At 61.1% G+C, this 57,671-nt stretch carries 39 protein-coding genes and 1 pseudogene (1 of these 40 running past the window's edge); 7 read left to right on the top strand and 33 right to left on the bottom strand.

Going from position 1 to position 57,671, the window contains the following annotated elements; genetic code table 11:
* The 19 genes and pseudogenes from AC07W7_RS19855 to AC07W7_RS19765 all read right to left on the bottom strand — a co-directional run.
* Positions 1–101, bottom strand: partial view of a hypothetical protein gene (locus AC07W7_RS19855; protein WP_495039965.1) — the 5' end (the start) only. 298 nt of this gene lie to the left of the window's left edge; the window shows 101 of its 399 coding nt (coding positions 1–101); the start codon lies at positions 99–101; the stop codon falls past the left edge of the window.
* A 147-nt stretch (positions 102–248) separates the two neighbouring features.
* A pseudogene (locus AC07W7_RS19850) lies at positions 249–479 on the bottom strand (transposase); the annotation flags it as partial.
* 242 nt (positions 480–721) lie between these two features.
* Positions 722–856 carry a hypothetical protein gene (locus tag AC07W7_RS19845; protein ID WP_495039980.1) on the bottom strand — a complete coding sequence of 45 codons (135 nt, stop codon included), beginning with the start codon at positions 854–856 and terminating at the stop codon, positions 722–724.
* A 158-nt stretch (positions 857–1,014) separates the two neighbouring features.
* Positions 1,015–1,308: a hypothetical protein gene (locus AC07W7_RS19840; protein ID WP_128591914.1), complete on the bottom strand. Its 294-nt coding sequence runs from the start codon at positions 1,306–1,308 to the stop codon at positions 1,015–1,017.
* Between the two features lie 306 nt (positions 1,309–1,614).
* On the bottom strand, positions 1,615–1,962 hold the full coding sequence (locus AC07W7_RS19835) for a hypothetical protein (protein WP_495039964.1): 348 nt from the start codon (positions 1,960–1,962) through the stop codon (positions 1,615–1,617).
* A 49-nt stretch (positions 1,963–2,011) separates the two neighbouring features.
* The gene (locus AC07W7_RS19830) at positions 2,012–11,869 is read right to left on the bottom strand and encodes a two-partner secretion domain-containing protein (protein WP_495039963.1); all 9,858 of its coding nucleotides are present in this window, start codon (positions 11,867–11,869) and stop codon (positions 2,012–2,014) included.
* 30 nt (positions 11,870–11,899) lie between these two features.
* The gene (locus AC07W7_RS19825) at positions 11,900–13,621 is read right to left on the bottom strand and encodes a ShlB/FhaC/HecB family hemolysin secretion/activation protein (RefSeq protein WP_495039962.1); all 1,722 of its coding nucleotides are present in this window, start codon (positions 13,619–13,621) and stop codon (positions 11,900–11,902) included.
* 179 nt (positions 13,622–13,800) lie between these two features.
* Positions 13,801–14,268, bottom strand: coding sequence for a poly-beta-1,6-N-acetyl-D-glucosamine biosynthesis protein PgaD (gene pgaD, locus AC07W7_RS19820; protein ID WP_495039961.1), 468 nt, complete (start codon positions 14,266–14,268; stop codon positions 13,801–13,803).
* Positions 14,265–15,611: a poly-beta-1,6-N-acetyl-D-glucosamine synthase gene (gene pgaC, locus AC07W7_RS19815; protein ID WP_076961995.1), complete on the bottom strand. Its 1,347-nt coding sequence runs from the start codon at positions 15,609–15,611 to the stop codon at positions 14,265–14,267. The genes pgaD and pgaC overlap by 4 nt, the downstream gene beginning before the upstream one ends.
* Before the next feature lie 3 nt (positions 15,612–15,614).
* On the bottom strand, positions 15,615–17,615 hold the full coding sequence (gene pgaB, locus AC07W7_RS19810; protein ID WP_495039960.1) for a poly-beta-1,6-N-acetyl-D-glucosamine N-deacetylase PgaB: 2,001 nt from the start codon (positions 17,613–17,615) through the stop codon (positions 15,615–15,617).
* 12 nt (positions 17,616–17,627) lie between these two features.
* A complete protein-coding gene (gene pgaA / locus AC07W7_RS19805; RefSeq protein WP_495039959.1) occupies positions 17,628–20,078 on the bottom strand; it encodes a poly-beta-1,6 N-acetyl-D-glucosamine export porin PgaA in 2,451 nt (816 codons plus the stop codon).
* Positions 20,079–20,315: 237 nt separating this feature from the next.
* Positions 20,316–21,812 (bottom strand): YdgA family protein, encoded by a 1,497-nt coding sequence (locus AC07W7_RS19800; RefSeq protein ID WP_099169846.1) that lies wholly within the window; start codon positions 21,810–21,812, stop codon positions 20,316–20,318.
* 152 nt (positions 21,813–21,964) lie between these two features.
* Positions 21,965–22,597 carry an NADH:ubiquinone oxidoreductase subunit N gene (locus tag AC07W7_RS19795; RefSeq protein ID WP_076961991.1) on the bottom strand — a complete coding sequence of 211 codons (633 nt, stop codon included), beginning with the start codon at positions 22,595–22,597 and terminating at the stop codon, positions 21,965–21,967.
* Positions 22,598–22,678: 81 nt separating this feature from the next.
* Positions 22,679–24,121, bottom strand: a complete 1,443-nt coding sequence (locus tag AC07W7_RS19790; RefSeq protein ID WP_169902032.1) for an efflux transporter outer membrane subunit — start codon at positions 24,119–24,121, stop codon at positions 22,679–22,681.
* Positions 24,118–25,008, bottom strand: a complete 891-nt coding sequence (locus AC07W7_RS19785; protein WP_495039958.1) for an efflux RND transporter periplasmic adaptor subunit — start codon at positions 25,006–25,008, stop codon at positions 24,118–24,120. Before AC07W7_RS19785 ends, AC07W7_RS19790 begins: the two co-directional genes overlap by 4 nt.
* Positions 25,005–25,214: a DUF1656 domain-containing protein gene (locus AC07W7_RS19780; RefSeq protein WP_057438946.1), complete on the bottom strand. Its 210-nt coding sequence runs from the start codon at positions 25,212–25,214 to the stop codon at positions 25,005–25,007. The genes AC07W7_RS19785 and AC07W7_RS19780 overlap by 4 nt, the downstream gene beginning before the upstream one ends.
* A complete protein-coding gene (locus AC07W7_RS19775; RefSeq protein ID WP_495039957.1) occupies positions 25,211–27,289 on the bottom strand; it encodes an FUSC family protein in 2,079 nt (692 codons plus the stop codon). Before AC07W7_RS19775 ends, AC07W7_RS19780 begins: the two co-directional genes overlap by 4 nt.
* Positions 27,286–27,717, bottom strand: a complete 432-nt coding sequence (locus AC07W7_RS19770) for a MarR family winged helix-turn-helix transcriptional regulator (RefSeq protein ID WP_076961987.1) — start codon at positions 27,715–27,717, stop codon at positions 27,286–27,288. Before AC07W7_RS19770 ends, AC07W7_RS19775 begins: the two co-directional genes overlap by 4 nt.
* 290 nt (positions 27,718–28,007) lie before the next feature.
* The gene (locus AC07W7_RS19765; protein ID WP_495039979.1) at positions 28,008–28,250 is read right to left on the bottom strand and encodes a DUF2789 domain-containing protein; all 243 of its coding nucleotides are present in this window, start codon (positions 28,248–28,250) and stop codon (positions 28,008–28,010) included.
* 149 nt (positions 28,251–28,399) lie between these two features.
* Between AC07W7_RS19765 and AC07W7_RS19760 the strand changes: the two genes are divergently transcribed.
* The 6 genes from AC07W7_RS19760 (at position 28,400) to AC07W7_RS19735 (ending at position 33,171) form a co-directional block, all read left to right on the top strand.
* A complete protein-coding gene (locus AC07W7_RS19760) occupies positions 28,400–30,556 on the top strand; it encodes a PA5441 family protein (protein WP_495039956.1) in 2,157 nt (718 codons plus the stop codon).
* Positions 30,553–31,266: a DUF3142 domain-containing protein gene (locus tag AC07W7_RS19755; protein WP_076961984.1), complete on the top strand. Its 714-nt coding sequence runs from the start codon at positions 30,553–30,555 to the stop codon at positions 31,264–31,266. Before AC07W7_RS19760 ends, AC07W7_RS19755 begins: the two co-directional genes overlap by 4 nt.
* A 70-nt stretch (positions 31,267–31,336) precedes the next feature.
* Entirely contained in the window at positions 31,337–32,062 is a 726-nt protein-coding gene (locus AC07W7_RS19750; RefSeq protein WP_495039955.1) for a hypothetical protein, read from the top strand.
* Entirely contained in the window at positions 32,059–32,286 is a 228-nt protein-coding gene (locus AC07W7_RS19745) for a hypothetical protein (RefSeq protein WP_262383309.1), read from the top strand. The genes AC07W7_RS19750 and AC07W7_RS19745 overlap by 4 nt, the downstream gene beginning before the upstream one ends.
* Positions 32,270–32,503, top strand: coding sequence for a hypothetical protein (locus tag AC07W7_RS19740; RefSeq protein ID WP_232243928.1), 234 nt, complete (start codon positions 32,270–32,272; stop codon positions 32,501–32,503). Before AC07W7_RS19745 ends, AC07W7_RS19740 begins: the two co-directional genes overlap by 17 nt.
* Positions 32,500–33,171, top strand: a complete 672-nt coding sequence (locus AC07W7_RS19735) for a protein phosphatase 2C domain-containing protein (protein ID WP_076961981.1) — start codon at positions 32,500–32,502, stop codon at positions 33,169–33,171. Before AC07W7_RS19740 ends, AC07W7_RS19735 begins: the two co-directional genes overlap by 4 nt.
* 50 nt (positions 33,172–33,221) lie before the next feature.
* Here AC07W7_RS19735 and AC07W7_RS19730 read toward each other — a convergent pair whose 3' ends face one another.
* The 14 genes from AC07W7_RS19730 to AC07W7_RS19665 all read right to left on the bottom strand — a co-directional run bounded on the left by AC07W7_RS19730 (position 33,222) and on the right by AC07W7_RS19665 (position 51,482).
* Positions 33,222–35,675 (bottom strand): TonB-dependent siderophore receptor, encoded by a 2,454-nt coding sequence (locus tag AC07W7_RS19730; RefSeq protein WP_495039954.1) that lies wholly within the window; start codon positions 35,673–35,675, stop codon positions 33,222–33,224.
* 227 nt (positions 35,676–35,902) lie between these two features.
* Positions 35,903–36,859, bottom strand: a complete 957-nt coding sequence (locus tag AC07W7_RS19725) for a FecR domain-containing protein (protein ID WP_495039953.1) — start codon at positions 36,857–36,859, stop codon at positions 35,903–35,905.
* On the bottom strand, positions 36,856–37,365 hold the full coding sequence (locus AC07W7_RS19720) for a sigma-70 family RNA polymerase sigma factor (RefSeq protein WP_076961978.1): 510 nt from the start codon (positions 37,363–37,365) through the stop codon (positions 36,856–36,858). Before AC07W7_RS19720 ends, AC07W7_RS19725 begins: the two co-directional genes overlap by 4 nt.
* 73 nt (positions 37,366–37,438) lie before the next feature.
* On the bottom strand, positions 37,439–38,884 hold the full coding sequence (locus tag AC07W7_RS19715) for an efflux transporter outer membrane subunit (RefSeq protein ID WP_076961977.1): 1,446 nt from the start codon (positions 38,882–38,884) through the stop codon (positions 37,439–37,441).
* On the bottom strand, positions 38,881–39,939 hold the full coding sequence (locus tag AC07W7_RS19710) for an HlyD family secretion protein (RefSeq protein ID WP_495039952.1): 1,059 nt from the start codon (positions 39,937–39,939) through the stop codon (positions 38,881–38,883). Before AC07W7_RS19710 ends, AC07W7_RS19715 begins: the two co-directional genes overlap by 4 nt.
* 25 nt (positions 39,940–39,964) lie before the next feature.
* Positions 39,965–41,500 carry an MFS transporter gene (locus tag AC07W7_RS19705; protein ID WP_495039951.1) on the bottom strand — a complete coding sequence of 512 codons (1,536 nt, stop codon included), beginning with the start codon at positions 41,498–41,500 and terminating at the stop codon, positions 39,965–39,967.
* Positions 41,501–41,732: 232 nt separating this feature from the next.
* Positions 41,733–42,653 (bottom strand): LysR family transcriptional regulator, encoded by a 921-nt coding sequence (locus AC07W7_RS19700; RefSeq protein ID WP_076961974.1) that lies wholly within the window; start codon positions 42,651–42,653, stop codon positions 41,733–41,735.
* A gap of 54 nt (positions 42,654–42,707) precedes the next feature.
* On the bottom strand, positions 42,708–43,556 hold the full coding sequence (locus AC07W7_RS19695; RefSeq protein ID WP_495039950.1) for an ABC transporter permease: 849 nt from the start codon (positions 43,554–43,556) through the stop codon (positions 42,708–42,710).
* A gap of 12 nt (positions 43,557–43,568) precedes the next feature.
* Complete coding sequence (locus AC07W7_RS19690; protein ID WP_495039949.1) at positions 43,569–44,420, bottom strand: ABC transporter ATP-binding protein; 852 nt, start codon at positions 44,418–44,420, stop codon at positions 43,569–43,571.
* Between the two features lies 1 nt (position 44,421).
* Positions 44,422–45,447 carry an ABC transporter substrate-binding protein gene (locus AC07W7_RS19685; protein WP_495039948.1) on the bottom strand — a complete coding sequence of 342 codons (1,026 nt, stop codon included), beginning with the start codon at positions 45,445–45,447 and terminating at the stop codon, positions 44,422–44,424.
* A 14-nt stretch (positions 45,448–45,461) separates the two neighbouring features.
* Entirely contained in the window at positions 45,462–46,346 is an 885-nt protein-coding gene (locus AC07W7_RS19680) for a TauD/TfdA dioxygenase family protein (RefSeq protein WP_495039947.1), read from the bottom strand.
* Positions 46,347–46,571: 225 nt separating this feature from the next.
* Complete coding sequence (locus AC07W7_RS19675) at positions 46,572–47,933, bottom strand: HlyD family type I secretion periplasmic adaptor subunit (RefSeq protein WP_495039946.1); 1,362 nt, start codon at positions 47,931–47,933, stop codon at positions 46,572–46,574.
* Complete coding sequence (locus AC07W7_RS19670) at positions 47,923–50,079, bottom strand: type I secretion system permease/ATPase (RefSeq protein WP_076961972.1); 2,157 nt, start codon at positions 50,077–50,079, stop codon at positions 47,923–47,925. The genes AC07W7_RS19675 and AC07W7_RS19670 overlap by 11 nt, the downstream gene beginning before the upstream one ends.
* Positions 50,080–50,120: 41 nt before the next feature.
* Positions 50,121–51,482 (bottom strand): TolC family outer membrane protein, encoded by a 1,362-nt coding sequence (locus AC07W7_RS19665; RefSeq protein ID WP_495039945.1) that lies wholly within the window; start codon positions 51,480–51,482, stop codon positions 50,121–50,123.
* A 337-nt stretch (positions 51,483–51,819) separates the two neighbouring features.
* On the opposite strand from AC07W7_RS19665, the gene AC07W7_RS19660 reads away from it, so the two are divergent.
* Positions 51,820–57,671: retention module-containing protein (locus AC07W7_RS19660; protein WP_495039944.1), on the top strand; the 5,852-nt coding region annotated here is incomplete at its 3' end.

Here is a 57,671-nt window from a genome sequence, read left to right as displayed (position 1 = left end):
AATGTAAATTCAGGGTTCCATGAACCAATCGCGCTAAAAAGAGCCGATATCCATAGGCCAAATGAATCGCGCACTATCTCATCAAAAAATCTTACAGTCATTATGGTTTCCTAATCAGGAATTTTATTTCTGGGTTGTACGTGGTACCTGTGGCCGCTTTAGGGACATCTATAGTCCACGCCGGTCCAGTCTGACCGGATGAAGACGAGAAGTTCCGTGCTAAAAATAAATCTGTCCCCTTTTCCTGTAAGTTGCCCCAAACCAGCAACCGACTCGGTTGGTGTGACTAACAAATGAATATGATTGGTCATTAAACAATAGGCATATACTTTTACGCCAAATGCCTCCTTCAGTTCCCGAAGATCCCCTATATAGCGTTGGTAATCTTCTGGCGCGGCAAACACAACCTGACGATTGTGACCACGTTGTACAATATGGTGCGGATAGTTTGGCAGAACAACACGTCCCATCCTAGGCATAATGAACCTCCTTCCTTAAGAGTTTATAGCCTAGCAAAGGGACAAAAATAAATTTTTCTTTTTCTGCTTCAGCGTATAAATATCACAATAAAAGGTCGTGTTTTAGCCGAACGATTTAGTTAAAAGGAAAACTTCCAACGACATAAAAATAAAACCAAATTATTAAAGAACAAAGTAACACAGCCTCAAAAAAACCATCCCCCCCTAAAAACCAACCCCAGAAAAATCGTAATCTGACTCTGTCACCCTCGAAGTGCTAAAAATAAATCTGTCCCCTTTTGCAAAAAACCACTCGCCCGGCCTTTCCAGTAATCCTTTTTCCATCTCTCAAACTGAGCTCGGTTAATCCCAGAAGGAATACTACTACCTGAGTTTATGTGGATTAAAAAAGGGAACAGATTTATTTGATCGATTTCGCCGCCTGTTCAAAGCAAAAAAATAAATCTGTCCCCTTTTCCTACTCGATGCAAGGTCTTCCCGCAGTCCTACCCGTGCAATTGCAGACGTAGCCGGTACTTCAGTTGCTTTTGGACCATCAGCCTTTTAAGCGTTCTAAGAACTCGACCATCGCCTGTGGATCACGCTCCACAAGCTCTTCAATCAAATCTTCCGCTGCCCAATGCAGAATCATGTCCCCTCCCCCACCATCCTTGCAGAGGATGAGATCAGCTGACAAAGAAGAGTCAACAACATTGACTTCTCTATCACTGAGTGCCATCAGACCGCCGTAACCATCATAAGGAATGACCCAGTAAAAGCGCTCGTTCTCTATCCAGTAAATCCCAAACACCTGCACAGGCTCTTCTCGCCCAATTTCTCGAATAATCATTCCACATCACTCAATAGTCCTACCGGGCTGCAGCACAGGGGGCAGCTGCTGCTGCATGGTAATTTTCATATCGTATGCTTTACCGGTTGCGGAGTTGTATTGGGGAAAAAGGGGACAGATTTATTTAACCGAGGAAAAACACCTCTAAGCAAAAAATAAATCTGTCCCCTTTTGCGCCTTTTGCGGTCCCCTTTTGCGCAAAAAACCAAAGGACCCTGCACTGTCGCTTTTGCACCGTTGATTACAGCGGAGTAAAAAACTATACCCTCGGCAGTACCGGGATATTTTAGCACTTCAAATAACCAACTAAAGCCCCATAACAAAATTTCTAATTAACTGTCTATCCGAGTCATTTTTAGCCGCCCCAGTTAAAGCTGGAATCAAATAATAAAGCAGTAATTCAACCCTTGACGCCTCTGTCGGAATAGCTTCCGACACACAATCAAGCAATAATTTTATAGACATAATAGCCGCAAATGACTCATACCCCCTCGGCCCAGAAAAAGGTAATTTTTTAAAGTAATATTTTGCTAATCGCTTCTGATCAGAACGCTTCCACGTACGATGTGAAATAAGTAGCAATGCTTCTCCCCAATCAGCAGACTCTATCGGATACTTAGTTATTAGCCAATCAGCCGCCTGATCAGAACTCATGCTAACAAGCTGTGCGCATAACAATCTCTGTCGCTCATCCATATCAAACCTACTTCGGGCTAAATAAATTTTCTGGCAGCCCGGAGTTACTACTCAACGATGCTGGCGGCTTGTAATGCCCAGAACTATTAGTCCACTGACTTATTGTTCCTCGACTTGGACCATCATTATTCCCAAAGCGTATAGAGCCTGCATATTTAACGTCCCCTCCACCGCTAAGTCCAAGGTGAGTCGAAAAAGCCTCATTAACATTTGGTCTACTGACTCGAACTGCTCCATCAGGCATTGTTACAAAATCATATGATCCTGATGGCGTTATCTTGCTGCCACCTGGAGTTTGCAACCAGTAACGACCAGATGAGTCTTGAACAAGAGTCCTTATTGGTCGCTGCGCAATAGCAGGGTCATTTGGGAAAACATTAGTTAACGTACCACGTTCAGTAAGATTCGGAACAGCGCCAGGTCCTTTTGCACCGTTTGAGAACTCAGGCAATAATTGAAGCGCCTTAGGACCTCCGCTTTGAACCGCACCTCCAGCTACCGTCAACGCCCCACCACCAAACACACCCAGCGCCGTACCACCGAGAGCAGCATCTCCGCCCGCTACTTCAGCTACGGCTAATGCAGCCTGATTGCACATTACGGGTGCAAGTGCGCACCCCATCACCAGTTCAGCCGAAGCGACTCCTAGCCCTATAGCCCCAGGTACCAAGACCCAGCCAGCAACATAATCATGTCCAGGCCCCTCATACCCATCGCCTCTGACCAGTCCTCTCAGTGCCTCGGATCTCTGCTCCGGTGTCGCACCTTGTTCAACCAACGACGTGTCAAGACTGGCAGCAGCAGCAGCCCAACCTCCCATATGCAAAAAGTCATTGTAGCGCTGAGCATTACCCGCCACCCAGCTGGCTGTCTCAGGATCACCATTACCCAAAGCCCCCGCCAAGACTCCAATAACTTGAGCGGTGGCTACTTTGAACTGGCCATTCGACGAAAGCTGATAATCTAGATATTTTCCAAGATTCTCTGTCGCAATAGACGTCAACCCTTCCGCAGCAGCTCCTGCAAGTGCGCCAGTTTTAAAATCACCACCCTTAGCGGATGAAAGCGCGCCACCCAAGACAGCATGCATCAAAATTTTTGAGGCCGAGCCAGGGCTGACTTTCAAATAGTCGGCCAAATCACCGACTTGTTTATTGCCAAAAGCAGCGGTGAGATCGAGGCCTTCCGAAATGGCAGCAGCTCCAAGGTTATCTTTTAAACTACCACCATTGATCGCAGTGTTAACGCTGCCTGCGACCAAAGCATGTGTACTGCTTCGAAGTACGTTTTCACTGACCGTATTCCAATCCAGCATACTTGCGCTATAGCCAGGGTTATTTACGCCATTGGCATTTAGAATTAACGGGCCGTCAGAATTCCACCCGGGTACAGCGGTGTCTATACCAGCCAGAATACGGCTCGTGACCATCTGTGTTGCATAGCCCTTAATCGCATTCTTACTGGTTGCAGCTTTAAGACCTGCACCAATGTCTCCTCCGCCATTTATTGTACCTACAGCGAAGTTACTCGCCATGGCTCCAGCAAGAGGCCCAAGATAAAAGCTGGCGACAATTGAAATAATGAGCGCAGGTGCAGCACCCAATCCGGAGTTTTTATAATCCCAGCTGTCATGAATTTCCTTCACAACTCGCCAATCAACTTGCCCATTGGCTTCAGCTTGCTTAATCCACGCTAACTTAGGTTCCGCTTGAACCATCGCATCAATTGTCTGGCTCACCGACTGTTGATCAATTTGTTTGATGTCGATGTTAATCTTGCCAGCAGCCCGAATCGCTAACTGCCCCTGGGCCACCATTTCCGTCTGACGCAGAGTTTCATCGGTATTACCCTTACCTTTGGCGCTGTTCCAGGCCAAGTCACTCTTGCTCTTGGTATGACTCTCCTGCCGCAAATCCTTAACCGCCTCAAACGTCACCGCCCCCCCACTGGCAATCGCAATATCCCCGCCACTGTCGAGCTTCGCCGCCTGATACAACTGATCCCCACCGCTCTCCAGCGTCAGGTCACCCCCGGTCTTGATCTCGCTGCCGATGTTTTTCACATCGGTCACTTCATCGCGTTGGGTTTTCTTGCTGCCCCAGTTGCCCTTTTTCTTCATGTCGTACAGCGAATAGTTGCTGTCCTGCGCCGCCAGCATGTTCAGCTCGTTATCGGCATGCACATAGGCTTCATTGCCCGCGCTGATTTTGCTGGCGACCAGGGTCAGGTCGGTGCCGGCGATGGCGATCAGGTCGCCGCCTGCCTTTAGTTCGGCGCTTTGTTGGGTGACGGTATCCAGTTGCTTGGTGGTTTTGGTCCCGCCTTTTTTGCCTTTGGAATAGTCGTGTTCCTCGTTGGCCGCCGCTGCCAGGGTCAGGCTTTCGCCGGCCTTGGCGCTGAGGTTTTTCTCGGCGCTGACGCTGCTGCCGATCACGGCCATGTCGCGGCGGGCATCGAGGGTCAGGTTGCCGCCGACTTCGACGCTGGAGGCGTGTTGCAGGATGGTTTGCTCAGTACTGCTGACGCGTCGGCGCTGGAACGCAGCGTCATCTTGTTCGGCCTGGCTGGCGATGATGACGTCGCGCCCGGCCGCAAGAGTGGCGTCGCCACCGGCCTTGATGGTGCCGCCGCCGCTGTATAGGTCGCGCCCGGCGCTGATTTTTACGGTGTCGGTGGCTTCAAAACGTGAGCCCGAACTCACCACGTCGTTACGCAGTTGGTAGCCCTGGCCTTCAGTTCGGAAGGTGGTCACCGTGCGCTCGTTGATAACGTCGCCAGTAACGGCGGTAGCGCTGATATCGCGCCCGTTGATCACCCCGCCCCGGGTGTTGCGGATCGAGTCGGTGGCGAGCATGTCCAGGCGGTTGCCGGCTTGCATCAGACCACTGTTGTCGATATTGACAGCGACCATGTTCAGGTTGTTGGTGGCGCGCAGGGTGCCGCCGTTATGCAGGTCGCCGCCAGTGATCAGGCTCACGTCCTGGCCCTGGATCAACGCGCCGTTGGGTGCCAGGCGGTTGTTGGCCTGGGCCAGGTAGAGCACTGGGGTCAGGACTTTTTGGCCGTTGACCTGGGCCTCCTCCATCCACACGATGTCGTGGGTCAGCGCCGCCACTTGCTCAGCGGTGAGGGCCACGCCCAGTTGCAGGTTGAGCGAGTCGCGGTAGCCGATGGCGTTGTCCATCAGGTAGCGGAACAATGCGTCGTCGCTGGTGAGGCCATCGATGTAGCGCTGGCCGGTACGGGCGATCACGGCTTCGCGGATCAGGCGTTGCTCGTACAGGCCATCGCCCAGGCGCTTCCAGCTGTCATCGGGGTTATAGCCGAGTTTCGCCAGCAGGTAGTCGGAGCTCATGAACTGCTTGAGGTCGGTGAGGGCCGGGTTGGTCTCGACCAGGTATTTGTGGCTGTTGTCTACCGGAGTGACAGGCGGCAGCCCTTGTACGCGGTTGATCGATGGTGCGCTGGTGTCCAGTGCCAATGGGCCCTGGCCGCTTGGCTGGCCGTCGAGGTTGAAGCCGCGTTCTTGCACGGCGGTGTAGTCGAGGGTTTGCTCTCGGTCCTTGGCGGTAATCTGGCGGCCGCCGACGCTGAAGTCCGCAGCGTTCGTCGAAGCGCTGGAAGCCCCCTCAGCCTTGGCTTGCTGGCCACTGAGGCGGAACAAACCGTTCTGCCCGGCGGGCAGGCTGAAGCCCGGCAAGGTCACAGGGTTGACCTGGCGCTGGGCCAGGTCCGGCGGTAATTGCGCGGTGACCGCCGGTTTTACGGTCGAGGCGAAGACATCCGAGTTGGTGTTGCGATTGGCCGCCGGGGTATCAATGGTCGTGGCATTCGGGCGGATGACGCTGTTGTTGATTTGCTGGGTGGCGTTGACTGTGACCGCGCCGGCCGCCTGGATCACGGCTTGAGCAAGCACGCTGCCGGAAGTGGGCACGGTAGAGCTGGAGAATTTGTAGAAGTTGCCAATCCCATCCCTGAGCTTGTCCATGGTCATTTCGCCAGGACGGTAGTCAGCGGAGTTGGGATCGTTATAGAGATTGAACTGGTTTCTGCGGTTGATGAACGTGTCGTATTGGCTGGTATCCCGAGTATAGAACTCCGAGTTGTAGAGGATATCCTCACCACCCGCCGCGCCGGTGTTGTTCAACACATCGGTATTGATCAGGACATTTTTGGCCGCCGAGACCGAGCTGTAGAGGTTGTTGAAGGCCTGGCTGCCCACTGTCAGGTCGCCACCGCTATTGATAAAGGCTGAGGCCGAGCTGCCGGTGACCACGTCCTCATAACGCTCGACGGCACTGAAGTGGACTTCACAACCCTTGCCATCACAGAAGTCGTCGAAGTAAGTGTTAACGCTACCCGATACCAGCTTCTTTTCCGTACTGAACTGGTCGCGACGGTTGCTCAGGGTATCGGCCAACAAACGCATGTTGCCGTCACTTTCCAGCGTGCCGGAGATGTTCTCGATCAGGGCGCTGCGCCCGTTGGCGTCATCGCGGGCAATGTCCAGGCCGCCGAGGCTGTAGACGTCGCCAAAACGGTTGCTGAAATCATTGACCCGCAACGTCATGTCATCGCCGCTGAAAATCAGGCCCCTGTCGTTAAGCAGGTGAGTAGCGTTCAGGCGGACCTTTTCAGAGCCGCCCAGGGTGCCGTAGTTGTTCAGGGTCGTGGCGTTGACGGTCAGATCGCCAATGGAGGTCAGGCGCCCTTGATTGTTCAGCAGCGCGCTGTTGATTTGGGTGAGCGCACCGCCAGCAACCCGGCCGTTTTCGCCCAGGTCCATGCGGGCGCTGGTGAAGGTCATGTCACCCAGGCTGCTGACCCGGCCATTGCCACTGTAGCCACCGGTAAGCGTCAGGTTCAGGCTGCCGTCACTGGCCAGCAGGCCTTCGTTGGTCCAGGTGTCACCAATACCGGTCAGGCTTTGCGAGCCCAGCAACTGGCCGCTGGCGGTCTGGGTGAATTGGCCGATATCGAGATTCAGGCGGCCGGCCTGGATCACGCTGCTATTGGTCCAGCTCGCCGCCTTGATATCCAGTTGGCCGCTGGTGACGAAGCTGCCGCCAGCGCGGGTGACTTGGTCGGAGGTCAGGTCGAATGTTCCGCTGCCGCTATGGACGATGCGCCCGCCGTTGTTGTCCAGATCGCCGGCTTGCAGTGTGAGTTGTTGATTGGCACTTTCCAGCGCGCCAAAGCGGTTGTCGAACAGACCCGAGGTGCGGATCTCGGTGGTGCCGACGCGGCCCATGGCCCGCAGGTTGCCGCCCACGTTATTGAGGGTTTGCGCGGCGAGGCGCAGGGTCTCGTCGCTTTCGATCAGGCCAAAACCGTTGCTCAGGGTGCCCGTGAGGCCGAAGTCGATGTTCCGTGCACCGACCTTGCCGCCGTTGCCAACCGCTGTGCCCTGGTTATCAAAATCCTTGGCCGTGACCTTGAGCAGGGTGTCGGCATACACACCGCCACCCTGGTTGTTCAAGGTGGTGGTGACAATCTGGCTCTCACCGGCAAGGGCCGAAAGGTGCCCCAGTTGGTTGAGCAACCCGCCTTTGGCTTCGATATCCAGGGACTGCGCCTGGGTGATACCGCCGCCGTTGTCGAATAGGCCCGTTACCAGTTTGATCCAGCCCTGGCTGCTATTGAGGACACCACCCGTGGTGTTGGTCACGCTGGCCGAGTTCAGGTCCAGGTTACCGCTGAGGCTATCGACGCGTCCGCCCTGGTTGTTCAGGGCTGCGCTGAGCCGTAGCAGGCTGTCGGCCTGGCTTTGCAGTGTGCCTTGCTGGTTATTAAGGGTGCGTGCAGCCAGGTCGAGCTTGCCCTTCTGGCTGAAAATCAGGCCGTCTTGCTGGTTGTTCACATCACCGGTCAGCAGTTTGAGCACCAGGTCTTTCTGGCTGGCCAGGGTGCCTTTGTCGCGGTTATCCAGATCGCCGTTGGCGAGGGTCAGGTCGAGCCGGTCCTGGCTGACCAGTTGGCCGCCACGGTTGTCCAGGCTCGCCGCGTTCAGCAACAGTGCTGCGCCGCTGGCCAGACGGGCGTTGTTAGCATTGATCAGCGCGCCGCTGAGGGTGCCATCGAGTGCGCCCTGGCTGATCAGTTGGCCGGCGCTGTTGTCCAGGCGCTGGCCGATCAGGCGGATATCGGCGGCGTTGATCTGCCCGCCACGGTTGAGGATTTCAGTTTGGTTATGGTTGAAGTCCAGGGTTTTGGCGGCGGAGATCAAGCCATTCTGGCTGTTGTCCAAGCGCCCGCTCACTGTGAGAGTGACGTCGTCCTGGCCCGAAATAACCCCTTGATCGTTGTTCACGCTCGCCGCATTGAGGGTTTGCTTGCCCTGGCTGACCAGGGCGCCCGAGTTGTGGTTGTCCAGGGCGCCGGTCAGCGTGGTTTGTAGGGTGCCGCTCTTGCTCGACAACGTGCCTTCGGCGCTGTTGTCCAGGTTGTCGCCAACCACCGTCAAGCCGTTCCAACCCGAGATCAAGCCCTTATTGGCGTTGACCACTTCGCCCGCCTCAAGGCGTAATTGATCAGTGCTGAGGATGACCCCGCGATCACCGTTATCAATGCGCTGGGCTTTGAGGGTGAAGGCGGTCTGGCTGGAGATTTCGCCCTGTTCACGGTTACTCAGGTTGCCCAGTCGAGCAAAGGTCAGCGGCCCTTTGGCGCGGATCAAACCCGCGTTGTTGTCCAGGTCGCCGCCTTGCAGGTCGAGGGTCACCGCGCGTTCGCCGATCAAGCGGCCCTGGCGCTGGATCAACTGCTGGACGGTGAGTTGCAAGTCGCCCTTGGCCGATATCTCGCCGTCCAGGCTTGAATCGACCTTTTGCCCGGTCAGGGTCAGGTCACCTAGGCTGTTGATCAGCCCAGCCCTGTTGTCGAGGCTGCCGGTGGTCAGGTTCAGCGCCTGTTGGCTGCCAATAACGCCGGAGCGGTTATCCACAGCGCCAGCGTTGGCGGTCAGGCTGATGTCGCTGACAATCTGTCCGCCCTGGCGGTTGTCCAGTAGGCCCGTGACCGTCAGGTCCAGCGCGCCCTGGCTGGCCAGTGCGCCAGCGCCTTGGTTGTTCAGGCTATCGGCTTGCACCTGCAAGGCGCTGTGTGCCGACACCACGCCTTCGGCGCTGTTATCCAGCGCGCGGGCAACACGCACCTGCAAGCTGTCGCGACTGATGATTTTGCCACCGCGGTTATCCAGCGCATCCGCTGCTAACAGGAAGGATTGCGTGCTGGAAATCTCGCCGCCCTGACGGTTATCCACAGCCCCAAGGTTGCGCAGCAGCAACTGGCCCGGCGTGGCAATCAGGCCACGGTCGCGGTTGTTCAATAGCCCGTTTTTCAAATCCAGGTCGATGCCGGCCTGGCCGACCAGTTCACCGCGATCCTGTTGGTCCAGCCCGGTGACAGTGGCTTTGACTGACGACTGGGCGAAGATCGAGCCTTGTTGGCTGTTATCCAGTTGCCCAGCATCGAGGGTGATGCCCGCGTCGCTGCGGATGCTGCCGCGCTGGCTGTTATTGAGGCCGGCGGTGCGCAGATCAATGCTGCTTTTGGCGCTGATCACGCCGCCCTGGGAGTTATCCAGCGCACCGGCCTTGACCGTTAACTCGCCCTCGCTGAGCAGTGTGCCCTGGCCTTGGTTGAGCAAATCGCCAGTCACACTGACGTTGATATTTTTCTGGCTGGTGAGACGCCCACCCTGGCTGTTATCCAGTTGCCCGCCGTTCACTAGCAGGCCTTCGCGCCCAGCCAACAGGCCCTTGTTCTGATTGATCAGGCGTTGCACCGTGAGGTTCAGGCCGTTGTCGCCGATCACTTTGCCGGTGCTGTTGTTCAACTGGTCGGCCACCACCAGCACCTTGGCCTGGCTGGAGATTTCGCCCAGTTGGTTGAAGATCTCCTGGCTGCGCACTTCCACGCCGCCAGTGGCCGCGACAAGACCGCCGTTGCGGTTGTCCAGCGTAGTACCGCGCAGGCTCAATGCGCCTTCGCTGAGCAACTCGCCTGCTTGTTGCTTGAGGATACCGACTGTCGCCTGCAGGTCGCCCGTGGCACTGATACGGCCAGCAGCGTTTTCGAGCTCGGCGGCGTTAAGAGTCAACTGACCCGCACTGCTCAACTTGCCACCGTTGCTGTTGTTCAGGCTCGTCAGCTCAACCTGGGTATCGGCCTTGCTGCTGATGACGCCCTTCTGGCTGTTGTCGAAGCTACCGCCGGTCAGGGTCAATGCCTCGTCGGCGATCACCAGGCCACCCTGGTTGAGCATGTTTTCGCCACGCAGCGCCAGGGTGGTTTTGCTGGACACCAACCCGCCCTGGCTGTTGTTCAACTGCCCGACGACGATTTGTTGGGCGCCCTGGCTGACCAGGTTGCCTTCATTGCGGTTATCCAGGCTGGCCGCCTGCACCGTCAGCAATGTGCTGGCGGAGAAGATCCCCAAGCGGTTGTCGATGGCGCCGCTGGCCATCACGTTCAACTGGCTACCGAGCAACTTGCCGGAACGGTTGTCCAGGGCCGTGGCAGTGATATTCAGCGTCTGCGTACCGAGCACGCGGCCGGTGCGGTTATCCAGTTGTCCGGCATTAACCTGCGTTTTCGTACCGCTCAACGTGCCGCCCTGGTTGTCCAGAGCCTGGGTGGCGGTTACGCCGAGGCTGCGACTGGCAACCACACTGCCGGTATTTTTCAGGCTGGCGGCTGATAGGCTGACATCGCCGCTGGCATTACGGCTTTCATCAGGGTTGACCCCCGCTTCGATAATGCCGCTGTTGAGTAGTTGCCCGTTGCTGGCGAGGGTAATGCTGTCGCGGGCGGCGAGGCTTTTCTGGTTGCTTAAGCCCGTGGTGGTTTGCACATCGATACGCGTGCCGGCGTACACCGCGCCCGTGGCGTCCAGCTCACCGGCCTTGATCACGACCGCTTCGCTGGCCTTGGCATTGGCCATGGTCAAGCGCCCATTGGCATCCAGTTGAATATCGCCCGCGCTGGCCGCCAACGTACCGTCCAGCTTCACCCCGACACCAGCCTCAGTCCCCACCAGCCTGATCGCGCCGGCATACATCCCACCCAACGCCGACGAGTCAATCGCCAACTCCGGCTTGGCACTGCCATCATCAGCACGCGCCGTGGCATTCAACGTCTGTGCATTGACGTCATTACGCCCGGCAATCACCGTCAAATTACGCGCATTGATCTGCGCATTGATCTTGGCCGAACGGGTGATGATCTCGAAGCGGTCAACGTTGTCGGCATTCAAGCCCTGGCCGTCGATGGTCACCGCGCCGCCATCGACTTGGTAGCGGTCCAGGCGGCCGTTATCGAGGATCGGTTTGCCGGTGGTCAGGGTCACGTTGGGGGTGTTGATAAAGCCGCAGCCGTTGCAGGTCACGCCATAGGGGTTGGCGACGATGACTTTGGCCGACTGGCCCGCCACTTCGGTGTAGCCGCGCAACTGGCTGGGGCTGCCGCCGTTGACCTCGTTGAGGATGATATTGGCGGCGCCGCCCTTGAGGTTGGGGTTGCCGAGGATGATGCCGCCCAGTTGGGTTTCTTGCGTGCGGCCTGTGGCGTTGTTGAGGATCAGGCCGTTGGCACCGACGTTGTAGTCCTTGAATTGGTTATGGGACAGGCCGCTGCCATTGGGCGTGGCAATGTTGACCACCGGTACGCCATTGCCCGCCGCGCCCAGCGTCGTGCCCGGGCCACTGATCACAATGCCCTCGGCCTGGACCAGCAGCGGCTGCCAGAACAGCGCGTTGGCCAGGATCAGCGCCAGGCCGCTTTTGGGCACGCCACAGAAGGTGTCACGGCGTTTTACGGCAGCCGACGGTTGGCGGGCGAGGAAAGCAAGCTGGCGAACATCCATATCAAATTCTCAATGCAGCGAGGCGTTGAATTACAGGTAGAAATCCATTCGGAAGTAGATCGGCGCTTCGCGCTCGCTCATCACCGCCGGACGTTCCAAAGAGTGGGCAAAGGTCACGCTGGTGCTGACATGTTTGCCACGGGCAAACAGCTCCACCGAGTTGCTGGAAACCCGGCCGTGGGTGGTGCCGTTGTAGCGGTCGTTGCGGATCACACCCTGGTCGTAGCCCAGGCTCACGCCGTATTCGCCGAAAGCCGGGCGCAACCAATCCACCAGTACCGGGCGTGACCAGCGCAGGTCGTTGCGCCAGTAGCCGCCGCTGTCACCGTTGAGCTGCTGGTCCTTGAAGCCGCGTACCGAAGATGAGCCGCCAAGGCTCATGCGCTGCGGGCTGAACAGCATGTCTTCGCTGCGTTGGCCGGTGGCCAGGCTGGTAAAACTGAACGATTCGCCCCACAGCATGAAGGGTTGCAGGTAGCTGACGGTGGCGGTGTATTTGCGGTAGCGCGAGTTGGGTTGGCGACTGCCAAAATCGCCGCGTTCGTCCTGGGCCTGGGCATCGAGCAGGCCGATGCCGTTCTGCATGCCCAGGTCCATGTTGACGAAGGCACTGCCGACCCGCCGGCCGTGGTTGATGCCCCATTGCATTTCGCTGAGGCGATGGCTGCTGACATCCAGGCGGCTGCCGTCGATGTAGTTGTTGGTACGCAGGTGGGCCAGGCCAACGCTGAGCGAGGTCTTGCTCAGTGCATCGCGGTGCACCACGCGCTCGGCGCGCAGTTGGTGGTTTTGGCTGTCGCCGGTCTGCTTGAAGTCAAAACTGTCGCCCTGGATCAGCGAACGGCTATCGCTCTGGTTGTAGCTGTAGCTGAAGTTCCACCAGCCCCACGGCACGTTGTAATAGAGCATGGCGTTTTTCGAGGTTTTCTGGTGGTCGCTGATTGCATCATGGCCACCACGCAAAATCAGCTGGTCCGCCAGGCCCAGGGGGCTGTCCCACTCAAGGCCGGCGCCCCACTGCTGCTCGCCGGTGCTTTTCTGCCCGTCGTTATTGCGCGACAGGCTGGCGCGCCAGGGCTTTTGCGGGGTGTTTTTCACCAGCACCGAACTGCCGCCGACGGCCTCGCCGGGGGCCAGTTCCATTTGTGCCCGGTTGGACGGCAAGCGGTTGAGCTGATCAATGGCCTGCTCGATTTCCCGCAGGTTGAGCAAGTCGCCGTTTTTGCCGGGAAAGGCCATGGCCAACTCACGGTCCGAGAGTTGGCTGTTATCGGCGCCTTTCAGGCCTTCGAGCTTGCCTTCGACCACCAGCACTTGCAGATGCCCTTTGGACAAATCCTGCTGCGGCAAGTAGGCACGGCTGGTGACCATGCCCTTGTCGATATAGTGGTCGGTGACGGCCTTGAGCAGTTGATTGAGCTGGGAGACGCCCAGGCACTGGTCGATATAAGGCTTGATCAAACGCTCGCGCTCAGCGGCAGACAAGCTATCAGCGCCTTTGAGCTCGATGGTCTTGATCGGGAAGCAACGACTGTCCACCGGGGCGGCGGGCGTTGTGGGTTTGACTTCCTTGCCGGGCAGGTTCTTGAGCTCTTCAAGGCGCCGCTGCTGCTCTTCCAGCAGGCGATTTTGCCGCTCGCGGATCAGGTCCTGATCACCTGGCAGCGTCGCCGCCAGGGCACCGCTCGACACCAGGCAAAGCAAAAGACAGAGGCTCAACCGCAGCCGAGTCCGTAGCACTAATAAAGGCATATTCAATCCATCGAAAACAAAGGGCCAGGGAGGCCCACAATGAATGTGCGACGATCCAGGATGTTTAACGGCGGGTTAGCGCCGCGATTGTCACTGGATCGCCCGAGCAAACTAAAGAGGACATCACCTAAATAAGCCGAGGAAATATCCTACAAAAAAAGACCAAATTACCTACACGACTAGCTGTCCTGCCCCACCACAAGCTTCAACTCTGGCCGCCGCTCCTCACGGGACAGATGAGCCGTCACCGCCTGCACGCCGCCCTCCTGATCGTTATGAATCACCAACACCCCCGGCCGGCGCAGTTGTTCAAGCTCGCCCGCCGCCAGGCGGAAGCTCTCGCTCAAGCCGTGGTCAGTCAAGGCCTTGGTCGCCGCCCGGCGCTGGGCGAAGCGCTTGCCGCGCCGCTGCTGGTAACGCGCCCAGACAATCAGCAGCAGCGCATTGAACAGGGCGATCCACAGGTAGATCTGCAAAGTGTTCAGCGCAGCAAAGATCGGCGCCTCGATGCGCGGGCCGCCCTGGCTGTCGAGCATCGGCACCAGGCCGCGTACCAGCAAAATCACCAGCCCGGCCCAGGCCAGCAGGGTCAGGAAAATATCAATGGCCTGCATCACAGGCCGCTGGGGGGTACGGATCAGGTTCATGGCTTGACTTCCTTGGCAGGTGCCTTGATGCCGCGATCCGGGCTGACCCAGCGCGCGCGTTTTTGATGTTGGCGGAACAGGACTTTGGGGAAGCTGACCAGGGTGGTGAACAGGCTCACCAGCCAGAACACCAGCGGGTACCAGACGGTCCAGAACAGGGTTTTCCACAGGCCGCGCTCGTAGCGCCGGTCAATCATGATGCTCACGGCAAATTGCAGCAGGCACACCACCGCCAGCAGCAAGCCGGTGAAGGCCGGCGGCATCAGCGAGCCGACGGCGATCGCCTCGGGCAACGGCACGACTTTGCCCACGCCCCAGAAGATCACCGACAGCATGAAGGTGAAGGCCCAGCCGGTGGACAGGCAGTACTCGAACAGCAACGGCCACAGGTAGCGGTGGCGCCACTGCCAGATCCCGCGAATATTCTTGAACAGCACTTCGGCGCCGCCCTGGGCCCAGCGCAGGCGCTGTTTCCACAGGCCGCCGAGGGTTTCCGGCATAAGGATCCAGCACAGCGCGCGCGGCTCGTAGAAGATGCTCCAGTGGTCCAGTTGCAGCTTCCAGCTCACGTCGATGTCTTCGGTGATCATGTCGGTGCTCCAGTAGTCGACCCGGTCCAGGGCCGCCCGCCGAAACGCCACCACCACGCCGGACACGGTGAAGATCCGCCCGAAAACCCGCTGGGTACGCTTGATCAAGCCGATGATCGAAGAGAACTCGCCCACCTGCACCCGGCCGATCAAGGTCGAGCGTGTGCGGATGCGCGGGTTGCCGGTGACCGCACCGAGCCGTGGGTTGTCGAGCATCGGCGCCACCAGGTAGGCCGCGGCATTGCGGTCGAGCAAGGCATCGCCGTCGATGCACACCAGGTATTCACTGCGCGCCGCCACCGCGCCCATACGCAAGGCCACGGCCTTGCCCTGGTTTTGCGCCAGGTGCAGCACGCGCAGGCGCGGCTCTTGCAGCGCCAGGGCATCGAGCACCTCGGCCGTGTTGTCGCTGGAGCCGTCATTGATCGCGATCACTTCCAGGTTGCGATAACGCTGGGCCAATGCTGCGCCGATGGTCTCGGCGGCGTTGTCGCCTTCGTTGTAGCAAGGGATCAGGATCGAGATCAGCGGCTCGCCCTTGAGCGCCGGCGCCGGGGTGTCATCGGCCCAGGGCCAGTGGCGCTCCCAGTGCAGCCAGAAGTACAGGCCGCCGGCGATCCACAGCCCGGACATGAACAACGGGTAGAAAAACACGAACTCCATCAGGAACTGCCCGGTGACCAGGAAGATCAGGCCCAGGGGCACCCCCAACACCAATGCCAACACGAGAAGAGCAAGGATTCTGTCGAACATGAGTCAAGGATTCCATTTGTTGGAAAGGGCCGGACGCACGGTGTTCAGATCCGGCGAATTCTCCAGGAAGTTGTCGGGGTAGTAGCCAAAACTGCTGGCGCCCTGGCGCTTGAGCACGCCCATCCACTCGGCCATTTGCGCGCCGGAAAGATCCGGGGCGGCCGGGGTGCGCCAATCCTTGGCCTGTAGCTCGAAGACCGTGCGCTGCATCGCGCCGGGCCGGGCCTTGACCGTGGCCACGAGTTTTTCCAGCCAGGCGTTGGAGTTTTTCAGCGACTGGCCTTCCATCAACGGCATCGCCATGGGCGCGGTCCAGTCGTAGTGCTGGAGGAAGTCGTCGAGGTTCTGCGCAAACCAGGCTTCGCTGGCCGGGTTGAGCATCGGTTCGGCGAAGATATTGCGCGCGGTGAGCACTTCCGGGCCGCGCTGGGCGCGGACCTTGGCGGTCAGTTCATGGGTGAAATCGATCAGGTAGCGGCTCTTGAAACGGGTCCAGCGCTGCATCACCTCAGGGTCGGCGCGCAGCGCCTGGATATTGCCCGGCAGGCCATTGGCCGCGTAGGTTTGCAAGGCTTGGGGGCTGGCGTCTTCAAAGTCCGAGAGCACCGCGTCGTCGTGGAACAACACGCCGTGGATAGCACTGGTACGGGCCAGGTCTTCGTAAATTTCACCGATGATTTTGCGCACCTTTGGATCGAACGGCGACAGGCGCTGGTACTGTTTCGGGTCGACGGCCACCTTGCCGGCGGCCGGGTCCCAACGGGTGACGCGGGGCAGCTTGGCATCCAGGGCAAAGCTGAGCACGGGCATCCAGGCGTAGACCTTGACCAGGCCGCCACGGGTATGCAGCTGCCAGCTGACACGGTTGAACAGGTCGGCGCGCATCGGCAGATGGCGGTTGGGGAAGTACAGCGAACGCACCAGGCCATCGCCCTTGGGGTCGGCGAATGCCTGGAGGAACACCGTGTCGACCCCCATGTCCAGCACCCGCTGGACCAGCGCGTCGAGGTTGCGCGCCTCTTGGGCCTTGTCCGGGTCGTAGACATGATCGAGGTCCACATGCAGCACGCGCATCGGCGCTTTGACCTGTGCCGAGACCATGCTGTTGGCGAAATCTTCGGCATACGGGTCGTTGTCCACCAGAAAGCGCGGGCTGCTCATCAAGTTGCCGAGGTTGTCGAGGCCGTCCTCCAGGGTCAGGGCCATCTGGTAACCCTGCTCACCCACCACCGCCAGGGAGGTGCCATCCGCCGCCCCATACGGCCATACCCACACACGCGGCGCCTTGCCGGTGACCGCGCGGATCTTGTTGGAAATCGCCACCACGTCGGCACGCATCCGCGCCTGGAACTGCGCTTCGGACTCATAACGGTGGGTGGCCGGGTCATAGCGCCGGGTGGCGGCGGCCGGTTGCAGGTTGCCCTGGGGGTTGGCCAGCACGCCCTTGTGGCTGGCGTCGGTGTGGGCGGCGATCTCCACCAGGCCCGATTGCGCCACTTCGCGTACTTGTTGCCAGGTCAAAAATTCCGCGCGGTTACGCGGCACGCCGGCAAAATCCACCGGCTGGTTCAACGGCGTATCGACCCAACTGCCCACCGGCGCCAGCACAGCCGGCCACTGGTAGGCCCGCAAAATCGGCATCACACGGGTGTAGAAGCTCGAATAGCCGTCGTCGAAGCTGAGCATGATGGCTTTGGGCGGCAGCTGTGGCCCGCCTGCGCGGGCGGCGAGGACCTGGTCGACGCTGACCGCCTGGTAGCCGTTCTCGCGCAGCCAGGCCAACTGTTCGATCAGGCGTTCGGTACGCACCGCCACCACTCTTTGGTCGGGGTCGCGGTCGTTGACATCGTGGTAGGCAATGCCCAGGAAATGGTTTTTCGGCCACGGCGCTTCGTTGACCGGTTTGAGTCGTTCGGCAGGTGGCGTGAAAGGCGCGGGTGACTGGGCACAGGCACTGCTCAGCAAAAAACCCAGGGCCAGCAGGCAACGGGAAACAAGGGTCATGATCGGACTCTTCTAGAAACGGTAAGTGAGGTCGACGAGCAGGCGCACATCGCTTTCGCGCTCACCGTCATAAGGTCGGCTGATCCAGCTCAGGTTGGCGCCGGTTTCCAGTACGTCGTTCCAGCGATAACGCTGGCCATAACTGAGCAAACCGATTGCGCCGGTGGAGTAATCGCGCTGGCTGTAGCTGCCAGCACCGGCCTGGAACTGCTGACTCCACTGGGTTTCGTAGCGGTGATAGAGCACATGGTTGACGCTCACCGTGGGCAGCACGCTGAAGTCTGAGCGTGGGTTGAAATACGCGGCCTCTTCCTTGCTGTTGCGGCTGGTGCCGACTTCCAGGCCAAGGTCCACTTGCACATCCGGCGAGCGGTAGACGCCCTCGCGCCCGGTGAGCAACGCTTCGACACGGTCGTTGCCGTCGCTGAAGTGGGACGGGCTCAGCGCCAGTCTCCACTCACGGCTTTCATTGGCGCGCCAGCGGATAAAACCGCTGCCGCCGTTGGCGGTGACGTTGGCATTGAGTGCGCGCAACGGCGTGCTGGCGGCCAGGTAGTCAAGGCTGCCGCCGTACTGCCAGTGGTCGTTGATGTCACGGGCAATCGCCAGCCGCGCGCCTTGCTTGGTGCCTTTGCCGTAGGAGTGGTTGGAGACTTCGGCCTCCAGGGTCATGTCGCGGGTACGCCGCTCCACACCCAGGCGCTGCCAACGGTGGTGGCCCGTGCCTTCCTCAAAGTCGGCGGTGGCGTAGCCGATACCGCCGAATATCCGCCAGTCTTCATCGATGGGCGGGCTGTAGAGCAGGGTTTCGATTCCCCAGTCGCGGCTACCGGCAACCGCCCCGCCGCCATTACTTTTGCCGGTCTCGGCTTCGATGCGCAGCTCGGCCATCTCATGCACCTTGCGCAGGCGCTCAAGGCGTTGGACCTGGCGATTATCCGGGGCGCGGACGACTACGTCATCGGCCAGCACATCGAGCTGGCGCCACTCCTGCAGCACCAGGGCGTTGTAGCCTTGGGAGACTTCCAGGTCGATGTGGCGCGGGGTCTGGTTTTCGGCGTCCTTGAGGGCCCTCTCGGCACGCCGGGGCCAGGCGCGGGCGCGGAACATATCCGCCTGGGCCACACGCATGCCGACATTGCCGGGCGAGGTGCGCACCAGGGTCTCCAGGTTTTTTTCACTGGTTGGCAGATCGGCGCCGTAGGTCGCGGCCTGGGCTGCCAGTTGCTGGGCGTCCAGCCAGGCGTTATTGGGGTTCCCGAGAGTCAGCCCCTTGAGTTCAACCCGAGGGTTTTGCGTGCTCGCCAGGTGGTTTGCGAAGGCACGGGCTTCGCTGGTCTGGTCGTTTTCCAGCAAGGAGTAGTAAAGGGCAGTGCCGTCTACAACCTGGTTGCTGGGGTCGGCATCCGGCGCGGCCACCGCCTGGCGATACAGCGGCGCGGCCTTCTCGGGCAAACGTTGGTCGAGATAGGCCGCCGCCACCCAGCGCAGGGCGTAGTTGGGCAGTTGCACGCCCTGGGCGTCCAGGGCTTCGTAGTCGTGGATCAGCTCGGCGGTGCGCGCACGGGCCTTGAGCGCGCCCAGGCGGTCGATGCGCCAGCGCACCACATCGTCATGGGCACTGGCGTCCGGGCCCCAGGTGGCGAGCAGTTGGTCGTAATCCTTGAGGGCACGGTCGGCGATCACAAAGCGTTCGCTTTCACTGCGCGTCGGGAATTCAGCCAGGCGTACGCGTTCGGCAGCCAGGTCGCCTTCCAGGCGGCGCTGGATCACCGGGTCCAGCAGGCCCGGGTGGCGGGCGCTCAGGCGCAGGGCCGGCTCAGGCATACGGGCACGTTGCAGGGCAATGATGTATTCGCGCACCACCTCGGGCCGGTCGCCGGCGCGGATAAACGCCTGGTCGAACTCGAACAGTGAAGCAAACGGCTCCCCGGCCCGGGCCAATGCATAGCCCAGGGTCATGCGCCGCTCGACATCCTCGGGCTTGGCCGTCACCAGGGTGCGGGCACGCTGTACGGCTTCGGCGGTTTTGCCGCCATCGGCCAGGGTCAGGGCCAGGCCCAGTTGCAGGTCCGGGTTGTTCGGTTCGCGCAGCAAGGCCTGGCGATACACCGCCTCGGCAGGCGCCCAGCGCTGTTGATTGCGGTAGGTGCGGGCCACGACGGTCAGCGCTTGGGGGGTCAGTTGGCGTTGGCGCCCCTGGGTTTCATAAACCTTGAGTACTTCGTCATCCTGGCGTGCCCAGCTGGCAATCAGCAGGTGATCGCTGACCTGGCCAGAGGTCTGGCGCTCGGCAGGCAATTGGCGCAGCAGGTTGAGCGCCGGGGTGTAGTGACCGGTACGGGCCTGGCGAATCAGGGAATCGTAGGCAGGATCGGCCACGGCCAGGGTCGGCAGCAACAAGGCGGCACCGATCAGTAGACGCAGTCGGCCAGGGCCGGAGGGGCAGAAATTACGCAGCATGTCGTCAGCTTCCTTACTCGGAAAGCTGTAGCGATAGGTTCGCCTGTACAACACACATCAGGCCGCCGGTGTCTGATGACCCGGCCAAGCTTTCCTGGGGTGTAATATCCCTGAGCGGGGTAAGGAATAGGACAAATCAGTACAATTGTTCAGAATCGTCCTACAAGCCAGTGAAGATCAAATGTGGGGCTTGGGTGGGAGCTCCCACATTTTGGTTCGGTGTTGGCCTACAGAGCCTTACTGCGCGCCGCTGACTGCCCCCAGCTTGCCGAGTACGCCGCCGATAAACTGCTCGACGGTCATTTTCTGGCCATTGAAGGTCACTTCATTGTTGGCGTAGTGCAGCTTGGCCAGGATGTCATTGCCTTCCAGGGTCGCCAGTTGCGTGCCCACGGCCATGTTGCTGAGCATCTCGCTGGCCATCTGCGATTGCTGCTCGATGGCTTTCGGGTCGGTCACGCCACCGATCTGCGCTTGCAGGCCGGCCACGTCAGCGATCATTGGCTTGGACAGGGTCAGGTTGGCATCCAGCAGGGTGATCATCTGCTTACCCAGTTCAACCGGCGGCAACTCCATGGTGGACGGCTTGGTCAGGTCCACCACCAGGTTGAAGCGGCTTTCGCCATTGGCGGTCTTGAGGGACAGGTTTTCCAGGGCCACTTGTGGTTTGGCGGCCAACAGCTGCTCCACATTGGCCTGGGCCAGCACTTGTTCGGCTTCGCTCAGTTGCAGCTCGGGGATCGGTTGGCCGGCCGCTTGAGCGGCCTGCACCGGTTGCATTTTGTCTTGATACAACTTGGTCAGCACCATGGTTGCCGGCACGTCGATGTTCTTCATGCTCACGGCCATGGCCGCCGAACCCACGGGTTTGCCCTGGTAACCGATCTCGGCGATTTTGTAGTCGACACGGCCGCTGAGGTTGTTGTCCCGGGTCTCGCTGCTGTCTTTCTGCTCGAAGCCTTTGACGGTCAGCACCGCTTGTTGCGGGCCGAAGGTGAACTGGGTGTTGCTCAGCTCGATGGTGTTCTGGCCGACGTAGAAGCCGAAACTGCTCTTGGACAGGTTGCTGGCCACGGTCAGGCCGTTGAGGTGCGCCTGGAACGGTGCGCCATCCGGGTCGACCAGGGCGACCTTGAGAGCATCCATGTAGCCATTGACCTTGATCTCTTCACCCTTGGCGGTGTTGAAGTAATCAAGTTTCAGGCCCGAAAAATTAACGCTGGTGGTAGCGTCCTTGAACTCCAGGGGCAGCAGTTCCAGGTTGCCGCTCACCGAACGGTTGAAGGCGATGTTGGCCACGCCCTTGATCGGCGAAACGTCTTGGGTGGCGGCGAACCATTTTTCGGTGGTCGGGTTCTTCTCCAGCGCCAGGTGGCTGGTGGCCAATACCGGCCACCACTTCAGGGTGACCAGGCGCGAGACTGGCAGCGGGCCGTGTTCGATACGGTCGACAAACAGCAGTTCACTGTCTTTGTGCTCTTCGCCGAACACCGCGCCCTGGGCCTTGAGGCGGAAGTGACCGGTGCTGCTGAACCAGCCGCGATCCAGCGAGACCATTTCCAGGGTCACTTGGCCATCGATGCCGGCCATGGAACGTTCCATTTCCTTGTTGACGTCTTCAATCGAGGTTTTCAACACCCCTTCCAGCTGAGTGCCGGTGTACCAGGCGCCACCGGCACTGACCACGCCGACGGCGGCAACAAAACCCAAGAGTACAACGGCTGATTTATTCATGAAGTGTCCTGATCCAATCCTGTGCGAAGTGGGCTGTCTTCCCTGAACCCCGAAGTGGGGCGTCGGCTCAAGCCCGCCGAAAACCGGGGCAAGGTTAGCACTGGCGAGGGGACTTGTCGCAAGGCCCGGCACCGACAAGGCGCGGCGGGGGGTCAGGAATATTCCATCTCGATCTCATCAAGTTGATGATCAAAACTCTTCAGCCGTGCGGTCCAGGTGTACACCAGCACTTCAAACTCGCGGTGAATCACCGCATTGCCCGGGGTATCGGCCTTGGGGTCGTAGAAGTCCAGTTGGTAACGCTCGCGGGCCATGGCCGTGGCGACATCGGACAGCTCCCGGGCGTTGTTCAGCCAATGCCGCCCTTCGGCCACTTGCCGGTCGAGTACCACGCATTGTTGCTTCAAGGCTTCGAGGCTTTTTTCCAGGGGGGTGCCGGTCAACTCGCCCATGACTTCCTGGAACGTGCGCCCCGGCTGCCAGTAGCTGCCCCAGAAATAGCGGTCGAACACGGTTTCGACCCGGCGCAGGGCAACCTTGGTGTCCCAGATCGCCACCCGCGTCTTGCCTTGTTCGAGGATTTTTTTCTGGGTGCGCTGGCCCTGGTAGGACGCCCAGGCCACCATGCCGACAGACAATGCGGCGATCAGCGCGCAGGCGCTGTCGAGGAACACCATGGCCTTATCCAGTTGATGGGCCAGCATGACGCCGTAAAAGTAAGTCGCCGATAACAACACCAGTGCGAAGAGCACGCACCAGAACGCGGGAGCATAAGGGTTTTTCATTATTGGAATCCCCATGAGCAACGCAGGCAGTGATCAGCGGGCCATCACGCAAGCCCGACTGATCAAAGCATAGCAATCGCCTCAGGGTTTGCCGGGTTCTGTGCCTTGCGTTCGTCCGCTTTCCCAGCCACCGCCCAGGGCCAGGAACAGGTCGATCTGACTCATGGCTACCTGGCTATTGGCCTGGGCCAGTTGCGCACGCATATCGGTGTAGGTGCGCGTGGCTTGCAGGTCGGCGAGGAATGACTCGCGGCCGGCCTGGAAGAAGCGGTGCGTCTGGTCGGCGGCCTGTTGCGCCGACTGCTCGGCCTCGGCCAGGGCATCGCGGCGCTGCAATTGCGCGGTGTATTGCGCCAGGCCCGTCTGGGTCTCGCGGATGGCGTTGAGCACCACCCCGTCGAAATGCGCCAGGGCGCCCTGGGTCGCGGCTTCGGCTTCATGGATGCGCGCACGCGAGCCGTTGGACGGCACCGTCCAGCTCAACAGCGGGCCGAAGCCCCAGCGGTTGGTGGCCGGTTTGCCGAGGTTGTCGATAATGCCCACGGTGCCGATGGAAGCGCCGATGCTGATATCGGGGTACAGCTCGCCAGTGGCCACGCCAATGCCCGCCGTTGCGCCGGCCAGCTGGCGTTCGGCCTGGCGCACGTCGGGGCGGCGCTTGAGCAGGGTGGCGCCATCGCCCACCGGCAGCAACTGGGCGATATGCGGCAGTTCGGCGCAATCGCCGGTGCCGGTGGGCAATTGGTCCAGGGGCTTGGCCAGCAGCATCGACAGGCGGAACAACCCGGCCTGGCGCGCCGCCTCAAAGCGCGGCAGTTCGGCGCGCAAAGACTTGAACTGGGTTTGCGAACGGGTGACCTGGGTTTCATCGCCACGCCCGGCATCGCGCAGGCGCTGGGTCAGGCGCGTGCTTTGCGCTTGCAGGTCGAGGGACTGGCGGGCGATGTGCAGCTCTTCGTTGGCCGCGCACACCTGGGTGTAGGAGCGCACCACGTCCGCCACCAGGGTGATGCGCGCGATATCCACGGCGGCCTGGGTCGCGTCGGCATTGGCCTGGGCGCCTTCGATGCCGCGCTGCAGGGTGCCGAACAGGTCGAACTGATAGGAGGTGGTGAGGCCGATATCACCGACATTGGCCACCGGCACCTTGTCCGCCTGCAAGAAAGCCTCGCCGGACTCCTGCAAACGCTGGGCGCCAAGCTTGACCCCGCCGCTCCAGCCGCCCGCTGATTGCGCCTCCTGCACCTGGAAGCGCGCCCGTTGCAGGTTGGCCGCCGCCACGCGCAAATCGGTGTTGGAGGCCATGGCCTGGCGCACCAGTTCATCCAGGCGCGGGTCCTGGTACAACTTCCACCAATCGGCGGGCACCGGGGCCGAAACGACGTGATTGCCCTGCCCGGCCAGTTGGCCTTGCAGGTCGCCACGCTGGACTGCCGCCTCGTCCGGCACGTGGTAGTCCGGGCCCACCACCTGGCAGGCGGATAGCAGCAGCCCCAGCCCGGCGCTCGCCAGCAGTCGCTTCATGGCTGGTCTCCGGGCCGGGGCTGGTCATCGATGATCGAGACGGTGGCGGTTCGCCCGGCAATCATGCGGAAATCCGCCGGCACATCGTCAAAGGCAATACGCACCGGAATCCGCTGGGCCAGGCGCACCCAGCTGAACGCCGGGTTGACGTTGGGCAGCAGGTTGGCACCGCTGGTGCGGTCGCGGTCTTCAATGCCGGCGACGATGCTCTGCACATGCCCGCGCAAGCGCGCGTTGTCGCCAATCACGCGGATATCCACGCGTTGGCCGACATGGATGCCGTCCAGTTTGGTCTCTTCAAAGTAGCCGTCGATGTGGAAGGAGTTGCTGTCCACCACCGACAACACCGGGCGCCCGGCGGTCACGAACTCCTGGGCCCGGGGCGCACGGTCGTTGACGTAGCCGTCCACCGGGCTGCGGATCACCGAGCGGTCGAGGTTGAGCTGGGCGCTGTCCACCGTTACCTGCGCTTCGGCCAGGGCCGACTGGGCGCGGGCCACGCGGGACTGGCTTTCTTCCAGTTGCTCGCTGGCCACCAGGTTGCCCAGGCCACGGTTGCGCCTGGCTTCGCGCTGGGCCTGGGCCAGGGTTTCCTGGCGGTCGGCCACGGCGGCCTGGGCCTGGCGCAGGGCAAGCTTGAAGCGGTCCTGGTCCACCGAAAACAGCACCTGGCCCCGGGTCACCAACTGGTTGTCGCGCACGTCCACTTGCTGGATCAGCCCGGACACGTCCGGGGCGATCTGCACGATGTCGGCGCGGATATGCCCGTCGCGGGTCCAGGGGGCGAACATGTAGTACATCACCATGCGCCAGACCACGACGCAGGCGAAGGTCACTACCAGTAGCGTCAGGACCACACGGCCGATCGTCAAAAAAGGTTTTTTCATGTCATCAGGTATCGACTGAGTGAGTCCACCGCGCCCAGCAACAGCGCGTAGAGGGCCACATTGAATAATGCCCGGTGCCAGACCAGGCGGTAGAAGTGGACGCGGGTCAACAGCCCGTGCACCACCAGGTAAAAGCCATACGTAATGCCCATCAGCACCAGCAGCGTGGGCAGGAACACCCCGCTGATATCCAGGTCACCGATCATAGAGGCGCTCCATCGGGTAACGGCGCGTCCATCTCGCCGGTGCTGACAAACTCCACGCCGGGCAACAGGGCCAGGCGCAAACCACTGAGGGCATGCAACAGGTGCAGGCGGGTTTCGCCCTCGCCTTGCAGGCCCTGGCCATTGAGGGCGCGGCGAGTGCGGTCCAGGGTCATCAGCAGAGCACCGGGGGCCGGCAGGCGCTCGCCGGCCTTCAGGCACGCCTCGAAATACACGCCGACCTCGGCCACCACCTGGTCGAGCAACTCCCGTGGCACGCCCAGGATGCGGGGGGCGTAGGCCAGCAGGTCGAGCAGGTTCAGCGCCACGCGCACCTCGCGCAGGGCGATGCCGGTGTCCTGGCCGGTCATGGCCAGGCGCGGCAGGTGCTGCATCAGCCGATCGAGTATCTGCACCCCCAGCCGTCGGTGCTCGGCGAGGGTGGCCGGTTGCGTAAGGCCGACGATATCGCGCCAGCTGAAACGGGTCAGGCGCTTGGCTGCCAGTTCGGCGCCAAAGGGCCGGGCGATCAGGGTCCAGACAAAGGCAAACAACAGGCCTACGGGGCCGGCGAGGTTGGCGTTGGCGAAGCTTAAAAAGTCCGCGTCGTAGGCGCCCTGGATGCTGATAAAGGACGATGTGTTGACGATGGTCAGCAGCATGCCCAGGTAGAAGCGCGGTTGTACCGTCAGGGTGCCGACCCAGATAAAGGGCACGGCGAAGGCCAGCACCAGCATCGGGAAATCATGCAGGTTGGGCAGGATCAAAAACAGGTAGAGGCTGGCGAACAGCACCGACATCGCGGTCCAGAAAAAGAACCGGTAGATCTGCGGCGCCGGGTCGTCCATCGAGGCGAAGAAACTGCACGCCACGGCCGCGAGGATCACCGCGCTGCCACCGTCGGTCCAGCCCAGCAGAATCCACAATACCGAGGCAACGATAATCGCACTGACCGTGGAGAACGCCGAGTAGAGCATCAGGCCACGGTCAAGGAATGGCGTCAGCCGGCCCAGGCGCCAATGGCGGTAGACCGCGCGCCACGGCGCCTGGTTTTCACTGTGGATGGCGGCTTGCAGGCTGCGGCAGTCTTGCCACAGGTCGATCCACTCGCCGAGGCGATACAGCGCGTTGGAAAACAGCAGCTGATGACGGTCGTCCAGGGCCTCGGCGGCGGGTTGCAGGGCTTCGAGCTGGTCTCGCAGGGCGCGCCAGCGCTCCACCGGCGCCTCACGGGTGGTGCTTTGCAGCCACTCGGTGGTGGCCGCCAGCAGCGGCGCGAACTTGCCGACCAGCTCCGGGGTACGGCGTTCCAGGGCATACAGCGCGTCATCCAGGGCATCCACCACCGGCAGCAGATGGATCATGCGCCCGCGCAGCTCCTTGGTGTTGCGCACCGTTTGCGGCCGTGCGCCTTCGTGGGGCAGTTGGCCGATCATCAATTCCAGAGTGTTGAAGGTCGCCACCATGCCGCCGCGCAGGCTGCTGACTTCCTCGGGCTGCACGTTGCGCGTGAGGAAACGCTGGCTGTAGACCGTCGCGTCGGCAAACCATTTGCGCACCGAGTCATCGAACACCGGTGCCAGGCGCCGTGGCCAGAACATCGCGCCGACCACTGCTGCCACGGCGATGCCGAGGAAGATTTCTTCGGTGCGCGCCTCGGCCACATCCCACACCGCCAGGGGGTTATCCACCACCGGCAAGGCGATCAGCGGCAAGGTGTAGCCCGCCAGCATCAGGGCGTAACTGTTGGCGGTGCGCAAATGCAGGGACAGGAACAGCAAGATGCCGGTCCACAACGCAATCACCACCACCAGCAGGAACGGTGTCTGCACAAACAGCGGCACGAAAAACACCGCCGCCATCGCTCCGAGCAACGTGCCGATTGCGCGGTACAAGGCTTTGGAGCTGGTGGGCCCGACAAACGGGCTGGACACGATATACACCGTGGCCATCGCCCAATACGGACGTGGCATTTGCATGAGCATGGCGATATACAAGGCGATCATCGAGGCGGCAAAGGTGCGCACACCGTAGAACCAATCCCGGGCCGGCGGCACGCCGGTAAAAAATCCGTTCAAGAAGCCACGACCACGGGCGGCAGGCTGGCGTCTTCAAACGCACGCAGCACACGCAACGCCACGGCCAGATCGGCAGGCGTCAGGTCCGCCAGCACTTCATGACGCAGGCGTACCAATTGCACTTCCACCGCCTGCACCAACGCCCGGCCACGCTCGGTCAGGCTCAAGGCCTTGGCGCGGCGGTCGTGCTGGTCTTCGGCACGGCACACCAGCCCTGCGCTGCACAGTTGGTCGAGCAGGCGTACCAGGGACGGGCTTTCCATCCCCGAGGCCTGGGCCACCTTGACCTGATGCACACCGTCGCCGAGACGGCCGATCATCAGTAAAGGCACGGCACAGGCTTCGGAAATACCGTAGCTCACCAGCGTGGCCTGGCAGATTCTGCGCCAGTTACGGGCGCCCGCCACCATGCTGCTGCTGAGGCTCATATGTAGGGTTTCGAGGGTTTGAGGCACGGGATCATTCGCATACAGTTAGTTTGCTAACTATCAATATGGTGGAGGAATGGAATCTCGTCAAGTTTTGATACAAATTCACAGATAGGCGGTGGGACCACCCAAATAAAGCGCCCACCCTGTGGGAGCTGTCGAGCCCTAGCGAGGCTGCGATGGCGGCGGTACTGCTTGCATTGATGTTGGCTGATCCACCGCTATCGCAGCCTCGCTGGGGCTCGACAGCTCCCACATTCGATTGCCGCTATCTTGAACAATGAGTTCACTTAAGCACGGCCGCTGCGCAGCAGCACATTCAGCTCATCCACCACTTCCGCCCAATCCGCATCCTCCAGAATTTCTTCGCGCAAAAACGCCTTCTGGCTCTCCGTCCAGAAAAACGCATCTTCAAGTTTCAACTCCGGCTTGAGCGGTGAATGCACCGCAACAAAACGCTCAATGTTGGTGGCGTCATCGGGCAGCCCGAGTTGCTTGAACAAGGACGGCAGGCTGTGAACAGGCGATTGCATGACAACTCCAAAAATAAGTGATCGCCCACAGTCTAGACCGATAAAGCCCACAGATTGGCGGCCACCCATGCAACATTTTGCAATGTTCACGCTATCATCCCCATCTTTAGCCCAGCGGCATTCACGGACTCCCGGAATAAGGACAATTCATGCGCATCGGTCTTCTGTCATCCCTGACCCTGGCACTGTGTGCCGGCGTTTCCCTGCAAGCCCAGGCCAGTGGCGACGACTCGTGCTACCCCGACTGGCGCGTGTCCCGGGATTCGCTGACCGCCTGCAGCAACATGCCGTTCCTGAGCCCCGGCAATGACAGCCGGACCAACCTGCGCCTGTTGCTCGCGGCAAAAAAGCATGCGCCCCTGACCCCCAATGCGCTGGGTGAAGACGACCTGGCCCAGGGCTTTGGCCCGGTGCCGTTCCCGGTGTATCGCCTGGTGCCCCACCCGCCCGAGGGGCCGACACGCGAGGAACAAGGCGCGGAACTTGCGCAGCTGCTGGCCTCGCTGGGCATCCAGCGCGAGGCCACGGCGGCGGCAGGCGACCAGTTTTTGTGGGGCGAAGGCAGTCGCTGCCGCAGCAACAATGTGCAGAGTGCCACTGACTTTGTGCGCCAAGTGATCAAGGCCGATGTGCCGGCGAATGAGCGGGCGCTGCTGGCCAATGCACGCCTGAAGTTGCTCGGCACCTGCGACTGGCAGGGCGAAGTGTTGCTGGAGCCGCAGTTGATCACGTCCACCCAGGGCCGCGAACTGACCACTTACCTGCTCGCCGCCTCTGACTTTTACAGCGGGCGCTTTGTCTATGCCGAGCGCGGGTTTGCCGCCGTTACCGTCACCGCGTTGCCGTGGCTGAAGGAAACGGCGGTGTACATGATCGCCCGTGCGTCGCTCAACCATGCCCAGGAAAACGCCTTCGATGAATACGGCATGCCCCAGCGCGAGGCTGTGGATAAGTCTGCCCTGGAAGAAGCCGAGCACAGCTTCCTCAGCTACCTGAAAACTTATCCACAGGGTGAATATGCCGCTTCCGCGCGCGGCCTGCTGCGCCGGGTGCACTGGTTGACCGGCGATGCAACCCGCCTGGCGGACGACTACGCCTGGCAACTGACCGAGGCCAGCGATGCCGAGCGCAACGGCTCCATCGATGAACTGGTGGAAGAAACCGACAACAAACTGCTGACCCACTACGCCGAGACCATCCGCAACCCGTTGCTGCTGGTGATCAACGACCTGATGTGGATGCGCGCCAACAACCCGCCCAAGCTGACCCGCGCCATTCTCGACGGGCAAAAGGCCGCGTTTGCCAATGAACCGGCGCTGTACGACTACCTACAGGCGGCGTTCGCCCTGTATGTCGAGCACCAACCCGACCAGGCCTTAAAGCGCCTGCCGCAAGACGTACCCTCGAGCCTGGATTACTTCACCTTCAGCCAGCAGACCCTGCGCGGCCTGGCCCTGGAAGCCAAGCAGGACTGGAATGCCGCCCAGGCACTGTGGCTGCAACTGCTGCCACTGGCCAAGCAGCCCCTGCAGCGCGACCAACTGGAACTGGCGCTGGCAATGAACTACGAACGCAGTGGTCAAGTGGCCAAGGTGTTCGCCACCGACTCACCGATCCAGACCCCGCAAGTGCGCTATAGCCTGCTGCGCAGCGTGGCCGGCCCCGAGTTGCTGCGCCAGCAGATCAGCCAGGCCAGCGACCCGCTGGAGCGCAGTACTGCGCAATTTGTCTTGCTCTACAAAGACCTGCTGCGTGGCCAGTTCGCAACCTTTGCCGAGGACTTGCAACAACTTCCGGCCTCCCCGGCGGCTGACAAGCTCGGCACCAGCCTGGGCTATGTGTACGACGGTGGCCAGGCGCTGACGTTGTTCCGCTGGAGCGGCGACAAGGCGGCCTCCGGCTACACCTGCCCAACCATCGCGCAAACCGCCAGCACCTTGCAGGACGACGCAAGAAACCCACACGGCCTCAACTGCCTGGGTGAGTTCATCCTGCGCAACGGCCTGGACGGCATGCCACTGGAAGAAGCGCGCTCGGCCGGCAGCCTGGGCAGCACCGCATCGGCCTTCAAAGGCGAAACCTTCTCGCGGCTCGACGGTTACCAACAGGTGATCGCCAACCCCAAGGCGCCCCGTGACGACAAGGCCTACGCACTGTTCCGGGCAATCAACTGCTATGCACCTTCGGGCTATAACAGCTGCGGTGGCGAAGATGTCGACAAAGCGGTGCGCAAAGGCTGGTTCCGCCAGTTGAAAACCGGGTTTGCCGACACCCAGTGGGGCACGTCGCTGCAGTACTACTGGTGAAACACTTGTGGCTAGGCTTGCTGCTGTTGGCGAGCCCGGCCTTCGCCACCGTCGACGCCCACGACTATGACGCTTTCTGGCTGTGGAGCGGCGTCGCGCCACAGCCGGTGCTCAAGCAGGCCAAGACCCTGTATATCCTCCAGGGCCAGATCAACTCCACCCGCCGCCAGCCCGAACGCGGCGTGCAGTTCATCGCCCAGGGCATGAGCGTGCCGCGCATCCGCCAGGGCGAGGTGTGGGTCGTCTACCGCGCCCACACCTTGCGCTGGCCAGAGCCGGTCTACACGAAACTGCTCGGGCAGGTGCAACGCTGGCGCGCAGCGGGCAACCCGGTGGTGGGCATCCAGATCGACTTCGACGCCCGCACCCAATACCTGCACGAATACGCCGCCTTCCTCAAAGACCTGCGCCAGCGCCTGCCAAAGGATTTGCGCCTGAGCATCACCGGCCTGATGGACTGGAGCAGCAACGCCGACCCGGCCGCCATCGCCCAGCTCAAGGGCGTAGTGGATGAAGTGGTGGTGCAGACCTATCAGGGCCGCCACAGCATCCCCGATTACGCGGCGTACCTGCCCCGGATGAACCGGCTGGGAATGCCGTTCAAGATCGGCCTGATCCAGGGCGGGGAATGGCAGGAGCCCGAGTATTTGCAGGGGAGTGAGTGGTTTGGGGGGTATGTGGTGTTTTTGCAGAATCCGCCAAGACCTTGACACCATTGCAACGTCCGTGCAATACATTGTCCACAGTCCATGGACAGTGGACGGATCAGGCCGATTGCAAATGAAAAGTCAAGATATCGTAATCCTCTTCAAGTTGATCAGCCTGAACCTCCAAACCAGAGGGGAGCGGGTCAAAAAACGCAATTTCACTGTCTCCCTTGACCATGACGAGGCCATGGATCGGGTGCCGATTGATTCCCAGGATTATCTGGATCGCTTCCTTGACCTGCGCATGACGGGAAATATCGAGAAAGTCGACCTCTCACAGGGCCAGCGCTGGGAGGGATGGGAAGATATTGAGGAGGACGCGACCCCACCGAATATGGAGAGTTACTCCGTCCGAGCACTCGCGGCTTCACTGGCATTCAGTAAAAGTGAGGTATCCAATTCGCTGAATCGCTGCCGTGACATCGGCCTTATTCATACCGACCGCCTGAGCGGTCTACCGATTGTCAGGGCCCAAGCGCTTCTGGATTTCGTGAAATATGGGGTGCGCTATGTGTTCCCTGCCAAACCAGGCGCGATCGTGCGAGGTATCCCCACAGCATTTGCCGCGCCGATTATGGCCGGCAAAGTCCTGACTGGCGGCGACCTCATTCCTGTGTGGCCAGACGCTTATGGAAAGAACAAGGGTCAGGCAATCGCCCCCTTGTACAAAACCGTTCCTGGAGCCGTGAAAAAAGACGAACTGCTTTATCATTTTCTGGCTCTCGTAGACGCCATTCGTATTGGAGGCCCGCGAGAAACCAAGGTCGCAGACGCCATGCTGCGGGAGTGGATCCTTTGAACTCAACCAAAGCAATGATGCTGCTGATGCTCGAAGAGGTCGCCCAAGCCCTGGGCGAAGAACTGAGGGACCAGGTGGCCTTTGTCGGGGGATGCACAACCGTCCTGCTGATCACCGATCAATACACCCAAGAATCGATTCGCGGCACCCTGGTTTCTTGCGGCGAAGCTGCAGGCTTATCAGGGCCGGGGTCATGGCGATGTGCTGATGTCCAACGATATTGAAGACATCGTTGCCCTACTGGATGGCCGGGAAGAACTGCTTGAGGAAACAAAACAGGCGCCTGCTGCATTACGACATTTCGTCAGCGAACAACTTGGCGCATTGCAGAGCCTCACAGCCTTCCATGATGTCATCCAGAGCACTGCCCAAAACGCCGAGCGCGAGTCGCTGATTCACGAGCGCATCAATACGCTGATTGCCCATGGGATACACGCTTGATCCTACATTCGAGCGTCACCCGACAAGGAACCGGAAGAACAGAAAACCGCGATGTCACAGGCTCTGCGGACAACAGCGGCATATACCTCTACGTGATAGCAGACGGCACCTCCAGGCCCGGCAGTGAAAAGCTGGCAACCGCTCTGACTGGCGGCCTGCTGAAGTCTTTTTCCAACGCAAGGCCAGCAAGCATTTCTTGCCTCGACACAGCTCTTGAATTGACGCTGTCCTCGCTCAGCGCAATACGTTCAACATTCTGCCCTGACTACCCCTTTGCATCAGCCAGTTACCTCGCGTTACTGGTGCTTGGCGATACTGCTCTTTCAATACATGCAGGGGACTGCTGCCTGGGATTGCTCGATAAAGAAAAAAACCTGAAATGGCTGACCGCTCCCCACTGCGGCCCCAATTGGAAGGGCAACTTGAGCCACACCGCCATCGCCAACAACCCGGCCCGCAAAACGCTGCTCAATTGCATGAGCCATCGCAGACCACATGAGCCACAGGTTCAATCCTTGGACGTTGTACCTGACACAAGATGGATTTTGGCCACCGACGGTTTTTGGGCCGAACTCTCCATCGAAGACCAGTTCAAGGCGATAGAAGAGTCCAGTCTTGAAGGCTGCCCAGGTGAGGACGATTGCACCTTTATGTTGCTAATGCCTTAGGGGCGACACGTCGCTATCGCCAGCTTGCCGGCCCCTACCATGACAGTGCCTTACCAGTCGTAAGTCAGGCTCGACACCACCGTACGCCCTTCGCCGTAGTAGCAATCCAGGTCGCTGGTGCACTGCGACACGTAGGTTTTATTGGCAAGGTTCTGCACGTTCATCGCCAGCTTCACGCCTTTGAGCTTGAGGGGCGAGGCGCCCAGGTCGTAGCTCAGGCTGGCATCGTAGACGGTGTAGGACGGCACCGTGAACGCGCCGGCAACGTAGTCACCCATACTGCTGCGCGAGTAGCGGGCACCCAGGCCGACGCCGAGGCCGGCCAACGGGGTGTCGCCGATCACGCTGTAGTTGACCCACAGCGCTGCCGTCAGGGGTGAGATACCGGCCGGGTGGCGGCCTTCGCGACCTTCGTTGTCCTTGGTGTACTTGATGTCGTTGCGCGCCGCCGAAGCGATCACATCCCAGGCATCGTTCAACACTGCCTTGGCTTCAAACTCGACGCCGCGCGAACGCATGGCACCGCTCTGACTGCTGAAGTTGGTGAGCGGAATGGCCGTCAGGATATTTTCCTGGTCCAGTTGATAGACCGAGACCTGCACAAAACTTTCCTGGCCCGGTGGCTGGTACTTCACGCCGACTTCGTACTGGTTGCCGGTGGACGGGTCGAAGGGCTTTTGGTTGGCATCGGTGCCGGACAGCGGCAGGAAGGATTCCGAGTAGCTGATAAACGGCGCCAGGCCGTTATCGAACAGGTACACCAGGCCCGCACGGCCGGTGAAGGCCTGGTCCTTGCTGCTGGTGCGGTCGTCGCTCAGCGGCGCCTTGTTGACCACATTGGCCCAGTCATAGCGCCCGCCGAGCACCAGCGCCCATTGGTCCCACTTGATCTGGTCCTGCACATACAGGCCGGTTTGGGTGATGGTGTTGTCCCAGCGATAGGGTTGGCCGAAATTCAGCGGCTGGCCATACACCGGGTTGAACAGATCGATGATCGGCGGGTTGCGGTCATAGAGGCCGAGGAACCTGGAGTTGGAGTGGTAGTAATCCAGGCCCACGATCAGGGTGTGGGAGAACTCGCCGGTGGTGAATTCGGCCTGGGCGATGTTATCCACGCCAATCACTTTGTTGTTCTGCCTCCAGTCCACGCCGAAGCGTTGCAGGTAGCGTTGATCCATGGCGCCAGTGGTCGGGTTGGCGACAAAACGGTAGCCGTGCAACGGCGCCACATAGCGGTCGTCCACTTCGGCATAGCGCGCGTTTTGCTTGAGGGTCCAGGTGTCGTTCAGGCGATGGGACAACTCGTAGCCGAAGGCAAATTGTTCGCGGTTGTACTGGTTGACGCCTGGCTCGCCGATAAACACATCACGGTCGATCTTGCCGTTAGGGTTGCGCCAGACCGTGCCGGACGCCGGCAGGCCCTGGGCTTCGGGCACGCCCTTGTCTTTCTGGTACTGGGCAAACAGGGTCAGGCTGGTGTCGTCGTTGGGCCGCCAGGTCAGGCTGGGCGCAATGAATTGGCGGCGGTTCTCGAAGTAGTCGATCTCGCCCTGCTCGTCCTTGAGGCGCCCGGTGAGGCGATAGAAGAATTGGCCTTGATCGTCCAGCGGGCCGCTGAGGTCGATGGCCGCGCTTTTGTGCTCGTAGGTGCCGGCTTCGAGCACCACCTGGCGCACCGGGGTCTCGCTGGGGCGCTTGCTGACCATATTGACGATGCCGCCCGGCTGGTTGTGGCCGTACAGCACCGATGCCGGGCCCTTGAGCACTTCGATGCGCTCCAGGGAATAGGGCTCGATCTGCAACGCACCGCCGGTACTGCCGCCGCCATAAGGCAGGTGCAAGCCGTCGAGGTACAAGGGGGTGGGCGAGAAGCCACGGGAGGTCGGCTCGTCGAACAGCTTTACCCGGTCGGAGAAGCCCCCGGCACTCATGCCAGGGGTGTAGAGCAGCGCCTGGGTCACGCTTTGTGCGCCACGCGCCTTGATTTCGGCGGCGGTGATCACGTTGATGGTCTGGGGGATTTCCACCAGTGCCGCATCGGTCTTGCTGCCCGTGGCGCTGCGGGTGGCGACGATGCCATCGACCGGGCCCCAGGCGTTTTCCGGGGTCTGCTGGGCGCTGATCTGAGTTGCACCCAACTGCACCGAACCGTCCCCTGCAAGGGCCTGCACCGACCAGCCGTTCCCGGCCTGCATCGCCACCAGGCCGCTGCCGGCCAACAAATGCTCCAAGCCCGGGCCGGTGGCATAGCGGCCCTGCAAGCCAGGGCTGCGTTTGCCGGCAGTCAGTGACGCATCCACCGAGAGCAAAATCCCCGAGGCGCTGGCGAAGCGGTTCAACGCCTGGTCCAGGCTGCCGGCAGGGATGTTGTATTGGCGCAAGGCTGCGCCGGCGCTCTCCTGGGCCTGGACCAGGGCCGGGACGAGCGGCACAGTCGCCAGCACACAGGCAAACAGGCCACGGCGCAGGGCGCGGGCCAGGGGTTGGATTGGGCGGTGCGGCATTGCAGGACTCCCCGTGAGAACGCTTCTTGATTGGCTTTCAAGAGGTATCCCGGACGGGATTGGAAAACCGACAAAAGAAAATCAAAAAAAACGGTGGCCACAGATTTTCCAAACTAAAACACCATCAATGTGGGAGCTGGCTTGCCTGCGATAGCGGTGGGTCAGTTGGCCCATCTGTCACTGATACACCGCTATCGCAGGCAAGCCAGCTCCTACAGTTGATCGAGTCAAACCCTGGGTTTGATGGTGACCCAGTAACGGGTCACCGCCTGCACCCGCACCGGCAATGAACGCTCAAGGGCGGCGAGGATCGCGTCAGTGTCATTGAGCGGAAACACGCCGGTCAGCAACAGCCCGGACACGGTCTCGTCACAGCGCAACAACCCTGGCCGATAGCGGCTCAGTTCAGCCACAAACCGCCCCAGCGGCTGGCGCTCGGCAATCAGGCGGTGCTGGGTCCAACTGCTGGCGTTGGCATCCAGCGCGGTCACTGCCGAGGCCTGCGTTGCGCTGAACCACAGGCTCTCGCCCGCTTTCATCAGCACCGGCACACCCTGCGCCGGGCGCACCTGCACGCGCCCTTCATACAGATCGACGCGGCTGCCGTCGTGCAGTTCGCGCACGGCAAAGCGGGTGCCCAGGGCCTGGATATCGCCCGCAGCGGTTTCGACGATCAGCGGGCGCGACGGATCGTGGCCGCTGGTCAGCAGGATCTCGCCGCGGATCAGGCGGATACGCCGCTGCGTGGTACTGAAGCGCAGGTCGATGGCACTGTCGCTGTTGAGGTCCAGCTGGGTGCCGTCGCTCAAGGTCAGGTGGCGAATTTCGCCGGTGGCGGTGCGCTGCTCGGCAAACGCCGCCTGCCACGGCTGGCTGCCCTGCACCAGGTAGCCGCTGCCACCGGCCACCAGCAACAGCCCAAGCAGTTTCAACGCCGCCCGACGCTGGGGGTCCGGCGCGTCGCGCAACACTGCACGGGCGCTGTCGGCGGGTACGCCGCCCAAGGTCTGCTGCAACTGCTGCAAACGCTGCCAGGCGCGACGATGCTCCGGGTCTGCCGCCTGCCAATGGGCGAAAGCCTGGCGCTGGGCCCCGTCGAATTCGCCACCCCATTGCAGCATCAGCCATTCGCTGGCCTGTTCGACCACGGCCTGGGCAATCGGCGCGTCATGGCGGGCTCTCATTCTTCGTAGGCCACCTGGTAGCAGGCGATAATCGCGCGGGTCATGTACTTCTGCACTGAACTGATCGTCACCCCCAGGCGCTCGGCGATCTGCGCATAGGTCAGGCCCTCGAACTGCGACAACAGGAACGCCCGCCGCACCTTCTCGGGCATGCGGTCGAGCATGGCGTCGATCTGCATCAGGGTTTCGAGAATCAGCGCGCGGGTTTCCAGGCACGGCGACTCCGGTTCCGGCAGATGGGCGATGCTCTCCAGGTAGGCGCGCTCGATGCGCAGGCGGCGCCATTGGTCGATCACCAGGTTGCGGGCGATCTGCGTCAGATAGCTGCGGCTTTCCTGGGCCCCGGGAAAACGCCCCGACACCAGCAGGCGCAGGAAGGTGTCCTGCGCCACGTCGGCGGCGTGCTCGCGGTCGCCCAGGCGCTTGCGCAGCCAGCCTTGCAGCCAGCCATGATGGTCGCGGTACAGGAGATGAAGCTGTTGCTGGCCGTCAGTCGCGGTGTCCATGAATTGCCCGGATACACTATTGAGAGCAATTATCATTACAGCTTGTATCGCGACTGGCAAAAAACTTTATCTGTTACCGCCCGGCGGTCTGCAACGGATACACCGACTCCCAGCCTCCGCCCAGCGCCTTATACAGGCCGACCATGGCCAGGGAAACGCCGGTGGAGCTTTCCACCCATTGCTCCTGGGTCGCCAGCAAGGCGCTCTGTACCGTGAGCACGTTGACGAAATCCACCACCCCTTCGACGTACTGGTGCTGGGCAGTGTCCAGGGCAATCTGGTTCTGGCGCACCGCTTCGGTCAGGCTGTCACGGCGCAGTTGGCTGGCGTTGTAGCGGGTCAACTGGTCATCGATTTCATGCCAGGCACGCAGCACGGTCTGCTGGTAAGCCAGGGCCGCTTCCTGCTGCTGGGCTTCGCGCAGGTCAAGCATGCCCTGCAAGCGACCGCCGTTGAACAGCGGCAGGCTCAGCGACGGGCCGAAAGCAAAGGTGCGTGAGCCCCAGGAGCCCAGATCCGACAGTTGCATGGCCTGGGAGCCGAGGCTGCCCGACAGAGTGATCCGTGGGTAGAAGTCGCCCTTGGCCACGCCGATGCTCGCGGTCGCCGCATGCAGGCGTGCCTCGGCCTGGCGGATATCCGGGCGGCGCTGTGCCAGTTGCGACGGCAGGCCAATCGCAACCTGGCGCTGGGTCTGGGGCAGCGCGGCGTCCGGCGACAGTTGCGCATGCAAGGCTTGCGGGGCCTGGCCCATCAACAGGCTCAGGGCGTTGATCAATTGGTCCTGGCGCTGCTGCAAATCCGGCAGGCGCGCTTCGATGGTGGCCACTTGCGCGGCGGCTTCGGCGACATCCAGGTGGGTGGCCACGCCATCGGCCAAACGCAGTTGCGAGAGCTTCAGGCTACGCCGTGCCACGTCGAGGTTTTGCTCGGTGACCGCACGGGTGCTTTGCACGCCGCGTAGCTGGATGTAGTCCTGGGCGGTCTCGGCCAACACCGACAGCAGCACACTGCGGCGGTCGTTCTCGGCCACTTGCAGGGTGGCGTCGGCGGCTTCGGTTTCACGCCGTACCCGGCCCCAGAAGTCCAGCTCCCAAGAGGCGGCGAAACCGGCGTCCCACAGGTTGAAGGCCGAACGGCCGTTATTGCCGGAGGGATCGCTCAGGCCGTTGGCGCTATTACGTTTGCGCCCGTAGTTGCCGTCGGCACTGAGCTGTGGATAGCGCTCGGCGGTCGTCACCTGGCGCACCGCGCGGCTCTGTTGCAGGCGGCTGCTGGCCAGTTTCAAGTCGAGGTTGTCGCTCAGTGCCCGGCGCACCAGCGCCGACAGTTGCGGGTCGTGGAACACGTCCCACCACTGTTCTTGCAATGGGTCGCTGACCGCGCGGCTGGCGGCCTGGCGGCCCTGGGGCTCGGCCCAGTGCGCCACCGGCTGGGCGTCGGGCCGTTTGAAATCCGGGCCGACGGTGCAGGCACCCAGGCTGAGCAGGCTGAGGGTAAGCAGTGCAACTTTTCTCATTGCTGCGCCACCTCACGCTGCTGCGCACTGGGCTGGGTTTTGACGCTGGCCTCCACCGACATCCCGACCCGCAGGCGATGCACCTGCGCCTGGCCCGGCTCCAGGATGATTTTCACCGGAATGCGCTGCACCACCTTGGTGAAGTTGCCGGTGGCGTTGTCCGGCTTGACCGAAGCAAAGGTCACCCCCGTGGCCGGCGCCAGGCTTTCCAGGTGGCCGTTGAGGACTTCACCGTCGAGGCTGTCGACCCGCACTTCAACCGCTTGCCCGGCATGCATATGGGACAGTTGGTTTTCCTGGAAATTGGCCACCACATAGGCGTCGGCCAGCGGCACCACGGCGAGGATCTTGCTGCCCGGGGTGACAAAGGCACCGACCCGCACCGCCCGCTCGCCGACCATGCCATCCACCGGCGCGACAATGCGCGTGTACGACAGTTGATAGCTGGCCATTTCCAGCGCCGCCTGGGCGCGTTTCAAGCCACCTTCGGCGGCATCGCGCTGGGCGCTGAGGATTTCCACCTGCTTGCGTTCAGCCGCCAATACCGCCGTGGCATTGGCCAGGCGCGCGGTGGCCTGGTCGATGCGGGTCCTGGCTTGCTGGGCGTTCTGCACAGTGCCGGCGCCGACCCCGGCGAGGTGGTTGTAGCGGTTCAATTCGTGTTCGGCAAAGGCCACTTCGGCGCGGTCGGCGGCCACCGTGGCCTGGGCCTGGGCGATCACCGAGCTTTGCCGCTCAAGGGTGGCCACCGCATTTTTCAGCTGGGCCTGGGCCATCAGGGTTTCGGCATCGGCGGCTTGGGCGGCGGCGCGCAAGTCGCGGTCATCGATCAGCGCCAGCAACTGTCCGGCCTTGACCTGCTGGTTGTCCTCCACCAACACCTCTTTGATAAAACCGGCGACCCGAGGCGCCACCAGGGTGTAGTCGGCAGCAACGAAGGCATCGTTGGTGGTCTGGCGCTTGCTGCCAAACATGCCCGGCGCCAACAGGTAAACCAGCACGCCCACGGCGAATACGCTGATAACAGTCACGGCAATCTGGTCTTTGCGTTTCATAAAAATCCTTTATCGGTGTCAGCAATCAAGCGGGTGCACGCGGCGGGAAAATCCGCGTCGGCATCCAGAAAATCAGGAGGATCAACGCCACCGCGACAGCGGCCATGACGTAATAGAGATCCGAAGACGTCAGCACCACGGCCTGCTGGTGCAGACGATGGGCCAGGCCCGGGGCCGTGCTGTCGGCCAGGGGCGAGTTGCCCAGGGCGTCCACCAGCATGCTCGAGTGAAAATGCAGGCGGTGGGTGGTCAGCACCTCGATCACCCCGGTGGCGACCACCGCCGCCAGGCCCTTGACCGTGTTGAACCAGGCCGAGGCAAACGGCCCGTCGGTGGGCACGATGCTGCCGGTGGACAGCATCAACAGCGGCAACACCGCCATCGGCTGGCCGAAGATTTGCAGCAGTTGCAGCACGTAGAACTCATCCCGGATCCACGCCGAGGTCAGTTGCGCACCGCCAAGGCAGGACAGGGTCAGCATGCCCAGGCCAATCCCCAGCACCCAGCGGCAATCCACCCAGCGCAAGTTGCACAGGGCAGCCACCAGGGGCAGCGCGAGCAACTGCGGCAGCGCCATGATCAGCATCACCGGTGCGGTTTGCAGCGGCCGGTAGCCCTGCACCTGCGCCAGGTAGCTGGAGGGCAGGATGATCACCGCCTGCAATACCACCAACACCCCGGCCAGTACGAGCAAGGCGAAGGCCAGGTTGCGCAGGCCGAGCATCTGCAACTTGAAGAACGGCAGCGGGTGCGACCATTCATTGAGCATGAACAGCACCAGCAACAGCACCCCGCCCACCAGCAGCGTGCTGATCAGCGGCGACTCGAACCAGTCCAGGCGGTTGCCCTGCAAGATGCCGATCACCAGCATGCAGATCGCCGGGAAGCTCAGCAGCAGGCCGCGCCAGTTGAACTGCTTGAGGCGCTCCAGGCGCAGCGGGTCCTGGGGCAAGCCGTAGGCCACGGCGGCCATGGCCAGCAGGCACGGTGCGACGATCTGCCAGAACGCCCACTGCCAGCCGACGTATTCGGTCCAGAGTGCCGCCAGCGGCGTACCGAGGCTGGGGCCGAAGGTGGCGGTCAGGGCGTAGCCGGCCAGGCCGTAGAGCTTGACGTGGGCCGGCAAAAAACGCAGGGCCACGGTCATCAGCATCGGCGGTAGAGCGCCACCGGCCAGGCCTTGCAGGGTGCGTAGCAGCAGCAGGCTTTCGTAGTTCGGTGCCAGCGGGCACAGCACCCCCAGCAAGGTGAACAGGCCGATGGCCCACAGGGTGAAGCGGCGCAGCGAAAACGTCACCGAACACCACGGCGCAAAGGCCATGGCCGAGACGGAGGTGGCGGTGTAGGCGGCGACCAGCCAGGTGCCTTCGTCAAACCCGATGTACAGCGCACCGCGAATATCGGCGAGGGCAACCTTGGTCACCATTTCGTTCAGGCCCGAGACCAGCACCGCCAGCAGCACGCCGACCAGGCCGATAATGATCCGTGGGCCGAACACAGGGGGGCTGACGGCGGCGGGTTTGGCGGCGGCCAAAGGCGCGGGGGCAGCGAGGGAGGTCATGAAAGTACAACTCGGCAATAGAATACCCGAGCAGTTTAATAAGGCTTAGACATGACGAAAACTGACTTATCGGAAGGTTATAACTGCACCAGACGCAATGATTGAATGTGGGAGCTGACTTGCCTGCGATAGCGGTGTGTCAGCTAAGGCATCTGTCACTGATACACCGCTATCGCAGGCAAGCCAGCTCCCACACAAGCTAGGCTAGCTCCACACAGTTGGATGGGAGTCGTCAGGTGGGCTGGGCTTCGCGCCAGGTGGCCGCGCAGCTTTCGCGCATGGTTTCGCGCAGCCATCGGTGCGCCGGGTCTTTGTCGAAGCGCGGGTGCCAGGCCTGGGTCAAGACCAGGGTCGGCAGGGAGATGGGCAGGGTAAAGGCGCGCAGTGGCAGTTTCAGGCGATTGGCGCTGTACAGCGCTTCCTTGGGCACCGGCAGGAGCAGGTCGGAGTCGGGCAACATGAACATCGCGCCGTGAAACCCCGGCGCGATCATCGCCACCCGGCGCTCCAAACCCTGGGCATTGAGGGCGGTGTCGATCGGCCCACGGGCGATACCGCGCCGCGAGATGCTGATATGGGAATAGCTGGCAAAGCGCGCGGCGGTGATTTCTTCGTCGAACAGCGGGTGGCCTTCGCGGGCCAGGCCGACGAAGGTGGTGGAGAACAGGTTCTGCACTTTCACTTCCGGGGTGATCGGCATGGTATTGCCGACGCGCAGGTCCAGGCGCCCTTCGCGCAAGGCTTCGTCATCGCTGTCGCCTTCCGGGACAAAACGCAGCTCGCAATGGGGTGCCACCCGTTCCATGGCATCGAACAAACGACCGCCATACACGCCGACAAAAAAGTCATTGGCGCGCACGCTGAACCGCCGGCGCAAGGTGCTCAGGTCAACCTCGTCCGCTGAGCGGAACAACAACGCCGCCTGCTCCACCACATTGCGCACCTGGCCCTGCAACTCCAGGGCCTTGGGCGTCGGCACCAGGCCGCGACCGGCGCGCACCAGGATCGGATCGCCCACCGCTTCGCGAATGCGCGTCAGGGTACGGCTCATCGCCGCCGGGCTGAGGTTCATCCGCCGCGCGGCGCCCACCACACTGCCCTCGTCGAGCAAGGCGTCGAGGGCCACCAGCAGGTTCATATCCGGTAATTGCATGCCAAGCACTCGTGATGGGTTTGGAGTACAGCGCACGCAATCGTAGCAGGCTTTTTAGCGCTGCATGCCCCAGCGCTTCACAGTGGCGCGCTCGAGGGTATCGAACACCAGGTTTTCCACGAGTAGGCCGATCAGGATCACCACTGCCAGCCCGGCGAATACCTTGTCGGTGTACAGCTCGTTGCGGTTCTGGAAGATGTACCAGCCCAGGCCACCCTTGCCGCTGGTGGCGCCGAATACCAGTTCGGCGGCGATCAGCGTGCGCCAGGCAAAGGCCCAGCCGATCTTCAGGCCGGCGAGAATCGACGGCAGCGCCGCCGGGATCAGGATAAACAGCACAAAGCGCATGCCCTTGAGGCCGTAGTTGCGCCCGGCCATGCGCAGGGTTTCCGACACCCCCATAAACCCCGAGTACGTGTTGAGCGCCAAGGCCCAGAGCACCGAGTGCACCAGCACAAAAATCAGGCTGTTCTGCCCCAGGCCAAACCACAGCAAGGCCAGGGGCAGCAGAGCAATCGCCGGCAGCGGGTTGAACATCGAGGTCAGGGTGCTCAGCAGGTCACGGCCCATCTGGGTCGAGACCGCCAGGGTAGTCAGGGCAAAGGCCAGGACAATGCCGATCAGGTAGCCCTTGAGCAGCACCACCAGCGAGATGCTGACTTTGCCCAGCAACTCGCCACTGGCAATGCCATCGTAGAAGGCGTGGAAGGTCTGTAAGAAGCTGGGCAGCAGCAGGTCGTTGTTCTGATAGCGCGCCGTCGCTTCCCAGAGGATCGCCAGCACGATCAGGATCAGGCCCTTGCGCAGCCAGCCTTGTTGCCACAGGCGTTGGCGCAGGGGTAAGGCGCGCTCCACGGCCACGCCGGGCAGTGGTTGCAGGGTGATTTCATATTCCTGGCGCATGGGCACAGTCCTTCAGTAAGCGATGCGGATATCGGCGAAATCCAGTTCGGTTTCTGCCTCGGGCGACTCATCGAACAACAGGCGATGAATACGCCGCGCCGACGCCTGGAACGCCACACCACCGAGGCTGTGCAGGTCGTATTGATGGCTGTGGATTTCGGCGCGCACCCGCCCTGGATGGGGCGACAGCAACAGGATGCGATTGCCCACCACCAGGGCTTCTTCGATGGAGTGGGTGACAAACAGCAGGGTGAAGCGCACCTCTTCCCACAGCAGCAGCAACTCCTCCTGCATCTTGCGCCGGGTCAGGGCATCGAGGGCGGCGAAGGGCTCGTCCATCAGCAGGATTTTCGGCTGCATGGCCAGCGCCCGGGCAATCGCCACCCGCGCCTTCATGCCACCGGACAGGGTGTGCGGATAGGCGTCGGCAAAGGCGCTCAAGCCGACCTTGTCGAGGTAGTACAACGCCCGCTCCTCAGCTTCGCGGCGCTTGAGGGTCCTGGACGCCAGCAACGGGAACATCACGTTCTGCTTCACGGTTTTCCAGGGCGGCAGTTGGTCGAACTCCTGGAACACCACGATGCGATCCGGGCCCGGTTGCTCGACCTTTTGCCCCAACAGGCGGATCTCGCCTTCGCAGGGTTTGATAAAGCCGGCCACCGCCTTGAGCAGCGTGGATTTGCCGCAGCCCGAAGGCCCTAGCAGTACAAAGCGGTCAGCCGGATCGATCTCGAAGCTGACCTGGTGAGTGGCCCGCACCACCCGTTCGGGGGTGCGGTATTCCAGGCTGACGTGATCCACCGCGAGCAAGGCTTGGGCGGTACTCAGACTGCTGGCCGTGTGGCCTTGCAAGAGCGCGTTCATTTCAGCTCCCTTGCAGCGGCTGGGCATCCTGGAAGAAGTAATCCTGCCACGACTCGGGTTTGTGCTTGATCGCGCCCACGCGGTAGAGGAACTCGGCCAGCGGGTAGGTGTTTTTCGGGGTGACGCTGAATTCAAATTGCGGGTTGTCGATGATTTTCAGCAGCGCGGCACGGTCGATCTTGGCCTTGGTCACGCGGATGTAGGTGTCGGCAGCGGCGCCCTTGTCGTTCTGCGCAAACTGCGCGGCCTCGGTCAGGGCATCGATGAAGGCCTTGTAGGTTTTCGGGTTGTCGTTGCGAAACTTCTCGGTGGCGAACAACACGGTCGGCGAGTTCGGCCCCAGCAGGTCATAGGTGTTGAGCACCACATGTACGTTCGGGTTGGCCAGGGCCTGATCCTGGAACGGCGGGTTGGAGAAGTGCCCAGTCAGCTCGGTGCCGCCGGCAATCAAGGCGGCCGTGGCGTCCGGGTGCGGAATGGCGATGGTGTATTTATCCAGGCGATTGAATTCCTTGTCGCCCCATTGCTTGGCCGCCGCGTATTGCAAAAACCGCGACTGCACGGAAACCCCCACGGCCGGCACGGCGATGCGGTCTTTTTCGGTGAAGTCGGCGATGGTCTTGACCTTGGGGTTGTTGCTGACCAGGTAGTACGGGAAGTTGCCCAGGGAAGCCACGGCCTTGACGTTCTGCTTGCCGTGGGTACGGTCCCAGATAGTCAGCAGCGGGCCGACACCGGCGCCGGCAATGTCGATGGAGCCGGAAAGCAGCGCGTCATTGACCGCCGCGCCGCCGGACAACTGGGTCCAGTCGACCTTGATATCGATACCTTGCTGCTTGCCGTATTTCTCGATCAGGTTCTGGTCGCGCACCACGTTGAGCAGCAGGTAAACGATGCCGAACTGCTCGGCAATGCGGATCTCGCCTTCGGCCTGGGCGACAGTCGGAGCAACCAGACTGCCGGCCAACAGGCTGACGCCAAGGCCCACGGTCGCGGCCAATCGTGCAAAGGGGGTTTTGCTGGACATGGTCATGCTCCTAATCAGAAGGGGGCGTCGCCCTGGATGGTGGTGCGAAACAGCTTGCGGCGCAGGTGGCTGGGGCAACCGGCGGCCAGGTGGATCAGCGAGCGGTTGTCCCAGAACACCAGGTCGTGGGGCTGCCAGCTATGGCGGTAGATGTTTTGCGGGTGGATGCTGTGGGCGAAGAGCTGGGCCAGCAGGTCGCGGCTTTCGTCTTCGGGCAGGCCGACGATACGGGTGGTGAAACCTTCACTGACGAACAGTGCCTTGCGGCCGTTTTCCGGGTGGGTGCGCACCACCGGGTGCACCACCTCGGCGACCTGGGCCAGTTGTTCGGGGGTCAGGGTTGGGCGCCAGTTGCCTTCGAATTTGGTTTCGCTGTAGCGCGCGGTGTAGGAATGCGCAGCGCTGCGGCCTGCCACGGCGCGGCGCAGGTGCCCGGGCAACTGGTCCCAGGCTTTGTGCATGTCGGCAAACAGGGTGTCACCGCCTTCGGCCGGCAGTTCCTGGGCATGGAGCATCGAGCCCAGGCTCGGCAGGTCCTTGTAGGACAGGTCCGAGTGCCAGAACTTGCCCGCATCGCCCAGGCCGATGGATTGGCCGTTCTCGATGATGTTGGAGACGATGAGGATTTCCGGGTGGTTGGCCAGCAGGAACTGTTTGAGCACATGGATCTGCAACACGCCGAAACGGCGGCTGAAGGCGATCTGTTGCTCGGGGGTGATGCGCTGGTCGCGGAACACCACCACATGGTGGTCCAAGTGCGCACGGTGGATGCGGGCGAAGTCCTGGTCGTTGACCGGGCGCGACAGGTCCAGGCCGATGATCTCGGCGCCTACGCTGCCGGGAAATGGGCGGATGTCGAAGGTTTGGGCGGTGGGCAAGGCGGCTGTGGCGGTGGACATGAGATCACTTCCTGGCAGTCAGGAGAGTGACTTTATAGATATAAGAATTTGAATTTAAATACCGTTAGAGAATAACGATATGGCCTTTTAGGGGGTTGAGGCCGGAAAGTGTGGTGGAGTTGAGGGCCCTATCGCAGGCAAGCCAGCTCCCACATTTTGACCGTGTACACCGATCCAATGTGGGAGCTGGCTTGCCTGCGATGAGGCCAGGCCGGGCAATCGCGATCAACGCTCCTGCAACGACTCCGCCCGGGCCTTGATGATGGGCTTGAGCAGGTAGCTGAGGATGGTTTTCTTGCCGGTGATGATATCGACCGAGGCGACCATGCCGGGGATGATGATCAGCGGTTTCTCATCGGTGCCCAGGTGGCTGCGGTCGGTGCGCAGGGTGATCATGTAGTAGGTGGTTTTCTTGTCTTCATCGGTGATGGTGTCGGCACCGATACGCTCCAGCTTGGCCTTGAGGCCGCCGTAGATGGTGTAGTCATAGGCGGTGAACTTGACCACGGCCTCTTGCCCCGGGTGCAGGAAGGCAATGTCTTGCGGGCGGATCTTGGCTTCCACCAGCAGGGTGTCGTCCAACGGTACGATTTCCACCATGTCGCTGCCCGGCTGGATGACCCCGCCAATGGTGTTGACCAGCAGTTGCTTGACGATCCCACGCACCGGCGAGGTGACCAGGGTCCGGCTCACTCGGTCTTCAAGGGCTTTGCCGGTGGCCTGGGCCTTGTTCAGGTCGGTGCGGGCTTCGTTGAGTTCGGTCAGGGCTTCGCTGCGGTATTTACCGCGGGTTTCGTCGATCTTGCGCTGCACTTCCTTGATCGCCGAGTCGGCGCGGGGGATGGCCAGGGTGGTGGCGTCCAGTTGGCCACGGGTTTCCATTTCTGCACGCTTGAGGCGCAGCACTTCCACTGGCGACACCGCACCCTGGGCGACCAGGGGCTCGGACATGTTGATTTCCTGGCGCTGCAACGACAGCTGGCTACGGTACTGGCCCTGCTTGGAGGTGTATTCGCGCATCTCCTGCTGGCGCTGGGTCAGTTGTTCTTGCAAGCCGCCGATTTCGTCCTTGAACTGCTGGCGCCGGCTTTCGTACAGCGACTGCTCGTTGATGGCCTGGGTGGGCGCCGCGGCCCGCACGTCTTCAGGGATATTCAATGGCCGGTCTTCGACCTGGGCGCTCAAGCGTTCGATGCGCAGCAGCAGGGACAGGCGCTGGGCCTCGGTTTCCCCGGCGTTGGAGACAAAACGTGTGTCGTCCAGGCGAATCAGCGGCGCGCCGGCTTCGACGATCTGCCCTTCCTTGACGTACAACTCGGCGACGATGCCGCCTTCCAGGTTCTGGATCTTCTGCAGCTTGGAGGATGGAATGGCCTTGCCGTCCCCACGCGTCACTTCGTCGACCTGGGCAAAGCCGGCCCACAGCAACATGCACAGGAAAAACCCGATGATCCCCCAGATGGTCAGCCGCACCACGCGCGGGGCATCTTCGATCAGGGCCTTCTTGACCTCGGGCAGTGGCTGGCCATCCAGTGAATCGGAACCAATAAAGTAACGACGGACCGCGTCCTTGAATTTACGCAACACTGATCTGCCCCTTCTTCAACGCTTCCATCACGATGGCTTTCGGGCCATCCGCGAGGATCTGCCCACGGTCGATGACCAACAAACGGTCCACCAGGGACAGCAACGACGCACGGTGCGTCACCAGCACCACGGTCTTGTTGGCCACAACGGATTGCAGACGCTGTTTAAGGCGCTCCTCACCGGTGTTGTCCATGGCGCTGGTCGGTTCGTCCAGCAGCAGGATCGGCGGGTTGAGCAGCAGGGCACGCGCCAGGGCGACGTTTTGTCGCTGGCCGCCAGAGAGGTTCTGGCCACGCTCGCCCACTTGCAGCTCGTAGCCTTGCGGGTGCAGACGGGCAAATTCGTGGACACCCGCCAGTTCGGCGGCTTGCAGCACCACTTCATCTTCAACGTAGCGGGCGCCGGAGACCAGGTTGTCGCGCAGGGTGCCGGCCAGCAGCTGGATATCCTGGGGCACGTAGCCGACGTTGTGGCGCAGTTCGCTGACGTCGATCTGGCGAATGTCTACACCGTCTACCAGCAAGGCGCCGGAGTCGGGTTGGTAGAGGCCCACGATCAGTTTGGCCAGGGAGCTTTTACCCGAGCCGCTGCGCCCGATGATGCCGATCTTCTCGCCGGGCTTGATCACCAGGTTGATGTTCTTGAGCGCCATGTTCTGCTGGTTGGGGTAGGTGAAGTTCAGGCCCCGGCACTCGATGGCGCCTTGCAGGGTGCGGCGGCTCAAGGGGCGCTCTTCAAAGTTGCGCTCCTGGGGCAGCTCCATCATCTGGTCGGTGGAGACCATGGTGACTTTGGCCTGCTGGTAGCGGGTCATCAAGCCCGACAGCGACGCCAGGGGGCTGAGGGCGCGGCCACTGAGCATGTAGCAGGCAATCAGGCCGCCCATGCTGAGGTTGCCGGCGATGATCTGGTAGACGCCGAAGACAATCATGATCACACCCGCCAGTTGCTGGATCAGCAGGGTGATGTTCATCGACAGCCCAGAGAGCATTTTCACCCGCAGCTCAAGGCGGCTGAGGGTGCCAATGGTCTGTTCCCACTGGTACTGGCGCTCGCTTTCGGCGTTGTTGACCTTGACCGCATCCAGCCCGGCCAGGGTTTCGATCAGGCTCGACTGGCGCTCGGAGGCCAGGGCCATGGTGCGCTCCATGGTGGCGACCAGTGGCTTTTGCAGCAGGTAGCCGATGCCCAGGGCAATCGGGAAGGCCAGCATGGGGATCCACACCAGGTGCCCGCCGAGGATGGCGATCACCAGGAAGATCAGCAGGGTGAACGGCAAGTCGATCAGGCTGGTGAGGGTCAGGGACGCGAGGAAGTCGCGCAGGCTCTGAAACTCGTGGATGTTCTGGGCGAAGCTGCCGACCCGCGCCGGGCGGTACTTCATCGACATGCCGACAATCCGCTCGAACAGCGTGGCCGAGATGATCAGGTCGGTTTTCTTGCCGGCCAGGTCCAGGCACAGGCTGCGCAGGCTCTTGAGGACCAGGTCGAAGACATAGGCGATAAAAATACCGGTGGCCAGCACCCACAAGGTGGCGATGGCCTGGTTCGGCACCACGCGGTCGTAGACGTTCATCACGAACAACGGCGCGGCCATGGCAATCAGGTTGATCAGGAAACTGGCGGCGATGGCATCGGCGTAGAGCCAGCGCGAACGCTTGAGGGTGTCGCGAAACCACGAGCGGGCCCGGGGGATCAGGGTGCCGTGGCTGACATCGAATTTGTGCTGGGGCTGGGCGAAGAACACTTTACCGATGTAGTCATCGGCCAAGGCTTCACGCTTGACGATGGTTTCACCGCCATCGCTTTCGCTGAGCAGCACCTGGGCCTCGTCTTCACCCTGCCAGCCAAGCAGCACGGCACTGCGGCCGTCCTTGAGCAACAGCAGCGCCGGCATGGCAATCGCGGGAATCGAATCGAGCTTGCGTTGCAGCAGCCGCCCTTGCAAACCGGCGCGGGCGGCGGCCCGGGCCAGCAAATCGGCAGTCAGTTGCTGCGATGGCAATGGCAGACCGGTGGTCAGCATCGCCGCACTGGCGGGCTTCTGGTGCAGGGCGCAGAGCGCCAACAACCCGTCGAGTAACGGGTCGTCGTGCAATGTGCGTGGATCATGACTGAGATGGACTCGACTAACTTCTGATTCCACGCGGGCTCTCTCAACTAACGGATAGGTCTATAAGGAATAGCTCAATTCATCCCCGGCAGTTGAACTTTCGGCTTCACGTCGTTCTGTACGACGGAGGCCATCGGTGCGACCACTCCCTGGCTCTTGAGCAACTCGCCCATGGTCGCCTTGATTCGGTACTGAGTAAATAACTGAACGTTTTTTATCTCTTCCAGACGACGCGAAGCGGTGAACAATTCGTTTTCACTGTCGAGCAAGTCGAGCAGGGTCCGCTCGCCCAGGGTGAATTGCTTCTGATAGGCCGTGCGCACACTGGTGCTGTGATCGACGTATTGCTGAGCGATCGGCACCTGGGCGTTGGCGTTGTTCAAGGCGTTCCAGGCCAGGCCCAGCTCTTCGTTCAGCACGCGCAGAGCATTGTTGCGAATATCCAAGGCCTGATTGGACTGATAGGACTTGGACTCCAGATCGGCCTTGTTGCTGCCACCGGCAAACAGGTTGAAACGCATGCGGACCATGGCTTCCCAACCGTTGCTGTGGGAAGGCTGACCACTGATATTATTGTCGGCATTCGTGCCCAGTTCGGCATCGAAACGTGGGTAGAAGGCAGATTTGGCGGCTTCATACTGCTTTTCGGCGGCGACGATATCGGACTCGGCCGAACGCAGGATCGGGCTGTTGTCGAGCATCTGGCGGCGCGCTTCGTTCAGGTCGGCGGGCAGCATGGCAAGGCCGCCCGGACGCTCCAGTTGGTCGGGCATCTGGCCAACGGCGCTGAAATAGTTGGTCTGGGCGTCGGCCAGGTTGGTCTGCTCGGTGATCAGGTTGTTGCGGGCCTGGGCCAGACGGGCTTCGGCCTGGTCCAGGTCAGCGCCGCTGCCCACGCCACGCTGGGCGCGCAGCTTGATCTGGTCGTAGATACGCTCGTGGTTACGCAGATTGTCTTCGGCCAGGCGTACAAACTCGCGACGGGTCAGCACATCCAGGTAAACCTGGGCGACGGTCAATGCCGTGCGCTCGGAAGTGCCGAGCAACGAGTAGGCACGGGAATTGACGGTGGCTTGTTGACGCCCGACTTCGTTGGAGGTGGCAAAACCGTCAAAAATCATTTGCTGCAAACGCAGGCTAGACTCACCACGGCTCAGAGTATCCCAATCCTTGGAGCTGCCACGGGAAGCATTGTTGGCACGGGTCGTGGAATTATCGGTGCCTTCACGGCCATAACCCGCCAAAGCATCCACCCGCGGCAGGTAACCGCCCTGGGCCGCCTTCAATTGGTAGTCGGCAGACAGGCGGCTATTCACCCCGGCCTGGATTTCCGGATGCACATCCAATGCTTGCTGCATTGCTTGCGGCAAGGTTTGAGCTTGTACAAAGCTGGTAGCGAGGACGAACGGTATTGCCTTGAGCAGGTGCAGACGCATTTAGGAATTCCCCAGGACTTCTTGTCTCAAGTCACAGCAGATCAGGCCGCTGTGTCGGAAAATGGCAACCGTAATGACCGTACGTCGGAAAGTTCAAAAGCGGAACTGGTTCACACATGTAGGACGGTTCGCCGCGCAAATATCAATGTGACATTAGTGGAGCGATTGTTTAGGATGGCGCCAAGAAGGTCAATAGTTTGGCATAAAGTTAATTGCGAAATAAAGAAGCCAAAATATTGACGAAACAATCGTCAAATTTCAAAGCACCTCCAACCTGGCGTCTAACTAGTGGCCAGGCCTATGGAAGTCACCCGAACGGATCGCCGGAGAAATCTTCATGAGCAGTGTTGTTGCCATCGTCAAAAGCATTGTTGGCCAGGTTTTTGTTATTTCTCCGGAAGGGGCGCGGCGTGTACTCGTTGAAGGTGACCGCCTGTTCGCAGGCGACCAAGTCGACACCGGTATGTCGGGCGCCATCAGCCTGGAGCTGGCCGATGGTCGCATTCTGGACCTGGGCCGCGATACCCAGTGGAGCGCCGCGACACCGGACTCCAGCACCGACCTGGCCGCAGCGACCGCCCAGGCCGCGCCGTCAGTTGCCGAGCTGCAACAAGCCATTGCGGCCGGCGCTGACCCGACAACCGACCTGGAAGCCACCGCCGCCGGCGCAAATGCTCCCGGTACGGGCGCTGCGGGGGGCGGTCACAGCTTTGTCCTGCTGGATGCGACTGCGGGCAGCGTTGCGCCGCAGATTGGCTTCCCGACTGGCGGCCTGGGCTTTGCCACTTCGCCCCTGACCCAAGACATCGGAGGGCTGGGCACCAATGCAGGCCTGGTCCAACAGGCGGCCACCCTGACGCTGAGCGCAACCCCGACGATCACCGAAGCCGGTGGCGTGCTGACCTATACCGCCACCGTGACCCAGGCATCGAGCGGCGACCTGAATGTGACCTTGTCCAACGGTTCGGTGATCACCATCCCCGCCGGCCAGTTGACCGGATCCGTCAATGTACCCTTGGCGCCCAACGACAGCCCGTACATCGACCCGGGCCAGATCACCGTCACCATCACCGGCACCACTGGCGGCGCCAACCTGATCGTGACCACCGACCCAACACCGGCCGTGACCCAGATCACCGACACCATCGACACCACCACGGTCACCCTGACAGCAGGCGAAACGGTGACCGAGGGCGGCCCGATCACCTACACCGCCACCTTGACCAACCCGGCGCAGACCCCGGTCACCATCACCTTGAGCAACGGCTCGGTGATCACTATCGAACCGGGCAAGTCCACGGGCACCGTGGTGGTCGAAACGCCGGCCAATGACGTCTACAACAATGGCAGCACGGTCAGCACCACGATTACCGGGGCAACCGGGGGCAACTTTGAAAACCTGGTGCCCGACACCACGCCAGCCGTCACCACGATTACCGACTCGCTCGACGACACCGGCCTGACCCTCACCGCCACCAACACGGTCACCGAGGGCGGCCAGATCACCTACACCGCGACCTTGACCAACCCGGCGCAAACCCCGCTGACGGTCACCCTGTCCAACGGTTCGGTGATCACCATCAAGGCCGGCGAATCCGTGGGCACCGTGGTGGTCGACACCCCGGCCAATGACGTCTACGTCAACGGCAGCACGGTCACCACGACCATCACCGGAACCACCGGCGGCAATTTTGAAAACCTGGTGCCCAACCCGGCGCCAGCCGTCACCACCATCACCGACTCGGTCGACACCACCACCGTGACGCTGACCGCACCGGGCGATGTCAGCGAAGGCGGCCAGATCACCTACACCGCCACGCTCTCCAATAAGGCGGAGACTGACGTTACGCTGAAGCTGGATAACGGTTCGACCATCATTATCAAGGCGGGCGAAACCATTGGTTCGGTCACGGTCGATGCTCCGGGCGATGACGTGTTTGTCGATAAGAGCACGCAAACCGTCAAGATCACCGAGACAACCGGCGGCAACTTCGAGAAACTGGAAGTGGCGGGCGATGGGGCAACCACCACCGTCAACGACACACTCGACAAGGTCGATGTGGTCCTGACCGCGACGACCACCGTGGGCGAAGGCGGTACTATCGTCTACACCGCGTCGCTGGTGGACAAGGCTGGCAACCCCGTGACCAATGCCACCAATCCGCTGACCGTGACGCTGGACAATGGCCAGACCATTACTATCGGCGTCGGCCAATCCGCCGGCACCACCACCACGGTTGCGCCGAACGATGTGTATGAAGGCAACCAGACCGTCACCACCGCCATCACCCAGGTGACCGGCGGCGCGCATTTCGAGAACCTGGTGCCAGGCACTACGCCGGTCAACACCACCGTAACCGACACCCCCGGCACCACCGACACCACCACCGTCACCCTGACCGCGCCAGGCGAGGCCAACGAAGGCGGGACCATTACCTACACCGCGACCTTGAGCAACAAGGCCGGCAGCGACCTGACCCTGACCCTGAGCAACGGTGACGTCATCACCATCGCCAAGGGCGAGACAACCGGCCAGGTGACCTCCAAGGCACCGGGCGACGACGTCTTCAAAGACGCAGGTCCGATCAACGTCACGATCAATCCAGACTTCGTGGGCGGTGGTTTCGAGAAGCTGGATATCGCACCGGGTGGGGCGACAACGCAGATCAACGACACCATCGACAAGGTTGATGTGGTTCTGACGGCGACCAAAACCGTGGGTGAAGGCGGCGAGATTGTCTACACCGCCACGCTTGTGGATAAAAACGGCGCACCGGTGCTGAACACCACCGGCCCTGTGACTGTGACGCTGGATAACAACCAGGTCATCACCATCGGTGTGAACCAATCGAGCGGCACTGTTTCGGTTGTGGCTCCAGATGACGTGTACAAAGGCGACCAGACTGTTACTACCGGCATCAAGGAAGTAACTGGCGGCGAGCACTTTGAAAACCTGGTTCCGGGTACTGACAAGGTCACCACGACTGTTACTGATACCCCAGGTACCGATAACACCACCACTGTGACTTTGACGGCTCCGTCGGAAGTGAGTGAGGGTGGCAAGATCACCTACACCGCTACGCTTTCTAATAAAGCGGATACTGACGTCACCCTGACCCTCGACAACAAGCAAACCATCACCATCAAAGCTGGCGAAACTGTCGGTACCGTGACGGTGGATGCCCCTGGCGATGACGTGTTCATCGATAAGAGCACCCAGACTGTCCAGATCACCGACACCGCCGGCGGTAACTTCGAGAAACTCGTGGTGGCTGGCAATGGCGCGACTACCACGATCAACGACACCATCGACAAAGTCGATGTGGTGCTGACGGCCACTAAAACCGTGGGCGAAGGCGGCGCAATTGTCTACACCGCCACGCTTGTGGATAAGAACGGCGCACCGGTGCTGAACACCACCGGCCCTGTGACTGTGACGCTGGATAACAACCAGGTCATCACCATCGGTGTGGACCAATCGAGCGGTACTGTTTCGGTTGTGGCCCCGGATGATGTGTACAAAGGCGACCAGACTGTTACTACCGGCATCAAGGAAGTAACTGGCGGCGAGCACTTTGAAAACCTGGTTCCGGGTACCGATAAAGTCACTACCGTGGTGACGGATACACCGGGTACCGATAACACCACCACTGTGACTTTGACGGCTCCGTCGGAAGTGAGTGAAGGCGGCAAGATCACCTACACCGCTACGCTTTCTAATAAAGCGGATACCGACGTCACCCTGACGCTCGATAACAAGCAAACCATCACCATCAAAGCTGGCGAAACTGTCGGTACCGTGACGGTGGATGCCCCTGGCGATGACGTGTTCATCGACAAGAGTACCCAGACCGTCAAGATCACCGACACCGCTGGCGGTAACTTCGAGAAGCTCGTGGTGGCTGGCAATGGTGCGACTACCACGATCAACGACACCATCGACAAAGTCGATGTGGTGCTGACGGCCACTAAAACCGTGGGCGAAGGCGGCCAGATCGTCTACACCGCGACCCTGGTGGATAAGAACGGCACACCGGTGCTGAACACCACTGGTCCGTTGACGATCACCCTGGATAACAAGCAGGTCATCACCATTGGTGTCGATCAATCGAGCGGCACTGTTTCGGTTGTAGCACCGGATGATGTGTACAAAGGCGATCAAACCGTTACTACCGGCATTAAAGAAGTTACCGGTGGCGAGCACTTCGAGAACCTGGTTCCAGGTACCGACAAGGTCACCACGACTGTCACTGACACACCGGGCACCGATAACACCACCACTGTCACCCTGACCGCGCCAAGCGCCGTCAACGAAGGCGGCAAGATCACCTACACCGCCACCTTGAGCAACAAGGCTGACACTGACGTCACCTTGACCCTCGATAACAAACAAACCATCACCATCAAGGCCGGTGAAACTGTCGGTACCGTGACGGTGGATGCCCCTGGCGATGACGTGTTCGTCGACAAGAGCACCCAGACTGTCCAGATCACCGACACCGCCGGCGGTAACTTCGAGAAGCTCGTGGTGGCTGGCAATGGTGCGACTACCACGATCAACGACACTATCGACAAAGTCGATGTGGTGCTGACGGCCACTAAAACCGTGGGTGAAGGCGGCCAGATCGTCTACACCGCGACCCTGGTGGATAAAAACGGCACACCGGTGCTGAACACCACTGGTCCGTTGACTATCACTCTGGATAACAAGCAGGTCATCACCATTGGTGTGGACCAATCGAGCGGTACTGTTTCGGTTGTGGCCCCGGATGATGTGTACAAAGGCGATCAAACCGTTACTACCGGCATTAAAGAAGTTACCGGTGGCGAACACTTCGAGAACCTGGTCCCAGGTACCGATAAAGTCACCACGACTGTCACTGACACACCGGGCACCGATAACACCACCACCGTCACCCTGACCGCGCCAAGCGCCGTCAACGAAGGTGGCAAGATCACCTACACCGCCACCTTGAGCAACAAGGCTGACACTGACGTCACCCTGACACTCGACAACAAACAAACCATCACCATCAAGGCCGGCGAAACCATCGGTACCGTGACGGTGGACGCCCCAGGCGATGACGTGTTCATCGATAAGAGCACGCAAACCGTCAAGATCACCGACACAGCCGGCGGTAACTTCGAGAAACTCGTAGTGGCTGGCAATGGCGCAACCACCACCATCAACGACACCATCGACAAGGTCGATGTAGTCCTGACGGCCACTAAAACCGTGGGTGAAGGCGGCCAGATCGTCTACACCGCGACCCTGGTGGATAAAAACGGCACACCGGTGCTGAACACCACCGGCCCGCTGACTATCACCCTGGATAACAAACAAGTCATCACCATCGGTGTAGACCAATCGAGCGGTACTGTTTCGGTTGTGGCCCCGGATGATGTGTACAAAGGCGACCAGACTGTTACTACCGGCATCAAGGAAGTAACTGGCGGCGAGCACTTTGAAAACCTGGTTCCGGGTACTGACAAGGTCACCACGACTGTTACTGATACCCCAGGTACCGATAACACCACGACCGTGACTTTGACGGCTCCGTCGGAAGTGAGTGAAGGCGGCAAGATCACCTACACCGCCACCTTGAGCAACAAGGCTGACACTGACGTCACCCTGACACTCGATAACAAACAAACCATCACCATCAAGGCCGGCGAAACTGTTGGCACGGTGACGGTGGATGCCCCTGGCGATGACGTGTTCATCGACAAGAGTACCCAGACCGTCAAGATCACCGACACCGCCGGCGGTAACTTCGAGAAGCTCGTAGTCGCAGGCAATGGCGCCACTACCACCATCAACGACACCATCGACAAAGTCGATGTGGTGCTGACGGCCACTAAAACCGTGGGCGAAGGCGGCCAGATCGTCTACACCGCGACCCTGGTGGATAAAAACGGCACACCGGTGCTGAACACCACTGGTCCGTTGACGATCACCCTGGATAACAAGCAGGTCATCACCATTGGTGTCGATCAATCGAGCGGCACTGTTTCGGTTGTGGCACCGGATGACGTGTACAAAGGCGATCAAACCGTTACTACCGGTATTAAAGAAGTCACCGGTGGCGAACACTTTGAAAATCTGGTTCCGGGTACCGACAAGGTCACCACGACTGTCACTGACACACCGGGCACCGATAACACCACCACTGTCACCCTGACCGCGCC

The sequence above is a fragment of the Pseudomonas sp. GW821-FHT01D09 genome (assembly GCF_059422465.1).
The sequence above is the reverse complement of the archived record's forward strand: the minus strand, read 5'-3'. Positions and strand labels throughout refer to the sequence as shown.

Excerpts from the sequence above, each read along its gene's own strand:
- AC07W7_RS19840 (WP_128591914.1), bottom strand. The coding sequence starts at position 1,308 with ATGATTATTCGAGAAATTGGGCGAGAAGAGCCTGTGCAGGTGTTTGGG.
- AC07W7_RS19835 (WP_495039964.1), bottom strand. The coding sequence starts at position 1,962 with ATGAGTTCTGATCAGGCGGCTGATTGGCTAATAACTAAGTATCCGATA.
- AC07W7_RS19830 (WP_495039963.1), bottom strand. The coding sequence starts at position 11,869 with ATGGATGTTCGCCAGCTTGCTTTCCTCGCCCGCCAACCGTCGGCTGCC.
- AC07W7_RS19825 (WP_495039962.1), bottom strand. The coding sequence starts at position 13,621 with ATGCCTTTATTAGTGCTACGGACTCGGCTGCGGTTGAGCCTCTGTCTT.
- pgaD (WP_495039961.1), bottom strand. The coding sequence starts at position 14,268 with ATGAACCTGATCCGTACCCCCCAGCGGCCTGTGATGCAGGCCATTGAT.
- pgaC (WP_076961995.1), bottom strand. The coding sequence starts at position 15,611 with ATGTTCGACAGAATCCTTGCTCTTCTCGTGTTGGCATTGGTGTTGGGG.
- pgaB (WP_495039960.1), bottom strand. The coding sequence starts at position 17,615 with ATGACCCTTGTTTCCCGTTGCCTGCTGGCCCTGGGTTTTTTGCTGAGC.
- pgaA (WP_495039959.1), bottom strand. The coding sequence starts at position 20,078 with ATGCTGCGTAATTTCTGCCCCTCCGGCCCTGGCCGACTGCGTCTACTG.
- AC07W7_RS19800 (WP_099169846.1), bottom strand. The coding sequence starts at position 21,812 with ATGAATAAATCAGCCGTTGTACTCTTGGGTTTTGTTGCCGCCGTCGGC.
- AC07W7_RS19795 (WP_076961991.1), bottom strand. The coding sequence starts at position 22,597 with ATGAAAAACCCTTATGCTCCCGCGTTCTGGTGCGTGCTCTTCGCACTG.
- AC07W7_RS19790 (WP_169902032.1), bottom strand. The coding sequence starts at position 24,121 with ATGAAGCGACTGCTGGCGAGCGCCGGGCTGGGGCTGCTGCTATCCGCC.
- AC07W7_RS19785 (WP_495039958.1), bottom strand. The coding sequence starts at position 25,008 with ATGAAAAAACCTTTTTTGACGATCGGCCGTGTGGTCCTGACGCTACTG.
- AC07W7_RS19780 (WP_057438946.1), bottom strand. The coding sequence starts at position 25,214 with ATGATCGGTGACCTGGATATCAGCGGGGTGTTCCTGCCCACGCTGCTG.
- AC07W7_RS19770 (WP_076961987.1), bottom strand. The coding sequence starts at position 27,717 with ATGAGCCTCAGCAGCAGCATGGTGGCGGGCGCCCGTAACTGGCGCAGA.
- AC07W7_RS19765 (WP_495039979.1), bottom strand. The coding sequence starts at position 28,250 with ATGCAATCGCCTGTTCACAGCCTGCCGTCCTTGTTCAAGCAACTCGGG.
- AC07W7_RS19760 (WP_495039956.1), top strand. The coding sequence starts at position 28,400 with ATGCGCATCGGTCTTCTGTCATCCCTGACCCTGGCACTGTGTGCCGGC.
- AC07W7_RS19750 (WP_495039955.1), top strand. The coding sequence starts at position 31,337 with ATGAAAAGTCAAGATATCGTAATCCTCTTCAAGTTGATCAGCCTGAAC.
- AC07W7_RS19740 (WP_232243928.1), top strand. The coding sequence starts at position 32,270 with ATGTCCAACGATATTGAAGACATCGTTGCCCTACTGGATGGCCGGGAA.
- AC07W7_RS19730 (WP_495039954.1), bottom strand. The coding sequence starts at position 35,675 with ATGCCGCACCGCCCAATCCAACCCCTGGCCCGCGCCCTGCGCCGTGGC.
- AC07W7_RS19725 (WP_495039953.1), bottom strand. The coding sequence starts at position 36,859 with ATGAGAGCCCGCCATGACGCGCCGATTGCCCAGGCCGTGGTCGAACAG.
- AC07W7_RS19720 (WP_076961978.1), bottom strand. The coding sequence starts at position 37,365 with ATGGACACCGCGACTGACGGCCAGCAACAGCTTCATCTCCTGTACCGC.
- AC07W7_RS19715 (WP_076961977.1), bottom strand. The coding sequence starts at position 38,884 with ATGAGAAAAGTTGCACTGCTTACCCTCAGCCTGCTCAGCCTGGGTGCC.
- AC07W7_RS19710 (WP_495039952.1), bottom strand. The coding sequence starts at position 39,939 with ATGAAACGCAAAGACCAGATTGCCGTGACTGTTATCAGCGTATTCGCC.
- AC07W7_RS19705 (WP_495039951.1), bottom strand. The coding sequence starts at position 41,500 with ATGACCTCCCTCGCTGCCCCCGCGCCTTTGGCCGCCGCCAAACCCGCC.
- AC07W7_RS19700 (WP_076961974.1), bottom strand. The coding sequence starts at position 42,653 with ATGCAATTACCGGATATGAACCTGCTGGTGGCCCTCGACGCCTTGCTC.
- AC07W7_RS19695 (WP_495039950.1), bottom strand. The coding sequence starts at position 43,556 with ATGCGCCAGGAATATGAAATCACCCTGCAACCACTGCCCGGCGTGGCC.
- AC07W7_RS19690 (WP_495039949.1), bottom strand. The coding sequence starts at position 44,420 with ATGAACGCGCTCTTGCAAGGCCACACGGCCAGCAGTCTGAGTACCGCC.
- AC07W7_RS19685 (WP_495039948.1), bottom strand. The coding sequence starts at position 45,447 with ATGTCCAGCAAAACCCCCTTTGCACGATTGGCCGCGACCGTGGGCCTT.
- AC07W7_RS19680 (WP_495039947.1), bottom strand. The coding sequence starts at position 46,346 with ATGTCCACCGCCACAGCCGCCTTGCCCACCGCCCAAACCTTCGACATC.
- AC07W7_RS19665 (WP_495039945.1), bottom strand. The coding sequence starts at position 51,482 with ATGCGTCTGCACCTGCTCAAGGCAATACCGTTCGTCCTCGCTACCAGC.